This window comes from Parvibaculum indicum (assembly GCF_011762095.1).
Classification (GTDB): Bacteria; Pseudomonadota; Alphaproteobacteria; order Parvibaculales; family Parvibaculaceae; genus Parvibaculum; species Parvibaculum indicum.
In genome coordinates this window covers 57,672-115,342 of the sequence record NZ_JAASQO010000012.1, presented here as the reverse complement: position 1 = coordinate 115,342, position 57,671 = coordinate 57,672, and the positions used below count along the sequence as shown (strand labels likewise).

The following is a 57,671-nucleotide window of genomic DNA, read 5'->3' as shown; positions in this document are numbered from 1 at the left end:
GCGCCCGGCTCCGGCAAGCGGTTGATCGCGGGATGGCCGACATAAACGCAGTCGAGACCGGCCTGCGCCTTGAAGAAGTCGGGCTCGAAGGGCAGCAGCGCCAGCACGCGGCGCAGATAGCGCGCCATGGCGCGTGCGCGACCGCGCCGCCAGGCCCAGACGCTCGGCGAGACATAGTTCACGATCGGGATGCCGGGCGCCTTTTTCGCCACCCGGCGCGCGACGAGATGCGTGAAATCCGGGCTGTCGATAATGACCATCACATCGGGCTTGTGGGCGATGGCGAAATTCGCCGTCTGGCGGATACGACGAAGGATCAGCGGCAGGCGGGGCACGACCTCGCGCGGGCCCATGACGGAAATATCGGTCATGGGAAAAATGGATGCGAGCCCCTGCTCTTCCATGCGCGCGCCGCCGACGCCGCTGAAGCTGAGCTTTCCGCCGGTCATATCCTTCAGCGCCTGCATCAGCTCGCCGCCAAGCGCATCGCCCGACGGCTCGCCCGCCACCAGCATGATACGGGGGCCGATTACCGCTTGGCCGTTCATGAGCCCTCCGCCCTGGTCTCGGCGGGCGAAAGCCCCACGACGAAAAGGCCGAGCCGGTTCGCGGTCTCCGTTACCGCGTCGATGTCGTCGACCAGCGCACCGCCGCCTTCCACCGCTATGCCGGCAAGCCCGGCCGCCGCCGCCTTTTCGACGGTGCGGACGCCGATGGTGGGCAGGTCCAGGCGGCGTTCCTGACCCGGCTTGGGGAGTTTCACAAGGACGCCCTCCCGCGCCGCCTCGGTGCCGTGCAGATGGGCCGGAAGGCTCGCCACCCGGTCCAGCATCGCATCGGTGCCTTCCGCCGCCTCCAGCGCCAGCACGATGCCCCGGCAGGCGACGGCGCCCTGACCGATATCGAGCGCGCCGATGGCCCTTACCGCGCCGATGGCGACGGCGATATCGCTTGTCTGGCTTTCATCGGGCGCGCGCTTCGTCAGATTGCCTTCGGGGGCCAGCAGGCCGTCCGAGATTTCATGCGCGCCGACGATGCGGACACCGGCCTCCTCCTGAATATAACCGCCGAGCCCGCGCAGCAGACCGTCATCGCCCTGCTTCATCCAGCTTCTGATTTTCGGCAGGAGGCGAATGGCCGTCATGTCGAGGCTGAGCTTGCGCAGATCCGGCCGGGTGACCGCGCCGATCAGCACCATCTCCTCGCAGCGGTTTTCCTTCAGCAGGCGGATGAAGGCGCCCATGGCCCCGAGCCGGTTCCACGCATGGGGGAAGGCCTCGATACCGGGCTCGGCAAATCCTTCGATCCCGATGATGAAAACCTCGCGCCCTTCGGAAAGGGCCGCCTTTGCCAGCAACACGGGCAACGGCCCGGCCCCGGCCACGATGGCGAGTTTCGGCAGCCTGGATTCGGAGGCCCCGCTGGACTGCGATGCCGTCATGGCCCGTTCTCTCCGCCGGCCGTCAGGCCGCGTGCCCCTGTTTGGGCACCACCAGGCCGCGGCTTGCCTCGTCCTGAATGAAGTTCACGATCATCATGACTTCCGGATTGTCCCCGTAGAGGTCCGCGGCCCGGGCGACCCGGTCGCGAAGCGCGCCTTCCGGCGCGAATATGACGTCATAGGCCTCGCGCAGGGAAGATATCTGCTGGCGCGTAAAGCCGCGCCGCTTCATGCCCACGAGGTTGAGCCCGACCATATGGGCGCGATTGCCGATCACGAGACCGAAGGGGATCACGTCGTTCTCGACGCCGCTCATGCCGCCGATAAAGGCATGCTTGCCGACGCGCCCGAACTGCTGGAGCGCCGCGCCGCCGCCGAAGATCACATAGTCCTCGACGGTGCAGTGACCGGCGAGCATGACGTTGTTGGAGAAGACGACATAGTCGCCCACCCTGGAATCGTGACCGACATGCGAGCCCGCCAGAAAGGCGCAATGGTTTCCGACGCGCGTGACCATGCCCCCACCTTCCGTGCCCGGGTTCATCGTCACGTTCTCGCGAATGATGTTGTCGGTGCCGATTTCGAGCGTGCTTTCCTCGCCCTTGAACTTCAGGTCCTGCGGCGCATGCCCGATGGAGGCGAAGGGGAAGATTTCCGTGCGCGCGCCGACCGTCGTATGACCGGCGACCACCACATGGCTGTGCAGGGTGACATCGTCGTCCAGCACGACATGGGGGCCTATCGTGCAAAAGGCGCCGATGCGCACATTCGCGCCGATACGCGCGGCGGGATCGACAACTGCCGTGGGGTGAATATCGGTCATTACGCCTTTGCCCGATCGACGATCATTGCGCCAAAATCGGCCTCGGCCACCAGCACGCCGTCGACCTTGCCTTCGCCGTGATACTTCCAGACGGCACCGCGGCTGCGAATCTTGGTCACGTGAATTTCCAAGCGGTCGCCCGGCACCACGGGCTTGCGGAAACGGGCCTTGTCGACCGTCATGAAATAGACGAGCTGGTTGCTGCCTTCCGTCCCCAGGCTGTTGATGACGAGCGCGCCCGCGGTCTGCGCCATGGCTTCAACGATGAGAACGCCGGGCATTACCGGATTGCCGGGGAAGTGCCCCTGAAAAAACGGCTCGTTATTGGTCACGCTCTTGATGCCGATGGCGAACTCGTCGTCCTTCATATCGACGATGCGGTCGATCATCAGCATCGGGTAGCGATGGGGAAGAAGCTCCATGACACGGTTGATGTCGGCGCTGTCCGGCCTTTCTTTTGCCTCGGTCTGGCTCATGCTTGCGTCCTCTATGAGACCCCGGATTCCGTGCTGCCAAGCAGCGGAAACTCATTCCTTGCCGGCACCGGGCTTGCGCCGCTGTCCCAGCCTTTTCAACGCGACGATTTCGCGCCGCCATTCGCTCACCGGCCGCGCGGGCACGCCGCCATATTGCTGGCCGGGCGGCACGTCGTGAATGACGGCGCTTCGCGCCGCGATCTGCGCACCGGAATTGATGGTGAGATGCCCGGTGACGCCGACCTGCGCGGCGAGAACAACGAAATCGCCAAGCTTCGTGCTGCCCGAAATGCCCGTCTGCGAGACGATGACGCAGCTGCGCCCCGTCTGCACGTTGTGGCCGATCTGAACCAGATTATCAATCTTGGTGCCTTCGCCGATCACGGTGTCGGGCCCGGCGCCGCGATCCACGGTGGTGTTGGCGCCAATCTCCACATTGTCCTGAATGATAACGCGGCCGAGCTGGGGCACCTTTTCATGGTGCGGCAATCCCATCGCAAAGCCGAAACCGTCCTGGCCGATGCAGACGCCGGGGTGAAGGATGACGCGGTCGCCGATATGGGCGTGGCTTATCGTGACGTTCGGCGCGATGAAGCAGTTCCGCCCGATCGTGCAGCCCTTGGCGATGCTCGCATTGGCGCCGATCACCGTGCCCGCGCCGACCTCGACATGCGCGCCGATGGCCGCACCCGCTTCCACCGTGGCGCCGGCGGCGATCTTCGCGGTGGGATGGACATGGGCGCCGGGGGAAATCTCTCCGGCATCGCCCAGCGTGTCCTCGCCGGTCACTTCCGACGGGTAGAAGAGCTGGCTTGCCAGCGCGAAAGCCCGGTACGGGTCTTCGCTGAGCAGCAGGCCTACCCCCTCCGGCGCGTCGTCGGCCATGGCGGGCTTCACCACGCAGGCGCCCGCCGAGGTGGAGAGGAAGGCTTCCTTGTATTTCGGATTGTCGAGGAAGCTCAGATGAGCCGCCTGTGCGCTGTCCAGCGGCGCGACATCATCCACCTGCCGAGATGCGTCCGTCCCCGGCGCCAATTGGGCCCCTACACGTTCGGCGATGTCGCCCAACGTGAAAGGGCCCTTGTTCGTGAAGAAGCGCGGATCCGCCATTCAGTGTCATCACAGCCGGTGGACCCGGCGCGCCTCATGCTAGTTCTTGCCCTGCTGCTGCTTCTGCAACTCCGCCATGGAGACGGGCTCGACCTTCACGTCGTCGAGCTTTTCGTTCAGCCGCTTGAGCGCTTCCTGCGTGACGTCGAGATCGACGCCGCCGGCCAGCACGACCGACTGATCCAGCAACACCGTACCGCCGCGCTCTTTCATGATGTCGACGAAGATCGGACGCAGCGCCGCCTGGACCTTCGCCCGGGCCTGCTGGGTGCCGATCTGGAAAGCCTGGCTCTTTTCCTGCATCGTCGCCTGAAGCTGACGATCCTTCTTCTGCAGCGCCTCGACCTTCTTCTGGAACTCGCTCTGGGAGAGGAGCGCGCGCTGGTCGCCGAGCTTCTTGGCTTCGGCTTCCATTTCCTTGCTCTTCTTCTCGTTTTCGGCCTGGAGTTCCTTGGCCTGGGCCTGGGCCTGCTTGCGAATGCTCTGGCCGACCTTCGACTGCGCGAAAAGCTGCTCGGTATTCACGATGAGAATGACGGCCGGCTTGGCGGCGCCATCCTCGGCGGCCCGTGCCGGAACGGTCGCCATCGACGTGGCGGCGACAAATGCAAGCGCGGCCATGGCCGCCGTAACACGCGATACAAACTGATTACGTTTCATCTTTCTAAGCTTCCTTCCCCCCGTTTGTTCCCACGCGGCGGCCTTCCGGCTTCGGACAACCGCCGCACCTCTTCGATCGGTCTAGAACTGCGTTCCCGCGCTGAAGCGGAAAAGCTGCTCCTGGTCGTATTCTTCCGACATCAGAACCTTGGCGAAATCAAGTTTCACCGGTCCGAACGGCGATTGCCAGTTGATGCTGACACCCGTCGACACGCGCGGCGCCATCGCATCCTCGATATTGGTCCTGTTATACGGATCGCGGGTATCGTTCAGGCCGATATAGCCGTAATCGACGAAGAGAGCCGTGCGGATACCCAGCGCTTCGGGAATGCCGTTCGGGATCGTCACCTCGGTCGAGCCGATCGCATAGGCCTGCGCACCGATGGCGTCGTTGTTGACCGACAGGAGATCGCGAGGTCCGACACCGCCGCGCTTGAAGCCGCGAATTTCCGCGCCGCCGAGATAGAAGTGGTCGGACAGGCGAACGCGCTGTCCCAGCCCGTGCACATAACCGCCCCTCAGGCTCTGGCTCGCAATGAAGCCATCCGCGATCTTGTAGTAGTAGCGCGCATCCGCCTCGGTTTTCACGTAGCGGACCGAGCCGCCCAGACCCGCGAAGTTCTGGTCGAACTGGAAGTCCCAGCCTCCGGTCGGGTCCACGGGATCGTTGCGGTCGTCATAATAGTAACGGTAGCCGATGATCGAGCGCAGCTCCGAGCCCGCCGCGTCCTGAATGATCGGCGATGTCGAACTCACATTGTAGATCCGGTCCATGCGGAGCTGATAGCGCAGCAGCAGGGTGCTCTTCTCCGACAGCGGGAAACCGAACCGCAAGCCGCCGCCCTGCGTCATGGAGTCATAGGAGGCTTCCGTCTGGAAGTCGGTCTGACTGCCGAAGAGGTCGATACCGCCGACCAGATCCCGGCCCAGGAAGTAGGGATCGGTATAGCGGAAGTCGATCAACTGACGGCGCAGCGACAGCGACAGATTTGCGCTGATCTGAAGGCCCTTGCCCAGGAAGTTACGCTCTGCGAGCTGAATGCCCGCGACGGCATTGTCGAGCGTCGAAAAGCCCGCGCTCAGGGAGAGCGACCCGGTGGACTGTTCCTGCACATCGACATTGACGATGGTGCGGTCGGGTTCGGTGCCCGGATTCTGGGTCACGTCCACCCGCGCGAAATATTGCAGACCGCGGATATTCTTCTCGGACTTGTCGAGGAGCACCTTGTTGAAGGCGTCGCCCTCGGACATTTCCATCTGCCGGCGGATCACCGAATCCAGCGTGCGCGAGTTGCCGGTGATGTTGATGCGTTCCACATAGACGCGCGGCCCTTCCGAAATCTGGAAGGCGATGTCGATGGTCTTCGTATCCTTGTGACGCTTCACACGGGGGCGCACTTCGGCAAAGGCATAGCCGGCCGACCCCGCCTGATAGGTCAGCGCGTCGACGGTTTCGTCGATCAGGCTGGCATCGTAGGTCTCGCCTTCCTTGGGCAGGATCTGCTTTTCGAGCGTATCCCGGTTCAGCTTGTCGAGTTCGGTGCTGAGCGAGATCTTGCCGAACTGGTAAATCTGGCCTTCCTCGACCGTGAAGGTGACGTAGAAGGCGCTCTGATCGCGGCTCAACTCCGCCTCGGCCGAGACGACGCGGAAGTCGGCATAGCCGCGCTGAAGGTAATAGCGGCGCAGCAATTCGCGGTCATAGGTCAGCCGGTCGGGGTCGTAGCTGTCGGAGGACGAGAAGAACTTCCACCAGGCCGATTCCGAGGTCGAAATCACGCTCCTGAGATCGCTGTCGCTGAACTTCTCGTTGCCGATGAAATTGATCGAGGCGACCTTGGTCTTCGGACCTTCGCTGATCTCGAAAACGAGGTCGACGCGGTTCTGGGGAAGCTGAATGATCTTCGGCTCGACGGTGGCGGAAAACCGGCCGCCCCGACGGTAAAGCTCGACGATGCGCGTCACGTCGGACTGCACCTTCGCGCGCGTATAGACCACGCGCGGCTTCAGCTGGATTTCCTCGTTCAGCGTGTCGGTGTCGATGGAGTTGTTCCCCTCGAACGCGACGCGGTTGATGATCGGGTTTTCGGCCACGGAGACGATCAGGGTCGACCCGGTCATGTTCATCGAAATATCGGCGAAAAGACCCGTCTGAAAGAGCGACTTGATCGAGGCGTCGGCGGCGGCGGCGGAATAGGTGCCGCCGCGCTTCAACGTCATGTAGGAAATGACGGTCTCGTTCTCGATGCGCTGGTTGCCCCGCACATCGATCTGCCGGATGACTGGCCCTTCCTGCGCCTGCGCGGAGGTTACCAGATGCAGCGAACTGCCCCCCGGCACCGTTCCAAGAAGCGCCAGTGCGAAGAACACCGCCACGCCAAGCGCCATCATTCCTGGAATTCTGGTCATTCTCGTCCCCAGATATCTCATACCGTCAACAACCCAAGACCCGGCTGCCGGATTTCCCCCGACGCCCGCGTTCTGCCATCGCAATGCCGACACGCTTTCCCCCCGGATCAGCTGAACAGAGAGCTCAGGAACGAAAAGACCTGCAGATGCACCAGATCGTTCCATGTCGCAAAAACCATTAGCATCATCACAAGCGCCAGGCCGATCCGGAAACCGACTTCCTGCGCCTGCTCTCCCAGAGGCCGTCCGCGAACCGCCTCGACTGCATAGTAGAGAAGATGCCCGCCATCAAGCAGAGGAACCGGAAACAGGTTCAAAAGCCCGATGCTGACCGACAGCATCGCCGTCATGTTGAGTAATGCAACGAAGCCGAAAGACGCCACCTGCCCGGAAACCTGCGCGATCCGCAGCGGCCCGCCAAGCTGATCGGCGTCCTGCGTGCCGCTGACGATGCCGCCCAGATAGCCCATGGTGCTCGACACCACGAACCATGTTTCCTTCGCGCCGAGCCATATGCTCGTCAGCGGATCGGACCGGACGACCTTGATGCCCTGCTCGCCCCCGCGGCTTTCGATCCCCAGAATGGGCAGCTTGTGCACATTGCCGAAACGGTCGGTGATCTCTTCCATACGCGGCGTCGCGACCAGGCTCACCTCGCCCCCGTCGCGGCGGACGACGAATGTCAGCGGTTCGCCGCTGCTCGCCGCCACCCGGCGCTGCATGTCTTCAAAGGTGTCGATCCTGGCGCCGTCGATTTTCAGCACATAGTCGCCGGCTTCAAACCCGGCGTCGGCAGCCGCCGTCCCGGCGCGCACCCCGTCGACCGTCGGCAGCGCAACCGACTGCCCGACCACCGTGTAGATGCCGGCAAAGATCACGATTGCCAGAATAAAATTCGCAATCGGCCCGGCGGCGACGACGGCAGCCCGCTGCCAGAGCGGCTTGAAATGGAAAAGTCCCTTGCGCTGGCTGTCGGGAATGGCCTCGAGCTGCTCGCGGCTCGGCATGCTGGCGGCGTTTTCGTCGCCCGCGAACTTCACGAAACCGCCAAGCGGAATCCAGCTCAGCTTCCAGCGCGTCCGATGACGGTCGTTCCAACCGAAAATCTCGGGCCCGAAACCGATAGAGAAGGTGTCGACCTTCACGCCGCAGCGCCGCGCCACCCAGAAATGCCCCAGCTCATGGAAGAAAACCACGACGCCAAGAACAAAAATGAAAGGCAGCAGATAGCTGAAAAGCGTCTCCCCGAACCCGCCAATACTCGCCAGAATGCTCATATTATCCATACTTCTTTCACCGGCCGCCGGGGTATCCCCCGGTCATGCCGGCGATCATATCAGTCGAGGATGTCCAATACATGGACAAACGTCCGGCAAAGCCACCATTTTCCGCGAGTCACCGGGCCCAGACGAGGTGACAGCCTACGTCAGCGCGACCGCTTTTGCACCCATTCAGACGCCTGTTTTCTCGACAGGGCATCCAATTCGTAAACATCCTCCAGGCCCGCCGGCACCTGCGATCCCCAGGCGTCGCTGCCCAGCACTTCCTCGACGGTAGCCGCTATTTCCGGGAAGGCGATATTACCTTTCAGAAAGGCCTCGACGGCGACCTCATTGGCGGCATTGAGCACATTCGGCGCGGCGCCGCCATCCTTCAGCGCCTCCCTTGCCAGCCGGAGGAGCGGAAACCTAACGATATCAGGGGCTTCGAAGGTTAATTTCCCGATTTCCGCGAAGTTCAGCCGCGCGCTCGGGGTGGCCATGCGCGCCGGCCAGGCCAGCGTATAGCCGATGGGCGTCCGCATATCCGGCGAGCCAAGCTGGGCCAGCACGGACCCGTCCACATATTCGACCATGGAGTGAATGATCGACTCGGGGTGAATCACGACGTCGATTTGGCTTTCTTCCACGGGAAACAGGTAGAATGCCTCGATTAACTCCAGCCCCTTGTTCATCAGCGTGGCGCTATCGACCGAAATCTTGGCGCCCATTTCCCAGCGGGGATGCGCGACGGCCTGAGCCGGCGTCGCCACGGCCATTTCCTCCAGCGTCCATGTGCGGAACGGGCCGCCCGATGCCGTCAGGATGATGCGGGAGATGGTTTCGGGCTTGTCGGCCTCCAGCACCTGGAAGATGGCGTTATGTTCGGAATCCACCGGCAGGAGCACGGCGCCGGAGCGTTCCACCTCGGCCAGAAACAACGCCCCCGCCGAAACAAGGCATTCCTTGTTCGCCAGCGCCACGCAGGCCCCTCGCCTTACGGCGGCCAGCGTGGGCGCGAGCCCCGCCGCGCCGACAATGCCCGCCATGACGAGATCGGAGGGACGGGCCGCCGCCTCGTCGATGGCCGCGGTTCCGGCCGCCGCCTCGATCCCGCTTCCGGCCAGCCCCTGTTTCAGGGCGTCATAGCCCGCCGGATCGCCGATCACCGCGACGGAGGGACGGAATTTGAGCGCCTGCGCCACAAGCGCCTCGACATTGCGGTGCGCCGTCAACGCCTCGACCTGAAAGCTTTCCGGCTGGCGTTCCACCAGATCGAGCGTCGAACAGCCGATCGAGCCGGTCGACCCCAATATGGTGACGCGCCTCGGCGTCGGGTTCGGATTCGGTGCGGGCATCTTTTCCGCTTCTGCCATCAGGGCCAAATCAGCACTCCTGCCGCCGGATGCGCGGCCTTGTGAACAATTCCCAGAAGGGCCGCGGCGACGGTCACCGCCATCAAGCCGTCCACCCGGTCCAGCACCCCGCCATGGCCGGGGATGAGATGTCCTGAGTCCTTCAGGCCGGCGCGGCGCTTCATGGCAGATTCGAAGAAGTCGCCCAGTTGCTCGACGATGGCCAGGCCGGCGCTTACGACCGCCAGCAGTATGGGAGAGCCCTCGCCGATCATCAATGCGGCCGCCACCCCTGCCACGACCGCCCCGGCCATGCCGCCGATCAGCCCGGCCCAGGTCTTTTTCGGCGAAATGGAAGGCATGAGCTTCGGCCCGCCGATGGTGCGGCCCGCGAAATAGGCAAAACTGTCGATTGCCCACACCATGACCAGAAGCCAGAAAACCACTTCGAGGCCATAGGCGGGATCGTTCCGCAGCCAGATGAGGGCCACGAGCGGCAGCACCAGATAGGGGTAAGCGATCAGGGCCCGGCCCGCAGGCGCGCCCCGCCAAAGCCGCCCCGCCAGCGCAAAGGCCATGATCGCCGCGGCGGCGGCCAGCCCGGCCGACGCAAGCCCGGCGGCGGCGAAGCCCACGGCCAGAAGCGCGGCCCCGATCAGGCCAAGCGCATCCCGGACCGAGGCGCTGCGATAGACGAGATGCGCGACTTCCAGCGCCATTGCGACCGAGGCGACGGCCAGCATGGCGGCGAAAATCCACCCGCCGGCCCAGGCACAGGCCAGCGCCAACGGCGCAAGCAACAGAGCGGAGATCACGCGCCGCGCGGTATCGCCAAATCGGGCACTGCCCATTCGGGAGGTATCGGGCGGACCGCCGGTTTCAGTCATATCGCGATCAGCTTCCATTGCCCGCCGGGACGGCGCCGAAACGGCGCTGGCGGCCGTTGAACTCGGCAATGGCGGCGCGGAGATGTTCCGGCGTGAAGTCCGGCCAGAACACGTCGTCGAAGAGAAGCTCCGAATAGGCGCTTTGCCAGATCAGGAAGTTGGAGAGGCGCTTTTCGCCGCTGGTGCGGATAACGAGGTCGGGATCGGGAATGCCTGCCGTGTCGAGATAGGCCGACACCGTATCCGGCGTGATTTCAGCGGCGCTGAGCCTGCCCGCCTCGACCTCACCGGCAATGCGGCGCATGGCGGAGGCGATCTCGTTCTTGCCGCCATAATTGAAGGCGATGATGAGGCGCAGCCGCGTATTGGCGCGGGTCAGCGTTTCGGCTTCATCGATCAACTTGACCAGATCCGGATCGAGATGGGCGCGGTCGCCGATAATGCGGATATTGACGCCATTGCGATGCAGCTCGGCCAGGTCGCGCCGGATGAACAGGCGCAACAGCCCCATCAGGTCGTTCACTTCCTCCGGCGGGCGGTTCCAGTTTTCGGAACTGAAGCTGTAGAGCGTCAGATATTCGATGCCCATTTCGGAGGCGGCGCGGACGATGACGCGAACCGCCTCGACCCCCTGCCGGTGCCCGGCGGCGCGGGGCAGATGGCGCCTGGCCGCCCAGCGTCCATTGCCGTCCATGATGATGGCGACATGACGCGGCACCGCCTGAGAGGCGGTTTCGCTGTCATTCTGCTTGGACGTCAACATCATACCGTCAACCGGGTGTTCTGTTCTGGCCGGGCCCGCGCGACCGCCGACCCGATAGTGAAACCTGCCATCAAGGCAACAGCAAGGCCTCAAACCTGCATGATTTCACTTTCTTTGTGGGCCAGCGCCGCATCAATCTCCGCGATGAACTTGTCGGTCAGGGACTGGACCTCGTCGCTCCAGATCTTGTGATCGTCCTTGCTCATCTTGCCGTCCTTTTCGAGCTTCTTCAGCTCGTCCATCGCGTCGCGGCGCACATTGCGCACGGCGATGCGGGCCTGCTCGGTATAGCGCGCGGCGACCTTGGTGAGTTCCTGGCGGCGCTCTTCGTTGAGCTCGGGGATGGGCAGGCGGAGCAGCGTGCCGTCGACGACCGGGTTGAGGCCGAGACCGGAATTGCGGATCGCCTTTTCGACCGCCGCCACCATGCCCTTGTCCCAGACGGAGATCGTCAGCATGCGGGGCTCGGGCACGCCGACCGTGCCGACCTGGTTGAGCGGCATGGTCTGGCCATAGGCGTCGACGGTGATCGGATCCAGCAGGCTCGCGGTCGCGCGGCCCGTGCGCAGGCCGCCGAACTCGGTTTTCAGTGCTTGCACGGCGCCCTTCATGCGGCGTTCGGTGTCGTCCAGATCGAAAGTCTCTTCTTCGTCAGCCATGTCGTTTCCTTCCGTGCCTCGCTTCGCCTGGCGGCGTTTCTCAGGCAGCGTTCTCGATGATAGTGCAGCGTCCCTTGCCCGTCAGAACATCGACCAGGGAACCGGAATCGTGAATGGAGAAAACGATGATCGGAATATCGTTCTCCCGGGCCAGCGCGATCGCGGAGGTGTCCATCACCTTCAGGTCGCGCGCGATCACGTCGAAATAGGTCAGCCGTTCGTAGCGTTCCGCGTCGGGGACCTGTTTCGGGTCGTCCGAATAGACGCCGTCCACCTGCGTTCCCTTCAACAGGGCGTCGCACCCCATCTCGGTCGCCCGGAGCGCGGCGGCGGTATCGGTGGTGAAGAAGGGGTTGCCGGTGCCGGCCGCGAAGATGACGACCCGGCCCTTTTCCATATGCCGAACCGCGCGGCGGCGGATATAGGGCTCGCAAATGGTCGTCATCGGGATGGCGGAAAGAACCCGGGTGGGCACATCCAGACGTTCCAGCGAATTCTGCATGGCCAGCGCGTTCATGACGGTGGCCAGCATGCCCATATAGTCGGCGCTGGCCCGCTCCATCCCCTTGGCCGCGCCGGACAGCCCGCGGAAGATGTTGCCGCCGCCGATCACCAGGCAGACCTCGACGCCGATCTCGCAGGCCTGCTGGATTTCCCGGGCGATGCGATCGACCGTGCCGACATCGATACCGTATTGGGTATCCCCCATCAGGGCTTCGCCCGAAACCTTCAGGAGGACGCGGGCGTAACGCGGCTTATCGGCGCCTTCGGCTGCGCTTTCGGTTGCACTTTTCGTGGCACTGGCGGACATGGGCAGGATTCCGGCGCTATGGGCGTGGCTTCTGGACTGATTGGCCGGGGAGCGAATCCCTCCCCGCCTGCCAGAGACAATAGCGCCCCCTGCGCCGGTTGGCGAAGGGGGCGCTTCATTGCATGGCAAATAGCCTTAACCGCGGGCGGCGGCCACTTCCGCGGCGAAGTCCGCCTCTTCTTTCTCGACGCCTTCGCCCAGGCCGAAGCGCAGGAAGCCGACGACGTTCACCGGCGCGCCGATATCGCCCTCGGCGTTCTTCACGGCCTGCTCGACGGAGTTGTCGGGGTCGATCACGAAAGCCTGGGAAAGCAGCACGACTTCCTGGAGGAACTTGCGCATGCGGCCTTCGACCATCTTCTCGATGATGTTGTCGGGGCGGCCGGATTCCTTGGCTTCGGCGATGAGCACGTTGCGCTCACGCTCGATCGTGTCCTGATCCATGTCTTCCGGGCGGGTGGCCAGCGGGGTCGTCGCCGCGACATGCATCGCGATCTGCTTGCCGAGCTCGGAGAGCTTTTCCTTGTCGCCGGTGGATTCCAGAGCGACCAGAACGCCGATCTTGCCGAGGCCCGGAGCGACCTGGTTATGGACATAGGCCGACACCACGCCGTCATCGACCGAGATGAAGCCGGCGCGGCGGACATTCATGTTCTCGCCGATGGTGCCGACGGCCTCAGTCACATAATCCTCGACGGATTTGGACGAGCCGGTATAGGTCGCTGCCTTGAGCGCATCGACATCGCCATTGGCGTCGAGCGCCAGCTTGGCGATTTCGGAGACCATGCCCTGAAACTGTTCGTTGCGCGCCACGAAGTCGGTTTCGGAGTTCACTTCCACGACCGCGCCGCGCGTCCCGTCGGCGACGACGCCGATCAGGCCCTCGGCGGCCACGCGACCGGCCTTCTTGGCGGCCTTGGCCAGCCCCTTGGTCCGCAGCCAGTCGACCGCGGCTTCCATGTCGCCGTCGTTTTCCTTGAGCGCTGCCTTGCAGTCCATCATGCCTGCGCCGGTCTTTTCGCGCAGTTCCTTCACCATGCTTGCGGTGATATCAGCCATCGGATTTCCTCAAAATGCTGCGACCCCGGCCCGCGAAACAATCCGCGCCTGCCGAAGCCTATCGAAACCTCTTCAAGAGCACTGGCGGGGCCCCGCAACCGGGCCGCCCCGCCAGGCCGAATTCGGACCTCGGCTTACTCGGCCGGGGTTTCGGCAGCCGGCTCAGCCGCCGCTTCAGCAGCCGGAGCTTCCTCGGCCGCCGGCGCGTCTTCCAGAGCAGGCTCGGCCATCGGCTCTGCCTCGGCGCCGACATCGACGCCCATGGCGCCCTGGCTCTGCGAGATACCGTCGATCACCGCGCGGGAGATCAGATCGGTGTAGAGGCTGATGGCGCGCGCCGCATCGTCATTGCCCGGGATCGGGTAAGCGATGCCGTCGGGATCGCAATTGGAATCCAGAATGGCGACGACCGGAATGCCGAGCTTGCGGGCTTCCTGAATGGCGATCGTTTCCTTGTTCGTGTCGATCACGAACATCATGTCGGGAATGCCGCCCATGTCCTTGATGCCGCCGATGGCGCGTTCGAGCTTGTCGCGCTCGCGCGTCATCATCAGGATTTCCTTCTTGGTCAGGCCACGGGCCTCGCCGCCAAGGACTTCATCCAGTTCGCGCAGGCGACGGATCGAGTTGGAAATCGTCTTCCAGTTGGTGAGCGTGCCGCCCAGCCAGCGATGGTTGATGTAGTACTGGGCGCACTGACGCGCCGCCTCGGCGATCGGATCGGAGGCCTGGCGCTTGGTGCCCACGAAGAGCACGCGGCCGCCACCGGCCACCACATCGCGCACGGCGACGAGCGCCTGATGCAGCAGAGGCACCGTCTGGGCCAGATCGATGATGTGGATGTTGTTGCGGTTGCCGAAGAGGAAGGTCTCCATCTTCGGGTTCCAGCGATGGGTCTGGTGACCGAAGTGAACGCCGGCCTCCAGCAGTTGACGCATAGTAAAATCGGGGAGTGCCATGACACCCTGCTCCTTTTTCCGGTTGGACCTCCGCGGGGGGAAACGTGTCGACCTCGCACCAAAGGAGATCGACCGCACCGGACGGGGGCACCCTATGTTGTCTCTGTGACAGACCTCTGAAGGTCGGCGCAAAGACGGTGGGTACACCCAACCCCGCGTGTGGAATGGCGCCGGTATAGGGGGAGAAGGGCTGAAAAGCAAGCCTGAATAGCGGCTTAGCGCGGCCTGAGGGGCAGATTTCGCACGCCGTCAGATTTCCTGAACCTCGATGACCCCGGTCATGGATTTGACCGCGCCGCGGATTTCGGGCGTGACGCGGTAGCGGTCCTTCAGCTCGATCTCGACCTCGCGGCCCTTGTCGGCCAAAAGGACAAGGGAAACAATACCTTTCCCCTTTTCCTTGAGGCGCATTTTCAGCGGCTCCAGCGTGGAGGGATCCTCCACGAAGACCTTCATGCCCTCTTCGACATTGGCGGTCGCGGCTTCCAGCGACTGAACGCCCAGGGCCCTGAGCTTCACTTCATCGCCCGCGCGGTCGATTTCCACGGAGACGACGACGGATCTGCCGGGCTCCATGACGTCGCGCGAGGCGGAGAGCACCTCGGAAAACACGATCATCTCGAACTGGCCCGTCGGGTCGGACAGGTTGAGGAAGGCGAAGGGATTGCCCTTCTTGGAGCGGCGCTCCTGACGGGCCGTCACCGTTCCGGCCATCTTGGCCGCCGGGGTGCTGCGCGCCAGCATCTCCGCATAGGTGACGACGCCCGCCCGCTTGAGCGAGGTCAGATAGCCGTCCAGCGGGTGACCGGAGAGATAGAAGCCGATGGCGTTGAATTCCTCGTTGAGGCGCTGGATCGGCGTCCAGGATTCCACGCGCGGCAGGGCCGGATTGGCCATCGCGGCCCCGCTGTCGCCGCCGAAGAGATTGACCTGCTGGGTCTCGCGCTCCTCCGCCGCCGAGCTGGCTATGCCCATCAAAAGATCCGCGCTGGCAAGGAGTTGCGCGCGATCCTTGTGAAGGTCGTCGAAGGCGCCGGCGCGGACCAGGTTTTCAAAGGTGCGCTTGTTGATGTAGCGCGGACTGACGCGGCGCGCGAAATCGAAGATGTCGCTGAAGGGACCGCCTTCCCGCCGGATTTCGACCACATGCTCCATCGCCTGGCGGCCGACATTCTTGATGGCGGCGAGCGCATAGAGCACTTCGCCGTTTTCCACGGTGAACATGGCCTCGGAACGGTTCACCGATGGCGGGCAAACCTTGATGCCAAGACGGGTCGCTTCCTCCTTGAAAACATTCAGCTTATCGGTGTTGTTGAGATCGAGGCTCATGGAGGCGGCCAGGAACTCCACCGGGTAGTTCGCCTTCAGCCAGGCCGTCTGATAGGCGACGAGCGCGTAAGCCGCGGCGTGAGACTTGTTGAAGCCATAGCCCGCGAACTTGTCCACCAGCTCGAAGATTTCCGCCGCCTTGGCCTTGTCCACGCCCTTTTCGACCGCGCCGGTGACGAAGCGTTCCTTCTGCTTCTCCATCTCCGCCTTGATCTTCTTGCCCATGGCGCGGCGGAGAAGGTCGGCTTCGCCCAGCGAGTAGCCGGAGAGGATCTGCGCGATCTGCATCACCTGCTCCTGGTAGATGATGACGCCATGCGTCTCGCGCAGGACGTCTTCCAGCCAGGGGTGCAGATAGTCGGGCTGCTCCTCGCCCTTCTTGCAGGCGATGTATTTCGGGATGTTGTCCATGGGGCCCGGGCGGTAGAGGGCCACCATGGCGATGATGTCTTCGAAGCGGTCGGCATTGAGCTTGCGGAGCATGTCTCGCATGCCCGAACTTTCAAGCTGGAACACACCAACCGTTTGACCCTTGGCCAGCATCTCGTAGCTGGACTTGTCGTCCAGCGGCAGATGGGCAAGATCGACGTCGATGTCCCGCAGTTTCAGCAGATTGATCGCCTGCTGAAGGACAGTGAGTGTCTTGAGGCCCAGAAAGTCGAACTTTACCAGCCCCGCCGGTTCCACCCATTTCATGTTGAACTGGGTGACGGGCATATCCGAGCGGGGGTCACGGTAGAGCGGGACCAGCTCGTCCAGCGGGCGGTCGCCGATCACCACGCCAGCGGCATGGGTCGAGGCGTGGCGATAAAGGCCTTCGAGTTTCTGGCCGATTTCCAGCATCCGGGCGACGGTTTCGTCGTTCTTCGCCTCTTCCTGAAGGCGCGGCTCACCCTCGATGGCTTCCGGGAGGGTGACCGGGTTGGCCGGATTGTTGGGCACGAGTTTGCAGAGCCGGTCCACCTGGCCATAGGGGAGCTGGAGGACGCGGCCCACATCGCGCAGCACGGCGCGGGCCTGCAACTTACCGAAGGTGATGATCTGGGCGACCTGGTCGTAGCCGTAGCGATCCTGCACATAGCGGATCACCTCGTCGCGCCGGTCCTGACAGAAGTCGATGTCGAAGTCCGGCATGGACACGCGTTCGGGGTTCAGGAAGCGCTCGAAAAGGAGCCCGAAGCGCAAGGGGTCGAGATCGGTGATGGTGAGCGCCCAGGCGACCACCGAGCCCGCGCCGGAGCCACGGCCCGGACCGACCGGAATGTCATGCGCTTTCGCCCATTTGATGAAGTCGGCCACGATGAGGAAGTAGCCGGGGAAATCCATCTTGACGATGATATCGAGTTCGAAGCGCAGGCGCTTGCGGTAGACCTCCTCATCCGCCACCGCCTCCACGGCAGCAAGACGCGCGGTGAGCCCCTCCTCCGCCTGACGCACCAGCTCCTCCGCCTCGCTGGTGCCGGGGGCGAAATTGGGCAGGATCGGCTTGTGGGTGCGCGGGCGATAGGCGCAGCGCCGAGCAATCTCCAGCGTGTTCTCGATCGCCTCGGGCAGGTCGGAGAAGAGCGCGACCATTTCGGCCTGGGATTTGAACCGATGTTCGGGCGTCAGGCTGCGCCTGTCGGCCTGGGCCACATAGGCGCTTTCCGCGATGCAGATCATCGCGTCATGGGCCTCGAACTCATCTTCCCGGGCGAAATAGGGCTCGTTGGTGGCGACGAGCGGAATGGCCCTTTCATAGGCCCAATCGATCAGTTGCTCCTCGGTCTGGCGCTCGCGCGTCATGCCGTGGCGTTGCAGCTCGACATAGAGCCGGTCGCCGAAGGTCTTTTGCAGCCAGTCGAGATTTTCCCGCGCCGGACCGGGCTGACCGGCCTCCAGCAGCCTGTTCACCACGCCTTCCGGCCCGCCGGTCAGGCAGATGAGCCCTTCCTGGCACTCCGCGATCTTGGCGAGCGGCACATGGGCGGGCTCGCCGGCTTCCGGATCCAGGAAGGCCCGGCTCGAAAGCTTCATGAGGTTCCTGTAGCCCTGCTCGTCCTTGGCGAGCAACGCGACGATACCCGAGGGGTCGCGGCGCGGGCCGCGGCCGGGTTCGTCGTCGGCTTCGAGCAGGACCGGCAGCGTGCAGCCGATGATGGGCTGGATTCCGGCGCCGGAGAGAACCTCGGAAAATTCAAGCGCGCCGAAAAGGTTGGCGGTATCCGTGATCGCCACGGCGGGCATGCCCTCAGCCCTGCAGAGCTTGGGCACGTCCTTCATGCGGATCGCCCCTTCCAGCAGGGAATAGGCGGTATGCATCCGCAGATGGATGAACTGGAGAGCCTGAGATTGCGAGGAACGGGAATCGGCCATGGCATGCATTCTCCCGCCCCAGCGGCCCCGTGTCAGGCGGGGCCGCAAAATAAAGATGTGGAAAAGACGATTATCCCATCAGCCCCTTGGCGATCTCCACCCAGGTCACCGCCGTGAAGATGAAGGCGGTAATGGAGGCCAGCGCCGCGATATCCTTCAGCCAGCCATTGGTTTCATGTCCCGTTTGCATTTTGCAGCCCCTCGCTCAAGAATGAAGTTCATGAAATGTTCTGGTCCGGATAGTTCCTCTTTTGTTCTCTTTCGTCAAGGAGAAAATTCCCGGGGTTACGCGGCCTGGCGTCCGGCGGACTTGCAGTGGTCGATCAGGGCCTCGGCCGCCTTGCTCAGGCGGCGCTCCTTGTGGCGGATCACATAGAAGGCGCGGCGGCCAAGCGCCGGCTTCAGATGCTTCAGCCGACCTGCGGCGATGCTTTCCGCCACCACCAGCTCCGACAGCGCCGCGATGCCCGCGCCCGCTTCCGCCGCGGCGCGCACGGCCTCGTTGGACGGCAGAACCATGGCAATGCGGCGTTCATGGATCGGGACTTCAAGGGCTGCGATCGCGTTTTCGGCTTCCGAGCGCGTCCCCGAGCCCGGCTCGCGGACGATCCAGTCGGCGGCGGCAAGCTCGGCGGGCTTCAGGCTGCGCTTTCCGGCCAGCGGGTGATCCGCCGCCACAACGAGGACCATCTCGTCGATGCCGACCCGCTCGGCCGCCAGCGCGCCCGCCTTCACCTCGCCTTCGACGAAACCGATATCCGCCATCCCCGCCTTCACCGCCTCGATGACGGCGCCGGTATTGCCCTGCTCCAGGCGGACATCGACTTCCGGCGCGCTTTCGCGGAAGCGGACGAGACGGGGCGGCAGCCAGTAGCTGGCGATGGTCTGGCTGGCGGCCACATTGATCGCGCCACGGGCCCTGGAGCCGAGTTCGCTCAGCATGAGTTCCGCCGCCTCGGCCCGGGCGACAACCGCCCTCGCCTCGCCGAGAAAAGCCCTGCCGGCGGCCGTCAACTCGATGCGGCGGCCGACCCGGTCGAAGAGCCGCGCATCGTGGCGGGCCTCCAGCGCGGCGATGGCCGCGCTCACCGCCGATTGGGTCAGCCCCAATGCGGCGGCGGCCTGCGTCACATGCTCGCGTTCGGCCACGGCCAGAAAGATACGAAGCTGATCAAGCGTCACGGAGGGGTTCCCGGAAAAGTCGACAGGCGTTCAGCTTAGCCAGGTTACGAGGCCCAGTCCCGCCACGGAAATGAATATCCAGGCCGCCGCGCCGAGGATGAGGGGCCTGAGCCCCATCGCAAGGAGCTTGCGGAAATCCGTCTCGAGGCCCATCGCGGCCACGGCGACCGCGAGCAGGAAGGTCGTCGCCATGCCCGTGTCCGCCTTTGCCGCCTCGCCCAGCGGGAAGAGCGTGTTGACCAGGATGAGCGCGAGGAAGCCGAAGGCGAACCACGGGATATGGGCCCAGCGGCTCTGCGCAGGGCGGCTTTCTTCCGGCCCCGCGACATCGGGGGCGCCATGGGCGGTCTCCCGGACCCAGAAGGCGGCGAGCGCCAGAATGACGGGCGCCAGCATCATGACCCGGGTGAGTTTGACGATGGTGCCGAAATGGCCCGCCGCCTCGCCGCCCTGAAAGGCCGCGGCCACGACCTGCGCCACCTCGTGAATGGTCGCCCCGGTCCACAGGCCGTAGGCGTGCGGCGTCAGCGCCATGGCGGCGCCGAGGATCGGGTAAAGCAGCATGGAGATGGAGCCGAATATGGTCACGCAGGCGACGGCATAGGCGACCTCCTCATCTTCCCCGCCAATGACGGCATCGGCGGCGATGACGGCCGAGGCCCCGCAAATGGAGGTGCCCGAGGCGATCAGCGCGGAAAGCGACTTGCCGACACCGAGCGCGCGGCCCATCCAGAGGGTAAAGAAGAAGGTCGCGCCGAGCGTGGCAAGCGTCGCTGCGATGCCGCCCAGCCCCACGCTTTCCACCTGGGCGAGCGTGAGCTGGAGCCCGAGCAGCATGACGGCGAAGCGGAGAATGCGGCGCAGGGAAAACTTCACGCCCGCCCTGGCGGCCTCGGGCGTGCCGACGATGTTGTTGAAGGCCATGCCGAGCAGGATGGCGAGGATCAGCGGGCTCAGCGGCCCCATGCCCGGCAGTTCGTGAAGGCCGGTCGCCGCCGCGCCGATGAGGACCGTCAGGCCCAGACCGGGCAGTAGCGCGGTAGCGTTTTGAAGGCGCGTGGGGTGCGCGACGGTGGCTGCGTCGTTGGCCGACATGACAAGGCTCCCTGACATCTAACTACAGGGAGCATGCGTAAAACAGATCAATCGGTCCAACGTGTTATTCTTATCAAACCAATCGATATTGTCGATCAAAGGCTCTGATACTTCGCGGCGAGTTCGGCGCCTTCGAGCAGCTTGCCCTCATGGAGCAGCACGACCCGATCCATATGCGAGGCGAGGTCGAGATTGTGGGTCGCAATAAGCGCGGCCACCCCCTCCTGCCGGCAGACATTCAGCAGCTCGGTGAAGACATGCCGGGAGGTCTTGGGGTCGAGATTGCCGGTCGGCTCATCCGCCAGAACGAGGCGCGGCCGGTTGGCGAGCGCCCGGGCGATGGCCACACGCTGCTGCTCGCCGCCGGAAAGTTCGGCGGGACGGTGCGTCGCGCGGGGCGCGAGCCCCATGCGGGTGAGCAGGTCCATGGCGAAATCATGCGCGTCGCCCTTTTTCCGACCCGCCACGAGCTGGGGCAGCATGACATTTTCCACCGCCGAGAATTCGGGCAGCAGATTGTGGAACTGATAGACGAAGCCGATATCCGTGCGGCGGACGGCGGTCTTCTGGCTGTCCGGCAGCGCCACGCAATCGCGCCCGCCGATCATCACGGCGCCCATATCGGGCATTTCCAGCAGGCCGGCGATGTGCAGCAGCGAGGATTTGCCCGCGCCGGACGGGCCGACAAGCCCGACCATCTGACCTTTCCAGATGTCGAGCGAGAGTTCGCGGAAAATCTGGAGCGCTTCTTCGCCCTGCGAATAGATGCGCGTGACATCCTTGAGGCTGAGGGCGGGTTCGGTCGCGGCGGTCGTGACATCACTCATAGCGCAGCGCCTCCACCGGATCGAGCGAGGCGGCGCGCCAGGCGGGATAGAGCGTCGCCGCGAAGGAAAGCCCCAGCGCCATGAGCACGACATAGGTCACTTCGGTCGCATTCACCTCCGCCGGCATTCGGCTCAGGAAATAGACCTCCGGCGAGAAAAGCTCCGTGCCCGACAGGCTGGAGAGAAACTGGCGCAGCGGCTCGATATTGAGGCAGAAGACGAGACCGAGTGCGAAACCGGCCAGCGTGCCCAATACGCCGATCGAGGCGCCGGAAATGAAGAAGACGCGCAGGACGGAGCCGCGCGTCGCGCCCATGGTGCGCAGGACGGCGATGTCCCTGCCCTTGTCCTTCACCAGCATGATGAGACCCGAAATGATGTTGAGCGCGGCGACGACCAGGATGAGCGTCAGGATGAGGAACATCACATTGCGTTCCACCTGAAGCGCGCTGAAGAAACTCTGATTGGTCTGCTGCCAGGTCACGACATCGCAACAGGGTCCGGCGGCCTGCGCCACGGGCAGGACGGCGGCGTTCACCCGGTCGGGATCGGTAATCCGGAGTTCCAGCGCGTTCACGCCGTCGCCCGTCTTCAGGAAGCTCTGCGCCGCGGTGAGCGGCATGAAGACGAAGGTGGCGTCATATTCCGACATGCCGACCTCGAAGATCGCGCCGACCTTGAAGGCGCGCACGCGGGGCGCCGTTCCGAAGGGCGTCGAGGTGCCTCGCGGGCTCAGCAGCGTGATCTTGTCGCCGACGGAGACGCCGAGCTTGCGCGCCAGACGCGAGCCGACAGCGACATCTCCGTCCTTGAAGCTGCCCAGCGAGCCCATCAGCACATTGCCGGAGACGGCGGTCAGGTGTTGCAGGTCGTCTTCGCGCACGCCGCGTACCAGCGCGCCGGAAGCGTTTGCCGGCGTGGAGGCCATGACTTGCCCCTCGACCAGCGGCATGACATGGGTCACGCCGTTCACCTTGCGCACCTTGTCGGCCACGCTGTCATAATCGGTGATATAGCCCGCCACGCCGCGCACGAACATATGGCCGTTGAGGCCGAGAATGTGCGACAGAAGCTCCGTACGGAAACCGTTCATCACCGACATGACGATGATGAGCGTCGCCACGCCGAGCATGATGCCGACGAAGGAAAACCCCGCGATGACGGAAATGAAGCCTTCCTTGCGGCGGGCCCGCAGATAGCGGAAGGCCAGCAGCCATTCGAACCCGCTGAAGGGCCGCGTCTTGCCGCCGGATGCCGGTTCCACGTCACCGGTTGCGAGGCCTGCATTTTCGCTCATATCGGTTTTCGCCTTTCGCCCCCGCCGTGCAAATGACCGGTTCAGCTCGTGAGAAGGTTCAGCGCTGAATCGATCGACAGTTCTTCCTTCTCGCCCGTCGCCCTGTTCTTCACTTCCACGACGCCGTTCTTCAGGCCGCGCGGACCGACCACGAGCTGCCAGGGAAGGCCGATCAGGTCCATATTGCTGAATTTGGCCCCTGCCCGCTCGTTCGTGTCGTCGTAGAGCGTTTCTACACCGGCGGAAGTGAGTTTCGCGTAAATGTCCTCGCAGGCCGCATCCGTCTCTTCATCGCCGGATTTGAGATTGACGAGGCCGACCTTGAAGGGTGCCACGGCCTCGGGCCAGATGATGCCGCCCTCGTCGTGGCTCGCCTCGATGATGGCCCCGACGAGGCGCGACACGCCGATGCCGTAAGAGCCCATCTGGACGGGGACTTCCTTGCCGTCGGGACCGGACACGACCGCGCCCATGGCTTTCGAGTATTTCGTGCCGAAAAAGAAGATATGCCCGACCTCGATGCCGCGCGCCGTCATGCGCTTGTCCTCGGGCACCTCGGCCGCGAACTTCGCCTCGTCATGGACTTCGTCGGTCGCGGCATAAAGCTCCGTTCGCGAACGAATGATCGGCTCGAGATCGCTCTCATAGTCGAGATCGTCGCCCGGCACATCCATGTCCACCAGATCGCGGTGGCAGAAGACGGCGGACTCGCCCGTCTCCGCCAGAATGATGAATTCGTGGCTGAGATCGCCGCCGATGGGACCGGTATCGGCCGCCATGGGAATGGCGCGAAGCCCCATGCGGTCGAAGGTCCGCAGATAGGAGACGAACATCTTCCGATAGGCGCGGCGCGCGGCCTCCACATCGAGGTCGAAGGAATAGCCGTCCTTCATCAGGAATTCGCGACCGCGCATGACGCCGAAGCGCGGCCTGATCTCGTCGCGGAATTTCCACTGGATGTGATAGAGGTTGCGCGGCAGATCGCGGTAGGAGCGGACCGAGTTCTTGAAGATCTCGGTAATCATCTCCTCATTGGTCGGCCCGTAGAGCATGTCCCGGTCGTGCCGGTCCTTGATGCGGAGCATTTCCGGCCCATAGGCGTCGTAGCGGCCCGACTCGCGCCAGAGATCGGCCGACTGGATCGTCGGCATGAGCAACTGGATGGCGCCGGCCTTTTCCTGCTCCTCGTGAACGATCTTCTCGATGTTCCTCAAGACACGCAGGCCGAGCGGCAGCCAGGCATAGATACCGGCGCTGGTCTGGCGGATCATGCCGGCGCGCAGCATGAGCCGGTGCGAGACGATCTGGGCCTCGGCGGGGTTTTCCTTGAGGGTGGGCAGAAAATATCGGGAAAGACGCATAGCGTTGGGCTGACTTGTCGTTGGGGGCCGAGACGCGAAATGGCCGGTATCGCCTCTCCGGCGACCGCCGAATCCCGCGCCGGGCCAGCTAAAACAGGGGTCAAGTTTTAGGGGGTCGCCACCGACTTCGCAATGTCCGGCTTGATGTTCAATTGGGCCGAGTAGCGCCGGACCGCCCCTTCCAGATAGGCCCGGACGTCCACATTCGGGGGTTCGCTCACGCCGCGCCCGGTGCGGACGCCCCAGGGGCCCTTTTCCAGCTCGGCGGCGGTATAGCCCATCCCGACGTCGTAGGTCCGTTCGATCTGGTTGCGCAGCTTCTGCTCGGCCTCGTACCAGCGGGTTTTCGCCCCGCCGTCCGGGCAGGTGGACAGCTCCGCCCCGCTCGCGCCCCAGCGGCGTTCCACGCATTGATAGGGGTCGAAGGAGAGCCGGAAGAGGCGCCGGGAGACCTGCTCCATGTCGAGCGTCACCGGCTCGCCCGCCGAATTCTCATAGGTGACGAGGCAGGAGGCCGCTTCCCTGTTATAGAGGCTCAGCATGTCGCCGGGCAGGTCCTCGCCGTCATATTCGAGGCGGGGCGCATCGATGAGGTCGAGCTTCACGAAGAGGACGACGGCATCGTAAAGCTGCTTGAAGCTGGTTTTCAGCCGCGCATCGCGGGCGGGCGTCGAAAAACTCTCCCAGAGGCCGTCCGTGCCATAGATGTTTTCCGGCAGGCGCTCGGGCGGGGTCATCTTGTTTGTGCCCTCGTCCAGCGCCGCCACGATGGAACGCTGGCGCGAATGAAGATCGCGGCAAAGCGACTGCGTCATGGATTGCAGTTCGTCGAGCGGGCGATAGGTCAGATCGCCGAAGGACATCTTCGCCCGGAGATAGGTATAGAAGTCCATCGTCTCGTCGTACCAGACCCATTGCGCGTTGCGCCAATTCTGCGGATCGGTGGGCGGGTTGCCGGTGTATTGCTCCAGCGAATAGTCCGGCAGTTCGCTATTCGGCGTGCCTTCGATGTGGCCGCCGACCAGGGCGCCATTGGACGCACGAACCGCGCCGACGACGCGGATGGGCCGGTATTTCTGGAAGATCGCGCCAAGCTCCGGCCCGGTGCGCGCATATTCATGGCCGAGGAAGCCGCGCGTTACCGTATTGTCGGGCTGGGCGGAAAAGATCCGGATACGGCCGCTCTGCTCCACCTTCCAGACAAGGGCGATATGGCCATTGCTGTCATAGGCGATCGTGCCGGGGCGGATGGCCTCGCGGTTCAAGGCCGGGGAATAGGTGTCGGAGAAAAGCTCCGGGTCCCAGGTGCGGGCATCGTAGCGATGCATGGCGGTGGAGACGGTGGTGGTGAGCCTTTGCAGCAGGCGCGGCGCATTGACCCCGCTTTCCGTGCGCGGGACGGCATCGCGCTTCGTAATCGCATTGCCATGGGGCGAGTAGCGGACGTCGCTGTCGCGGGCGTTCTCGATGACGTCGCCATCTTCATCCAGCGGCTTTACTTCCGCCTCCCAGGCGAAAGGCAGTCCGTTCTTCCAGGCGAAATAGGCGCGCAGCACGAGCGGCGCGTCGGCACAGTCGATCAGGAAGTCGTAAAGACCGGTGCCCTTGTCGGTGAAGCGGTAAGGATTGGCCGCGCTTTTGAGGCAGTCCTGAACGGTCCAGCAATCCGCCGCGCCGATGCCCGCCACGAAATCGCGCCAGGCGGCCTCATCCGTCTCGCTCCATGCCGGTTTGGTGACGATCCAGCGCGCGGAATCGGCGGCCATGGTCGGTTGAGCGAGCGGCATGGCAGACAGCAGCAGTACCGGAACGGCGACCAACACGCGCCAGAAAGAGAGATACATCACCGGCCCTCATACGGAATCGGCGCAGCTTCGGGCGCAGCTCCCGCAAAGTCAACGAAGGCTATGTGACAGTTGGTTCAGCGCGTAGCCGAGGGCTCCGGCGTCTCCGCCATGGCGGAGTAGCGGTGAGCTGCCGCCTCCAGATAGGCACGGACATCGACCTCGGGCGGATTGTCCACCCCCCTGCCCGTTCTGAGCCCATAGGGGCCCCGCTCCAGCTCGGCAATGGTGTAGCCCATATCGACGTCATAAGTGCGGTCGATCTGGTTGCGGAGCTTTCGCTGCGCCTCGTACCAGCGGGTCTTCACCACGCCGTCGCGGCAGGTGGAAAGCTCCGCGCCGCGCGCGCCCCAGCGGCGCTCCACGCATTGATAGGGATCGAAAGAGAGATCGAAGAGGCGTTCGCTCACCTGGCTCATATTGAGCGTCACCGTTCGGCCCACCGAATTGCGATAGGAAATCGCGCAGGCGGCGGCCTTCTGCTCATAGGCCTTGAGAAGATCACCGACGAGGTTATTGCCGTCATATTTCAGACGCGGGGCATCGATGAGATCGAGCTTCACGAACTGCACGACGGAATCGTAAAGCTCCTTGAAAGCGGTCTTCAACCGGGCGTCCCGCGAGGGGGTCGAATAGAGCTCCCACACGCCATCCGTGCCGTAAATATTGTTCGGCAGTCGCCGCGGCGGCGTCATGTCGTCTATCCCCTCTTCCTGCGCGATCTCGACGGCGCGGGCGCGCGAACGCAGGTCCTGGCAGAGCGACATCATCATGGCGTTCACCTCGTCCAGCGGGCGGTATTCGAGATCGCCGAAGGACATCTTCGCCCGGAGATAGGTGTAGAAGTCCATCGTCTCGTCCTGCCACACCCATTGCGCGCGGCGCCAGTTGACGGGGTCGGTCGCCGGGTTGCCGGTATATTGCTCCAGCGAAAAGTCCGGGATTTCGCTGTTCGGCGTTCCGACGATCCGCCCGCCGATCAGCGAGCCGTTCGCCGCCCGTTTCGCGCCGACGAGGCGGATGGGACGGAATTTCTGGAAGATCGATCCGAGTTCAGGGCCGGTGCGCAGGAACTCCCGCCCGACGAAGGAACGGCTCAGCGTGTGATCGGGATGGGAGGAGAAAATCCAGATACGGCCATTGGGCTCCACCCGCCAGACGGTCGCGATGTGGCCGTTGACGTCATAGACGATGGTGCCGGGCTGGATCGCCTCCCGGTCGAGGCGCGGCGAATAGGTGTCGGTGAACATGGTTTCGTCCCACGCCCTCGCATCGCGCCGGAACATGGCCGTGGAAATCGTCCAGGTGAGCTGGCGCAGGATCGGCATGGCGCGGACGCCATAGGCCGTGCGCGGCACGGAGGCGCGGCTCACCACCTTGTTGCCATAGGGCGAATAGCGGATGTCGCCGCGCACGCCGTCGGCGGGCAACACGCCGTTCGCCCAGGCGAAGGGCAGTCCGTTCTTCCAGGCGAAATAGGCCCGCAGCACATAAGGCGTGTCGGCACAATCCACGAGAAATTGCGCGCCCTTCGGATCGGTGTGGCGGTAGGGATTGGCCGGGCTCTTGAGGCAGGCATCCATCGTCCAGCAATCCGCCGCGCCAAGGCCTGCGATGAAGTCGCGCCAGGCGGCCTCGTCGCTCTCGCTCCAGCGGTCCTTGGTGATCGTCCACAGGCCATTGCCGGACGCCATGACCGGCGACGACATCGCCAGCGCCACCATCACCCCGAAAAGGCCGGAAAGCCCCGTCTTTACCCAACACGCAAGCATGAAAACACCACCCGATTTGCCCATAATCAGGGTTCCGGGGGGAGCGCCCGGAGTCAATCCGCCGGCGCGCGATACGGGGGCCCGGGAGGCTGTTTCGGTCGCGTGTGGTGCAATTCTGCACAGGCTTCGGCCAGTGCATGGCGGTTTCCATCGGAGAGCGGCACGCCGTCGATTTCCACCGCGCCTGTGCGGCTGTCGATGCGCAAATGCGCAACGCTCATCTCGCTCCGGGAGATGTCCGGCGTGGTACCCCCTGCGAGCGGGCGGACCACCACGTCGAATTCATAGTGACGGCGGGGCTCATAGCCCGATCCGCCGCCGATATCGGCCGGCGCGACCGGGCTGCCATCGACGGCAACGCCCGGTACGTAGTCCGCGCCGCCGTCGACGGTATCGGGCGCGGCATAGAGGTCGAGGCTTTCGCAGGCTTCGGGCGAAATCCGGACGATCCGCGCGCCCTCTCCCCCGGCCAGGTTCACCACGGGGTCTTGCGCTTCCGCCGCGACCGGGCGAAGCGGCCCGGCGATCAGCGCCAGAAGGCAGCCAAGCCGCAGAAAGGAACCGAAATCAGGGGTCGAGCGGGTCATGCGCCATCTTCTCACCGTCCGGCTTAACGTCTCATAACCGTTCGGCTCATTACCGGAAAACGGAGAGCGGCGGATATTCGTTTCGCACCTGCCGCATTTTCGTACCGAATGTTACCATGTCGGCGAATTTTGCGTGACATCGCGTCGCATCCCCGCTATCTTCCTCCGCAATAAAGGGGCCGGAAAACAGGTCTCAAGTCTAGGGAGGAAACGCAGACACGACCGGTAACGGTCGATGGCGCGACCAAATGAGGGAAAACCAAAGCAAGGCCACGAAAGTGGACCTTGCTTTTTTTTGCGCCGAGTTCGGGCAAGGCCACGACAGCGGAGCTTGCTTTTTTTGCGCCGGATAACAGCCCGGCCTCAGTTGCCGGGCTGCTGCGCGGGCGCTGCCGGCGCGACCTGCTCGTTATATTCCGGCGAGAACTTCGGCATGAAGGGAATGTCGTCGTAGGAAACGGGCTGGTAGATCATCACCCAGGCGACTAGGCACCAGACGATGCCCGCAATGAGCGTCGTGGCGATCATCTTCCAGAGCAGCAAGGGGCGCGCGGGCGCACCGCGATCATGCCCCTCGCGCCGATCTTCCTCGGCAACGGGTTTTCCGCCGAAAGGAAGCACCGCCAGCAAGGTGATCCACCAAATCACGAAATAGATGGCGACGCCCGCGAACCAGCTCATTGAAAATCCGATCCCGTCTCGAAGAGAGGAAGAGCGATCCCTCAGGCCTGTTCCAGCTCGACCAGCGTGCCGTTCAGGTCTTTCGGGTGCAGGAAGACGACCGGCTTGCCATGGGCGCCGATCTTCGGCTTGCCCGTGCCGGTAATGGTCACGCCTTCGTCGTTCATCTTCTCGCAGGCCTGATCAATGTCGTCGACCTCGATGCAGATGTGATGGATGCCGCCCTTGGGGTTCTTGGCGAGGAAACCGGCAATCGGCGAATCTTCGCCCAGCGGCTCCAGCAGCTCGATCTTGGTATTGCCGAGATCGACGAAAACCGTGGTCACACCATGGTCGGGCTGCGGCACGGCTTCGGAGACTTTCGCATTGAACTTCTGGCGATAGGTTTCCGCGGCGGCCTTGATGTCGGGCACTGCGATCGCGACGTGATTGAGCGGTCCGAGCATGAGAATTTCCTTTGATCCGGAATTGCGCTGGCCAGAAATTAGGCCGGTTCAGGGCCGGTAGCAAGGCGGGGTCAGATGCGCGTGACCAGCACCTCCACCTGCGCCTTCTTGCCCCATTCGCGGCGCAGCGTGCCCCGCACGGCGCGGCGGACATATTCCGCAACGGAAGCGTCGTCTCCCCTGCGCTTGGCCGGCAGCCGGTCCAGCGCATCGTCGATCGCATCGAGCGCGCGGTCCTCCAGCAACATGCCGAAATTATCTTCCTCCGGCAGGCCGATCAGGCGCACTTGCGGGTCGCCGCAAATGCGGTTCTTGCCGTCGATCACCAGGGTCACGAACACCGCGCCGGAGAAGGAAAGCCTGCGGCGCATCCGCAAGGCTTCCTCTTCGGCTTCCACCAGGATGTCGCCGTCGAGATAGAGGCGGCCGGCAGGCGCTTCGTCGATCACCCGGGCCTCGTTCGGCGCGAGACGGACCATGAGCCCGTTCTTCACCACAATCTGCTCGGGCACCTGCAGTTCGCGCGCAAAGGCGGCATGTTCGGCAAGGTGGCGGGATTCGCCATGGACCGGGATGGAAACGCGCGGCCTGATCCACTGATACATCTGGGCGAGTTCGTCGCGGCAGGGGTGGCCCGAAACGTGGACGAAGTGATCCTTCTCCGTCACGACGCGGATGCCGCGTTCGGACAGGAGGTTCTGAAGCTCGAAGATCGAGACGTCGTTGCCGGGAATGATGCGGGAGGAAAAGACGACGGTATCGCCCTCCTCCAGCACGATATTGGGATGGGTGTTTTCGGCGATGCGGGCCAGCGCGGCGCGCGGCTCTCCCTGCGAGCCGGTGCAGAGATAGAGAACGCTTTCGGGCGGAAGGTAACCCGCATCCTCTTCGTTCACGAAGGGCGGCAGGTCGTGCAGATAGCCCGCCTCGCGCGCGGCGGAGACCACGCGATGCATGGAGCGCCCGACCAGCACGACATGGCGGCCGCATTCCGCCGCCGCCTTGGCGATGCTTTCCAGCCGCGCGACATTGGAGGCGAATGTGGTGACGGCGATGCGGCGTTTGCAGGTTCGGAAAAGCTCGACGAGGCTCCGGCCGACATCGGCCTCGGAGCCGGAGACGCCGGGCGAGAAGACATTGGTGCTGTCGCAAACAATGGCGAGCACGCCCTCGTCGCCGATTTCCGTCAGACGGGCCGCGTCGATGTCGTCGCCCAGCACCGGGTCCGGGTCGATCTTCCAGTCGCCGGTATGCAGCACGAGACCGAGCGGCGTGCGGATCGCCAGCGCATTGGGTTCCAGGATGGAATGGGTGAGCGTGACGAGTTCGATGTCGAAGGGACCGAGGTCGAAGCGATGACCGAGCGGGATGATGTGCATGGGCACCTCATCCTCGATGCCTGCCTCAATCAGCTTGCCGCGCACCATATGGGCGGTGAAGGGCGTCGCGTAAACCGGGCAGCGCAGGCGCGGCCAGATATGCGCCACAGCGCCGATATGGTCTTCATGCGCATGGGTGAGGACGATGCCGAGCAGCTCGTCGCGGCGCTCTTCGATGAAGGCCGGGTCGCCCATGATGAGGTCGATGCCCGGCGTGCGCTCGTCGCCGAAGGTGACGCCCAGATCGACAATGATCCATTGCCGGTCGTCGTCGCTCCCATAGCCGTACAGGTTGAAGTTCATACCGATTTCGCCGGATCCGCCGAGCGGCAGAAACAGGAATTCGTCTTCGGGGTTCGCAGGGCCGGCGCCCTTGCCGCGAGACGAACCGGCGGCGGTGGCGGGAGATGTTGTTTCGCTCATGCCTATTCTTAGCGCGACAGGCGTCAGGACGCCATGGGGGGCGTCGAGGAGCCGAAGAAGACGTCGCCCGCCGCGACCCGGCGCAGGCTGCCATCCGCGAGACGGATTTCCAGCGTGCCGTCCGTGGCGAGGCCCTCGAAGCTTCCCGTAAAACTTTCGTCCGAGAGGCGCACGGTAATCTCGCCGTGAAGCCCCTCGGCGCGGGCGAGCCATGCCTCGCGGATAACCGCGAAACCGTGCTGCCCCCTCCAGACGGCGAGCCAGCGCTCATAGCTTTCCGCCAGCGCCCCGAGCATCTCCATCGGCGTGACGCGGCCCGCCTGCATGGCCGCGAGGGAGATCGCGGGATATTCGATATTTTCAGGATGAACGGCCAGATTGACGCCCATGCCGATGGCGACCCAGGCGACTTCCCCTCCCGCGACGCCGGACGACTCCAGCAGGATGCCCGCGAGCTTCCGCCGCTCATGCAGCAGGTCGTTGGGCCATTTGAGCTTCAGCCCGCCCTTGAGATGGGGCGGCAGGATGCTTTCCACGGCGTCATGCACGGCAACGGCGGCCACGAAGGAAAGCTCTCCCGCCTTGCGCGGCCCGCAACGGGGCGCAAGGAGGAGCGTTCCCATGAAATTGCCGTTGGGGGACACCCATTCGCGGCCCCGCCTACCCCGGCCCGCCGTCTGCAGGTCGGCCGTGATCCAGACATTGCCGGGATCGCCCGCATCGCCCAGGCGGCGGGCTTCTTCGTTGGTGCTGTCGATTTCGCCAAAGTGAACATGGCGGTATCCGGCAGGAAGCGTTGCGTCTTGCTCCGCCATGCTGCGTTTTCCTTACGGCATTAACGCGGCGACCGCCGATTGCGCTCCGGCGACGATCGGCAGCGGATAGACGAAGAACAGCGTGGTGAAGACGCCGGAGATGGTGAGCATCGCCGTCAGTTCGCCCGGCATGGGCTCGAAAGCCTCGGCCGGTTCGTCGAAATACATCACCTTCACGATGCGCAGATAGTAGAAGGCGCCGACGACGCTGGAGAGCACACCGATGACGGCCAGCGGATAAAGCTCGGCCTCGATCGCCGCCATGAAGACGTAGAACTTGCCGAAGAAGCCCGCGAGCGGCGGGATGCCGGCCAGCGAGAACATCAGCATCGTAAAGACGAAAGCGAGCAAGGGCCGGTGACGCGACAGGCCTGCGAGGTCGTCGATGGATTCCACCATGCCTTCCTGACGGCGCATCATGAGGATGCAGCAGAAGACGCCGATATTCATGACGACATAGATCGTCATGTAGATGAGCACGCCGCGCAGACCTTCCGGCGTGCCCGCGGCGAGGCCGACAAGCGCATAGCCCATATGGCCGATGGAGCTGTAGGCCATCAGGCGCTTGATGTTGTTCTGGCCGATGGCCGCGAAAGCGGCGAGCACCATGGACGCGATCGAGACGAAGACGATGATCTGCTGCCATTCCGGCAGGAGATGCGGGAAGGCGCCGTAAAGCAGATTGATGATGAGTGCCATGGCCGCGAGCTTGGGCGCACCGGCAAAGAAGGCGGTCACCGGGGTCGGCGCGCCCTCATAGACGTCGGGCGTCCACATATGGAAAGGCACGGCGGAAATCTTGAAGGCGAGACCGGCCAGCACGAAGACGAGGCCGAAGATGACGCCGGTATTGGCCCCCGCCTCCAGAATGTGAGCGATGACGTTGAAGTCGACGCTGCCGGTGAAGCCGTAGACCAGCGACGCGCCGTAAAGCAGCATGCCGGAGGAAAGCGCGCCGAGGACGAAATATTTCAGTCCCGCTTCCGTGGAGCGCGTGCTGTCGCGATTGAAGGCCGCGATGACATAGAGTGCGAGGCTCTGCAGCTCGAGGCCCAGATAAAGGGCGATCAGGCTGTTGGCCGAGACCATGGCGAACATGCCGAGCGTGGCCAGCACGATGAGTACCGGAAACTCGAAACGGTCGATCTTCTCCCGCTCGATGAAGTTCATCGACATGACGATGGCCGCCGCCGCGGCCAGCAGGACGAGAATCTTCACATATTTGGTGAAGCCGTCGATGACGAACATGCCCTCGAAGGTCGTCACGCGCCCGCCGCTCTGGCCGATCAGCACGCCGCAGACGATGGCGAAGAGCGCCAATGCGCCATAGGCGGTATCGCGCGCCGTGGCGTGCTTGCGGAACACGCCGTACATGAGCAGCAGCAGAGCCCCCGCGGCGAGAAGCATCTCGGGCAGCGCGGGAGAAAAAGCGGGAAGCGTGGTCACTGCGGTTTCCATGAATCTGTCCTTGCGGCCCCTGCTCTACTGAATGCCGATGAGGCCGGCGAGATGCGTCAGCACACCGCCCCCCATGGCCGTCTGATGGGCCTCGACGGCCGCGTGATAATTGGCAACCAGGTGCTCAACCGATACGGCCGTGATGTCGAAGATCGGCGCGGGATAGATGCCGAAGAAAAGGGTCGTCACGATAAGCGGCGCCAGCGTCAGCGCCTCGCGCATGTTGAGATCCTTCATGCTCTTCAGCACGTCGCGCTGGATCTCGCCGAAAACGACGCGGCGATAGAGATAGAGCGCATAGCCCGCCGACAGGATGACGCCCGTGGCGGCCAGCGCGGCCACCCAGGTATTCACCATGAAGGTGCCCATGAGAGTCAGGAACTCGCCCACGAAACCGGAGGTGCCCGGCAGGCCGACATTCGCCATGGTGAAGATCAGGAAGGCGACGGCATAGAGCGGCATCCGGTTCACGAGGCCGCCATAGGCCGCGATCTCGCGCGTATGCAGCCGGTCGTAGATGACGCCGACGCAGAGGAAGAGCGCGCCCGACACCCAGCCATGGCTGAGCATCTGGAAGATGGAGCCCTGAACGCCCTGCTGGTTCGCCGCGAAAATGCCCATGGTCACGAATCCCATATGGGCAACGGACGAATAGGCGATGAGCTTTTTCATATCCTCCTGCACCAGCGCAACCAGCGAGGTGTAGACAATCGCAATCACGCTCAAGGCGAAGACGAGCGGCGCGAAATCGGCGGAGGCCAGCGGGAACATGGGCAGCGAGAAACGCAGGAAGCCGTAACCGCCCATCTTCAGCAGGATACCGGCCAGGATGACCGAGCCCGCCGTCGGCGCTTCCACATGCGCGTCCGGCAGCCAGGTGTGGACCGGCCACATCGGCATCTTCACCGCGAAGGAGGCGAAGAAGGCGAGCCAGAGCCAGGTCTGCATCCCCGCCGGGAAGTCGTGATTGAGCAGGACGGTGATGTCGGTCGTGCCCGCGTCCCAATACATCGCCATGATGGCCAGTAGCATGAGCAGCGAGCCGAGCAGCGTGTAGAGGAAGAACTTGAAGCTCGCATAGATGCGGCGCGGACCGCCCCAGACGCCGATGATGAGATACATCGGGATGAGGCCGCCTTCGAAGAAGATGTAGAACTGCACCAGATCCAGCGAGCAGAAGACGCCGATCATCAGCGTTTCCAGCACGAGGAAGGCGATCATGTATTCCTTCACGCGGGTCTGGATCGATTCCCAGCTCGCCAGGATACAGGCGGGCATCAGGAAGGTCGTCAGGATGACGAAGAGCATCGAAATGCCGTCGACGCCGACGTGATAGTTGATCGAGCTGCCCAGCCACTCGGTTTCCTGCACAAACTGGAAGTCGGCCGTGGTCGGGTCGAACTTCCACCAGATGTAGAGCGACAGGATGAAGGTGAAGCCCGTCGTCCACAGCGCGACGTAGCGCACATTGCGTGCGACCGTCGCCTCGTCGCCCCGAACGAAGGCGATCAGCAACGCGCCTGCGAGCGGCAGGAACGTGATGAGCGAGAGAATGCTTCCGTCGGTCATCAGTGCGCGCCCCCGAACATGAAATAGGTCGCCAGCGCCGCCACACCGAGCAGCATCGCGAAGGCATAGTGATAGAGATAACCGCTCTGCAGGCGGACGACGCCGCGCGTCACGTCAAGCACGCGCGCGGATACGCCGTCGGGCCCGAGGCCGTCGATGATGCGGCCATCGCCCTGCTTCCACAGGAGGCGGCCGACCCAGAAGGCCGGGCGGACGAAGAGGAAGTCGTAGATCTCGTCGACATACCACTTGTTGAGCAGGAACTTGTAGAGCGGCTCCTGCTCGCGGGCGAGCTGCTTGGGCAGCTCGGGCTTGACGAGATAGAAGAGCACCGCGACCGCGAGGCCGATCACCATCATCGCCGTCGGGGCCCATATCGCCCAGGCCGGAATGTGGTGCATGTCGTGAAGGACATGGTTGTCCGGGCCCTTGAAGATGGAACTCAGCCAGAAGGCCTCATGCGCCTTGCCGATGAAGAGATCGGAAAAGGCCATGCCCGCGAACACCGCGCCGACGGCGAGCACCACCAGCGGGAGCATCATCACCATGGGCGATTCATGAACATGGGAGAGCGTCTCGTTGGAGGCGCGGCTCTGGCCGTGGAAGGTCAGGAAGATGAGGCGCCAGGAATAGAAGGAGGTGAAAAGCGCCGCGACGACCAGCATGACGAAGGCGAACATATGCGCCGGGTTCTCGCCGGCGAAGGTCGCTTCGATGATGGCGTCCTTGGAGAAGTAGCCCGCCGTGAAGGGAAAGCCCGTCAGCGCCAGCGTGCCGATAATCATCATCAGCCAGGTCGCCGGGATCATGCGGAACAGGCCGCCCATCTTGCGCATGTCCTGCTCGTCGCTCATGGCGTGGATCACCGAGCCGGAGCCGAGGAACAGAAGCGCCTTGAAGAAGGCGTGGGTGAAGAGATGGAACACGGCCGGTTCATAGGCGCCGACACCGAGAGCCGCGAACATATAGCCGAGCTGCGAACAGGTCGAATAGGCGATGACGCGCTTGATGTCGTTCTGCACCAGGCCGACGGTCGCTGCGAAGAAGGCCGTGATCGCGCCGATGATCGTGACCACCGTCAGCGCGAAGGGCGAGAACTCGAAGACAGGCGACATGCGCGCGACGAGGAAGACGCCCGCCGTCACCATGGTCGCGGCGTGGATGAGGGCGGAAACCGGCGTCGGGCCTTCCATCGCATCGGGCAGCCAGGTATGCAGCAGGAACTGCGCCGACTTGCCCATGGCGCCCATGAAGAGAAGCAGGCAGGCCGTGGTGACGACCGGCACGTCATAGCCGAGGAACAGGAACGTCTTGTCCTGCAGCTCCGGGATCGCCTTGAAAACGGTGTCGAAATCCACCGAGCCGATGGTGAAGAAAAGCGTCGCGATGCCGAGGATGAGGCCGAAGTCGCCGATACGGTTGACGACGAAGGCCTTGATGGCGGCGGCGTTGGCGCTCGGCTTCTTGTACCAGAAACCGATCAGCAGATAGGAGGCAAGGCCCACGCCTTCCCAGCCGAAGAAGAGCTGCACGAAATTATCCGCCGTCACCAGCATGAGCATGGCGAAGGTGAAGAGCGACAGATAGGCGAAGAAGCGCGGCTGCTGCGGATCGTGGCTCATATAGCCGATCGAGTAGATATGCACGAGCGCGGAGACCCAGGTCACCACGACGAGCATCACCGCCGTCAGCGTGTCGACACGCAGGCGCCAATCCGCCTCGAAGGCGCCGGAATTGATCCAGGTGAGAACCTGGATGCGATAGGTTTCGCCCTGAAGCCCGACATCGACGAACGCAAAGGCGGCAAGGATCGCGGCGATCACCATGGGCACGCAGGTTGCGATCTGCGCGCCGCGCGGACCGAGCCAGCGGCCGAAAATTCCGGCGGTCAGGAAGCCCAGAAGCGGCAGGAAGACGATGGCTGAGAACATTGCTTCCTTACCCCTTCATCGAATTGATGTCTTCAACCGCGATGGAACCGCGGTTGCGATAGAACACAACGAGGATCGCCAGACCGATGGCGGCCTCGGCGGCGGCGACCGTCAGCACGAAAAGCGCGAAGACCTGACCGACCATATCGCCCAGGAACGCGGAAAAGGCCACGAGGTTGATATTGACGGCGAGCAGCATCAGCTCGATCGACATGAGGATGATGATGACGTTCTTCCGGTTCAGGAAGATGCCGAAAATCCCCAGCGTGAAGAGGATCGCCGCAACGGTCAGATAATGTCCGAGGCCGATAGCCATGTATTTCTCCTCGGCGCGATGAGGATGCGCCGCTTGTGTCCCGTCAGAGCCCCTGTCCGGGATCGACTTTCTTGATTTCGACCGCCTGATCGCGACGACGCGACACCTGACGGGCAATGTTCTGGCGCTTGGCCTTGGTGTTCTCGCGATGGGTCAGCACGATGGCGCCGACCATCGCCACGAGAAGCACCAGACCGGCCGCCTGGAAGAGATAGACGTAATTGGTGTAGAGGAGCTGGCCGAGCGCCCGCGTATTGTCCACCTGCGCGATGTCGGGCGCGGGATGCGCCGCGACGCCGGCCGCTTCCGGCGCGAAGGTCCATGCGCCCAGGACGAGGACGAGTTCGACCAGCAGGATGAAGCCGATCAGGCCGCCGACCGGCAGATATTGCAGAAAGCCCTCGCGCATTTCCGCGAGGTCGATTTCGAGCATCATCACCACGAAGAGGAAGAGCACGGCGACGGCGCCGACATAAACGACGACCAGCATCAGCGCCAGGAACTCCGCCCCCATCAGCACGAAGAGCGCGGCGGCGTTGAAGAAAGCCAGGATCAGGAAGAGTACCGAATGCACGGGGTTGCGCGCGGCGATGACCATAAAGCCCGCCGCGACGGTGATCGCCGCAAAGACGTAGAACGCTATGGCGGTAACAATCATGTCTGCCCCTTGCTCAATCCGGCCGCGTGACGCGCGCCGGCCCTTCCGTTAATCCCCTGCCCGATTTTGGGCCTGCCTTCGGCCCGCTCAGCGGTACGGCGCATCGAGCGCGATATTGCGCGCGATCTCGCGTTCCCAGCGGTCGCCATTGGCGAGGAGTTTTTCCTTGTCATACATGAGTTCCTCACGGGTCTCCGTGGCGAACTCGAAATTCGGTCCTTCGACGATGGCATCCACCGGGCAGGCCTCCTGGCAGAGACCGCAATAGATGCATTTCGTCATGTCGATGTCGTAGCGCGTGGTGCGGCGCGTGCCGTCATTGCGGCGCGGGCCGGCCTCGATGGTGATGGCCTGCGCCGGGCAGATCGCCTCGCAGAGCTTGCAGGCGATGCAGCGCTCTTCGCCGTTCGGGTAGCGGCGCAGCGCATGTTCGCCGCGGAAACGCGGAGACAGCGCGCCCTTTTCGAACGGATAGTTCAACGTCGCCTTGGGCTTGAAAAAATAGCGCATGGCGAGGAAGAAGCTCGACACGAACTCCTGCAGAAACAATTGCCGGGCGGATTGCATAAGCGCGGACATGGCTCAGTCCTTTCCCTTGGCGAAGATGGAAGCGGCGCGATCAGGCATGCGGCACCCATCCGAAAGAGACCAGCACACCGGCCGTCAGCACGACCCAGAAAAGAGAGATCGGCAGGAACACCTTCCAGCCGAGGCGCATGAGCTGGTCGTAGCGATAGCGCGGCACGAAGGCCTTCACCATCGAGAACATGAAGAAGACGAGGAACACCTTGATGAGGAACCAGACGATTCCCGGCACCAGGGTGAAGGGCGCGAAGTCCGCCGGGGGCAGCCATCCACCGAGGAAAAGAATGGTGGTCATGGCGCACATCAGCAGGATCGAGACATACTCGCCCAGCATGAACATCATGTAGGTGGTGGAGGAATATTCCACCATGAAGCCTGCGACGAGTTCCGATTCCGCTTCGGCGAGGTCGAAGGGCGGACGGTTCGTCTCGGCCAGCGCGGAGACGAAGAAGATTACCAGCATCGGCAGATGCGGCAGCCAGTACCAGGAGAAGAGACCCCAGGAGCCGCGCTGCGCCTCCACCACTTCCGACAGGTTCAGCGTGCCCGCCGTCATCAGCACCGTCACCAGAACGAAGCCGATGGAGACTTCATAGGAGACCATCTGCGCGGCCGAGCGCAGCGCCGACAGGAACGGATATTTCGAGTTCGACGCCCAGCCCGCCATGATGACGCCGTAAACGCCGAGCGAGGAGATGGCGAGAATGTAGAGGATGCCGACATTGATGTTGGAAATGACCCAGCCATCCGCCATCGGGATGACGGCCCAGCCCGACAAGGCGAGCACGACGGAGACAAGCGGCGCGAGAATGAACACGCCCTTGTTCGCGCTGGAGGGAATGACCACTTCCTTGAAGACGAATTTCAGCAGATCCGCGAAGGATTGCAGCAGGCCGAAGGCGCCGACGACGTTCGGGCCGCGGCGAAGCTGCACCGCCGCCCAGATCTTGCGGTCGGCCAGCAGCACGTAAGCGGTGATCAGCAGCAACGCGACAAGCAGGGCAAGCGACTGGGCGAGAATGATCGCCAGTGGAATGCCATATGTGACAAGTATATCGGACATACCCCCGGTGCCTTCCCTTAGTCAGCTGCCGCGCTCAGCGACGCGCTCTTTTCGGCGGAGCAAAGCGCCATGACACGACTTGCCCGCGCGATCGGATTGGTCAAATAGAAGTCCTTCACGGCCGTGTCAAAGGCTGCGTCGTCGAAGGCGCCCTTTTCGCCGTCCGGCAGGTCGGCGGCCGGGAACACCATGTCGGTATCCGCGAAATGCGGCGCATCTTCTTCCATGGCGGCGCGCAATGCGTCGAGATCGTCGTAAGGCAGCGTCAGGCCGAGCACGCCGGACAGCGCGCGAACGATCGTCCAGTCCTCCCGTGCCTCGCCGGGCGGGAAGGAAGCGCGGCGTCCGATCTGGACGCGACCTTCGGTGTTGACCCAGGTCGCCGACTTTTCGGTATAAGCCGCGCCCGGCAGGATAACGTCCGCGCGATGCGCACCGCGGTCGCCATGCGTGCCCTGATAGACGACGAAGGCCGAGCCCAGCCTGTCCATGTCGAGTTCATCGGCGGAGAGAAGCCAGACAAGGCCGATCTCGCCGGAGGACGCGCCCTCCAGAATGCCTTCGACGTCGCGACCGCCCTCGCCCGGCAGGAAGCCGAGATCGAGGCCGCCGACGCGTGCGGCGGCGGTGTGGAGCACGTTGAACCCGTTCCAGTCTTCGCGCACCGCATTGGCGGCCTTGGCGAGCGCCACGGCGGCGGCGTGAACCGCCGCGCCGTCCTTGCGCGCAAGAGCGCTCTGCCCCAGCACGATCATCGGCCGCTCGGCCTTCATGAAGGCTTCGGCGAAATCGCCCTTGCCGTCCAGCACGTCCTGAAGCGTTGCCGGACCGGCACCGAGATAATCATAGGGATAGGTAAGATCGGCCTGCTCGCCGATCACGCCGATACGGGCGCCGTTCTGGCGCTGCGCCTTCAGGATGCGCGCATTGAGCACCGGCGATTCCAGACGCGGATTGGCACCGACCAGCAGGATCATGTCCGCTGTATCGACACCCGCCACGGTGGAGTTGAATAGGTAGTTGGCGCGGGACGACGCGTCGAGCCTGGCGCCGTCCTGACGGCAATCCATATGCGGGGAGCCGATCTTGCCCAGAAGGTCTTTCAGGGCCTTCATGCTTTCGGCGCAGGCCAGATCGCCGGCGATGGCGGCCGCCTGATCGTCCTTCAGCTCACGGAGCTTGTCTGCAATGACGCCGAACGCCTCGTCCCATGTCGCGGCGCGCAGCTTGCCGTTCTCGCGCACATAAGGCGTGTCGAGGCGCTGCGTCTTCAGGCCGTCCCACACGAAACGGGTCTTGTCGGAAATCCACTCCTCATTCACCTCTTCATTGAGGCGCGGGAGAATGCGCATCACTTCCGACCCGCGCGCATCGACGCGGATATTGGCGCCGAGCGCGTCCATCACGTCGATGGATTCGGTCTTGATGAGTTCCCAGGGACGCGCGGTAAAGGCGAAGGGACGGAACGTCAGCGCGCCGACCGGGCAGAGATCGACGACATTCGCCGACAGCTCGGAGGTGAGCGCCTGGTCGAGATAGGTCGTGACTTCCATGTCTTCGCCACGGCCGATGGCGCCGAGTTCGCCGGCGCCGGCGACTTCCGTCGTGAAACGGATGCAGCGCGTGCACTGAATGCAGCGCGTCATCACCGTCTTCACCAGCGGGCCCATGTATTTTTCTTCGACCGCGCGCTTGTTCTCATGGAAGCGCGACCCGTCCACGCCATAGGCCATGGACTGGTCCTGCAGGTCGCATTCGCCGCCCTGATCGCAGATCGGGCAATCCAGCGGATGGTTGATGAGCAGGAACTCCATCACGCCTTCGCGGGCGCGCTTCACCATTTCGGTGTTGGTGAAGAGTTCCGGCGGCTGACCTTCCGGGCCGGGACGCAGATCGCGCACATTCTGCGCGCAGGATGCGACGGGCTTGGGCGGTCCGCCCTTCACCTCGATGAGGCACATGCGGCAATTGCCGGCAATCGACAAACGCTCGTGATAGCAGAAGCGGGGAATTTCCTTGCCCGCCGCCTCGCATGCCTGAAGCAGCGTCAGCTCCGGCGCAACATCGATTTCTTCACCGTCGACCTTGATGATGGTCATGCGCTTACTCCGCCGCCACTTGAGCCGCACCGCCGCGCTTGGCCGCGATGCGCTCTTCAATCGTTCCACGGAAATGCCGGATCAGGCCCTGCACCGGCCATGCGGCCGCGTCGCCCAGGGCGCAGATGGTGTGGCCTTCGACACGCTTCGTCACGTCGAGCAGCATGTCGATTTCCTCGGGCTCCGCATCGCCCCTGGCCATGCGTTCCACCACGCGCCACATCCAGCCCGTGCCTTCGCGGCAGGGCGTGCACTGACCGCAACTCTCATGCTTGTAGAAATAGGAGATACGAGCGATCGCCTTGATAATGTCGGTGGACTTGTCCAGCACGATCACCGCGGCGGTGCCGAGACCCGACTGCACCGCCTTCAGCGAGTCGAAATCCATCAGGATGTCGTCGCAAGTCGGCTTGGGCAGGCACGGCACGGAGGAACCGCCGGGGATAACCGCCAGCAGATTGTCCCAGCCGCCGCGCACGCCACCGGCATGCTTCTCGATCAGCTCGCGAAGCGGAATGCCCATCTCCTCTTCCACGTTACACGGCTTGTTCACATGGCCGGAAATGCAGAAGACTTTGGTGCCCGTATTGTTCGGACGACCGAGACCGGCAAACCAGGAAGCGCCACGGCGCAGAATGGTCGGCGCCACGGCAATCGATTCCACGTTGTTCACCGTGGTCGGCGCGCCATAGAGACCGACATTGGCCGGGAAAGGCGGCTTCAGGCGGGGCATGCCCTTCTTGCCTTCGAGGCTTTCAAGCAGCGCCGTCTCTTCGCCGCAGATATAGGCGCCCGCGCCGTGATGAACGTAGAGATCGAAATCCCAGCCGGAGCCGGCCGCGTTCTTGCCGAGAAGACCGGCGTCATAAGCCTGATCGACGGCGGCCTGAAGCTGTTCGCGCTCGCGGATGAACTCGCCGCGCACATAGATGTAGCAGGCATGCGCGCCCATAGCGAAGCTGGCGATGAGGCAGCCTTCGATGAGCTTGTGCGGATCGTGACGCATGATGTCGCGATCCTTGCAGGTGCCGGGCTCGGACTCGTCGGCATTGACGACGAGGTAATGCGGGCGGCCATCGGATTCCTTCGGCATGAAGGACCATTTCATGCCTGTCGGGAAGCCTGCGCCGCCACGGCCGCGCAGACCCGAATTCTTCATCTCGTCGATGATCCAGTCGCGGCCCTTGGCGATGATGGCCGCCGTATTGTCCCAGTCACCACGGCGCTTTGCGCCTTCCAGGCCCCAGTCGTCGAAGCCATAGAGATTGGTAAAGATACGATCCTTGTCTTCGAGCATCACTCACCCCCCGCCTTGCCGGCAGACACGGAGTCCTTCAGCGTGGTCGGCCCGCCCGCCGGCTCGGACGAACGGCGGCCGTTCTGCGGCCCCGGCTTCACATCCTTGCCCGCCCGCAGGTCGGAGAGGATCCGTTCCAGCGTTTCCGCGTCCAGATCCTCATAAAAATCGTCATTGATCTGCACCATGGGCGCGTTTACGCAAGCACCGAGGCATTCGACCTCCAGCCAGGAGAGCTTGCCGTCTTCCGACACCTCGCCCTCTTCACCGATATGCTTGCGGCAGACCTGTTTCAGATCGTCCGCACCGTTCAGCCAGCAGGGCGTGGTCCCGCAGAGCTGCACGAAATGATCGCCGACCGGCGACAGGTTGAACATGGTGTAGAAGGTCGCCACTTCGAGCGCCCGGATATAGTCCATGTCCAGCATGTCGGCGACATAGCGGATCGCCGGTTCCGGCAGCCAGCCGTGCTGGCGTTGCGCGCGCCAGAGCAGCGAAATGATCGCCGAGCCCTGCTTGCGTTCCGGGTATTTGGCCATCTGGCCCTTGGCCCATTCGAGATTTTCGGGCGTGAACTCGAAACTCTCGGGCTGATTGGGATCCAGTCTGCGAACGCTCATCGGTCCACCTCACCAAACACGATATCGAGAGAGCCGAGGATCGCCGCCACATCCGCCAGCATGTGCCCCCTGCAGAGATGATCCATCGCCTGCAGATGGGCGTAGCCCGGCGCGCGGATCTTGCACTTGTAAGGACGGTTCGAGCCGTCGGCGACGAGATAGACGCCGAACTCGCCCTTGGGCGCCTCAACGGCGGCATAAACCTCGCCGGCGGGCACGTGATAGCCCTCGGTATAGAGCTTGAAGTGATGAATGAGCGCTTCCATGGAGCGCTTCATATCCTTGCGCGACGGCGCCGTCACCTTGTGGTCGGTGTTGTGCACCGGCCCGCCCGGCATCATTTCGATGCACTGCTTCATGATCTTCAGCGACTGGCGCATCTCTTCCATGCGGATGAGATAGCGATCGTAGCAGTCGCCGTTCTTGCCCACCGGAATGTCGAAATCCAGCTCCGAATAGACTTCATAGGGCTGCGAGCGGCGCAGGTCCCAGGCCATGCCGGAACCGCGCACCATGACGCCCGAGAAGCCCCAGTCCAGCGCTTCCTGCTGGGAGACGACGCCGATATCGACATTGCGCTGCATGAAGATGCGGTTGCCCGTCAGCAGACCTTCCAGATCGTCCAGCACCTGCGCGCAGGGGTCGCAGAAATTGTAGATGTCCTCGAGCAGTTCAGGCGGCAGATCCTTGTAGACGCCGCCCGTGCGGAAATAATCCGCATGCATGCGGGCGCCGGAGGCGCGCTCATAGAAGATCATGAGCTTTTCGCGTTCCTCGAAGCCCCAGAGCGGCGGGGTCAGCGCGCCGACATCCAGTGCCTGCGTCGTCACATTGAGCAGATGAGACAGAAGGCGTCCGATTTCGGAATACAGTACACGGATGAACTGACCGCGGCGCGGCACTTCGATGTCGAGCAGCTTTTCGATGGCCAGGCAGTAGGCGTGTTCCTGGTTCATCGGCGCCACATAATCGAGGCGGTCGAAATAGGCGTTGGCCTGGAGATAGGTCTTGTACTCGATCAGCTTTTCGGTGCCGCGATGCAGGAGGCCGATATGCGGGTCCACGCGCTCGACGACTTCGCCGTCCAGTTCCAGCACCAGGCGCAACACGCCGTGGGCCGCCGGATGCTGCGGCCCGAAATTCAGATGATAATTCTGGAGCTGCTGTTCTGCCATCTTAGTTCTCCGCCTTCTCATCGCCCGGGAGCAGATATTCGGCCCCTTCCCACGGGCTCATGAAGTCGAAGCTGCGAAATTCCTGGGTGAGCTTCACCGGCTCGTAGACGACGCGCTTCTGGTCGTCGTCGTAGCGCAGCTCGACATATCCCGTGAGCGGGAAGTCCTTGCGCAGCGGGTAACCGTTGAAACCGTAATCGGTGAGGATGCGGCGCAGGTCCGGATGATCGGAAAAGATCACGCCGTACATATCGAAGGTTTCGCGCTCGAACCAGTTGGCCGCCGGGTAGATGGAGATGGCGCTCGGCACGGCGGTGTCTTCGTCGACCTCGAGTTTCACGCGGATGCGCTGGTTCTGATGCATGGAAAGCATGTGATAGACGACATCGAATCGCCGCGCGCGCGAGGGATAGTCCACCGCGGTAATGTCGATCAGCGTCGCGAAACGGCAAGCCGGATCGTCGCGCAGGAACTTCAGAACCGGCACAATGTGCTGAGCCTGCACATCGATCGTCAGTTCGCCATAGGCCACCTGCATGCCGAGCGCGGCATCCGGCAACGCGCCGACAATATGCTCGCCCAGCTCAGTGAGACTTTCGTCCATCGGTCAGATCCCGAACTCGTTTGGCAGCGGCCGCGCGGAGATGCGCAACCGGAATGAGAAAACTCAGCGGTCGATCGCGCCCGTCCGCCTTATCTTCTTCTGAAGAGCAAGAATTCCGTAGAGAAGCGCCTCCGCGGTCGGCGGGCACCCCGGCACATAGACATCGACCGGCACCACGCGGTCGCAGCCTCGTACCACGGAATAGGAATAATGGTAATAGCCGCCGCCATTGGCACAGGAGCCCATGGAGATGACATAACGCGGCTCCGGCATCTGGTCGTAAACCTTGCGAAGCGCGGGCGCCATCTTGTTGGTCAGCGTGCCGGCGACGATCATCACGTCGGACTGGCGGGGGCTGGCGCGCGGCGCCACGCCGAAGCGCTCGACGTCGTAGCGCGGCATGGAGGTCTGCATCATCTCCACCGCGCAGCAGGCCAGACCGAAGGTCATCCACATCAGCGAGCCGGTTCGCGACCAGTTGATCAGGTCTTCCACCGTGGTGAGAACGAAGCCCTTGTCGGCCAGCTGGTCCGACATCTGTTCCAGGCTACCGCGATCCTCCGGCCAGGGCGCCTGCCCTTCTGCCGCGCTCACCACACCGGGATTGTTGGCGATTACCTTGTCCGGGTTCTCAGTACTCATTCCCACTCCAGAGCGCCTTTGCGCCATTCATAGACGAAGCCGACGGTCAGGACGCCAAGGAAAACGATCATCGACCAGAAGCCGAACAGCCCCACATCGCCGAGCGCGACGGCCCAGGGAAAGAGGAACGCCACTTCAAGGTCGAAGATGATGAAGAGAATGGCGACGAGGTAATATTTCACGTCGAACTTCATGCGCGCGTCCTCGAAGGCATCGAAGCCGCATTCATAGGCCTTGAGCTTTTCGGGGTCGGGATCGCTCGGAGCGATCAGGAACGGCGCGACGAGAAGGGCAAGACCGATGACCAGCGAGATGCCCATGAAGATGATGATGGGCAGATATTCGCTTAAGAGCTCTTGCATCCGAAAATCCTCTCTGGAAGCCCGCGCCGCTCGCTTTGGTGACAGCGCTCCTGCGCCGGGCTTCGATCTGCGGCCCGTGGATTTCGCATAAGCGAGTGAGCCGCCTGATTTGGCGCGCAGTATATCCCTCGCTATTGCAGAATCAAATGCTCACTGCAAGACGTCGACAGGAAAAAAACCTAGAAAAACCGGGAAGTTGAGGGCTGTCTTGCAGAGCTCAATTTGCGACTCTTTCGCAAATATTGCATTGCCGCAAAATGCATCCATTCGAGCCGTAATTCGGCGAGGATGGCGGGAGTGACGGGACTCGAACCCGCGGCCTCTGGCGTGACAGGCCAGCGCTCTAACCAACTGAGCTACACCCCCTCTTGCGCCTAGCGCCCTCATCAGGGTGCGCGGTTCGTAAGCCACAGGCGGTGATGTGTCAAGCGCAGGATGGCGCAAAAGCGACAAACAAATGGCAAGGGATGAAAAGCATCGACCGCCACGCTGTTTTCGCCTGAAAAGTGCGCGATTTCCGGGACGGGCTTCCCCTTGCGGCGGGGCCTGAAAATTCGTTTTGCCAGACCGATTCTCTCGACGTACGTCGCATCGCACGCCGACGCCGGAAGAGGCGATGCGGCAATATTCCAGTTGTGTCGGGAGATGCGCCGACCGGCACCGGGCATACCCGGCCGGATCGCGAAAATGGTGGGCGGTGACAGGCTCGAACTGCCGACCCTCTCGGTGTAAACGAGATGCTCTACCAACTGAGCTAACCGCCCGCTTGCGCCGCCGTTTCCTATCCGATGGAACCGGTCTTGGCAATGCGCCGTTTGTCCCTTTCAGCCCGTCACACACAAATGCGCCGAGACGCGCCTTCTGCGATTGCATTCCGCGTCCAAACCCCCATCCTCATACCGATGCCGACGTCCATGACAGCCCGGACCCTGCGCTTTGACCCGTACGATCGCTCCCTTCATTGCCCTTCTCAGCGCAACTGCCATCCTGCTTATCGGAAACGGCCTTCTCGGAACGCTGGTGCCTATTCGCGCCGGGATCGACGGCTTCGATACGCCGACCGTCGGCATCTTCGGCAGCGTCTATTTCGCCGGCTTTCTGCTGGGCTGTATCGGTACGCCCTATGTGGTGCGCCGGGCGGGCCATATCCGAAGTTTCGCAGCTCTTTGCGCGGCGGCCTCGGCGGCGCCGCTCATCCATGCGCTGTTCAACGACGCCTGGGCCTGGTCGGCGATGCGCGGGCTCACCGGCTTCTGCTTTGCCGGGCTTTATATGGTGATCGAGAGCTGGCTCAACGAACAAGCCTCCAACGAGACGCGCGGACGTCTTTTCGCCATCTATCTGGTGGTGAACCTTCTTTCGGTCACCGCGGGACAGCTTCTGCTCAACCTGTCGGACCCGGCCGCCTTCGGCCTGTTTGCGCTGTGTTCGATCCTGACTTCCCTGGCGCTCGTTCCCGTGGCGCTGACGACCTCCGTGCAGCCCGCCCCCATCCAGACCGTGTCGATCAATCTGAAGCGCCTCTATGCGCTCTCGCCGGTGGGGTTGATGGGCTCTTTCGTGATCGGTCTCACAAACGGCCCCTTCTGGACGCTGGGCCCGCTCTTCGCGTCTGAATCGGGTCTCAATACGCGCGATATTTCCTTCTTCATGACGGCCGCCATTGTGGGCGGGGCGCTCGCGCAGTTTCCCATCGGGCGCTATTCGGACCGGCTGGACCGGCGCATCGTCATCATGCTGCTTTGTATCGGCGCCGTTCTGGGCGACACCGCCCTCTTCTATGCCGGCGGGGTCGGGTCCATGGAGGCGCTGCTGGGCGCCGGTTTCGCGTTCGGCGTCTTCAGCCTCACCCTCTATTCGGTGGTCGTCGCGCATATGAACGACCATGCGCAGGAGGAGAGTTTCGTCTCCGTTTCGAGCGGCCTGCTGCTCGTCTATGCCGCCGGCGCCATCCTCGGGCCTTTGGCGGCATCGCTGGTCGCGCAGCGTTTCGGCATGTCGGCGATTTTCCTCTTCGTCGCCGCCATTCACATCGTCTATGCGCTCTTCACGCTGGCACGGATCCGGTCGCGGGCCGCCCTGAGCGAGGAGCAGCGGGGCGAGTTCGTCGCCGTCCCCTTCCCGCAAACGCAGGCGGCCGGCCCCGAGCTGGACCCGCGTTTCGACGAAGACGCTTCACACGCGGCCGAGGGAGAGGTCCTGGAAGGCGCCAGCGTTCAGCAGGGCGTGGCGGTGTCTTCCGAGGATTTCGAGATGGAACAAGCGTCCGCCGGGCCGGAAGAGCGCCCCGGCACCACAACCGGGCCGTCGCCCGACAAGCCGTCCTGACGCCCCTTTCAAACACATAGACCGGCACGCCCCTTTCGGAGCGGCCGGTCCAATGCGTCGGCAAGCGTCTGTTGTCAGACGTTGACGGCGTCTTTCAGGCCTTTACCCGCCTTGAATTTCGGCTGCTTGGATGCCGGAATCTGGATGGCTTCACCCGTGCGCGGATTGCGGCCTTCCGTGGCTGCGCGCTGCGACACGTTGAACGTTCCGAAGCCAACGAGGCGGACTTCCTCTCCCTTTTTCAGGGAGTCGGTAATGATGTCGAAAACGTAATCGACAGCCTTGGTCGCATCGGCCTTGGACAGGCCGCTGCGGTCCGCCACTTCTGCAATGAGATCGTTCTTGTTCACTTTTGGCCCCTCTGGATGAGCGAGGGAATCGCGATTCCCTTCAGGAATTCAGAGTCTACCCGCCCGGTCAGAAGGCGGTCAAAACAAAAAACGTAGGAATTCTGCGGAAAATTAGATATTCGCACATGCAAAAACGGGGGCCTTGCGGCCCCCGTTTACAGTTTCGTGTCAGTAGCTTGCGCCGGTTTCGGCCTAGTGAGCCGTTACGTTACCGGTCGCGCCGGGCTGACGGGCCGCGGCGGCCTGCTCGGCCGCATAGGCATCCTCATCCCATTCGATGGGCTCCGGCATACGGGTCAGAGCCCGGGCCAGCGCCTCGTCGATATTGTCCACCGGCACGATTTCCAGCGCGTTTTTCACGTTGTCGGGAATATCGGCCAGGTCCTTGGCGTTCTCCTGCGGGATCAGCACCGTCTTGATGCCGCCGCGCAGCGCCGCGAGGAGCTTCTCCTTCAAGCCCCCGATCGGCAGGACGCGGCCGCGCAGCGTGATCTCGCCCGTCATCGCCACGTCCTTGCGGACGGGGATGCCGGTCATGATCGAGACGATGGCCGTGGTCATCGCCACACCCGCCGACGGACCGTCCTTCGGGGTCGCCCCTTCCGGCACATGGACGTGAATGTCCTTGCGGTCGAAAAGCGGCGGCTCGATGCCGAATCGGGTCGCCCGGGCACGCACGAAGGAGCTTGCCGCGGAGATCGATTCCTTCATGACGTCGCGCAGATTGCCCGTCACGGTCATCTTGCCCTTGCCGGGCATCATGACGCCTTCGATCGTCAGCAATTCGCCGCCGACCTCGGTCCAGGCCAGGCCCGTCACGATACCGACCTGATCTTCGCCCTCGGCCTCGCCATAGCGATATTTGGGCACGCCCGCATAGTCCTCGATGTTCTCCCTGGTGAGGTCGACGGACTTCTTGTCGGAGGTGAGGATTTCCTTCACCGCCTTGCGGGCGAGATTGTTGATCTCGCGTTCGAGGTTACGGACACCCGCCTCGCGCGTGTAGACGCGGATCAGGTGACGCAGGGCATCGTCGTCGATGGACCACTCGCCCTTGCGCAGGCCGTGGCTTTCGACCGCCTTGTCGATGAGGTGACGGCGCGCGATCTCCACCTTCTCATCCTCGGTGTAGCCGGCGATCCGGATGATCTCCATACGGTCGAGCAGCGGGCCCGGGATGTTCAGCGTGTTGGCCGTCGTCACGAACATGATGTCGGACAGGTCGTAATCGACTTCGAGATAGTGGTCCGCGAAGGTGCCGTTCTGTTCCGGGTCGAGCACTTCCAGCAGCGCCGAAGACGGATCGCCTCGGAAATCCGCGCCCATCTTGTCGATCTCGTCGAGCAGGAAGAGCGGGTTGGTGTGCTTCACCTTCTTCATCGACTGGATGACCTTGCCGGGCATGGAGCCGATATAGGTACGCCGGTGACCGCGGATCTCCGCTTCGTCGCGCACGCCGCCCAGCGACATGCGCACGAATTCGCGGCCCGTGGCGCGGGCGATCGACTTGCCGAGCGAGGTCTTGCCGACGCCGGGCGGGCCGACGAGGCAGAGGATCGGGCCCTTCAGCTTGTTGGACCGCTGCTGAACGGCGAGATATTCGACGATCCGCTCCTTGACCTTTTCCAGGCCGAAGTGATCCGTATCCAGAATTTCCTGCGCGGCGTTCAGATCCTTTTTCACCCGGGCCTTTTTCTTCCACGGGATCGACAGCATCCAGTCGAGATAGTTGCGCACCACCGTCGCTTCGGCCGACATGGGGCTCATCTGCTTGAGCTTCTTCAGCTCCGCTCCGGCCTTCTCACGCGCTTCCTTGGAGAGCTTGGTCTTTTCGATCCGCTCTTCCAGCTCGCGCAGCTCGTCCTTGCCGTCGTCGCTGTCGCCGAGTTCCTTCTGAATGGCCTTGAGCTGCTCGTTCAGATAGTACTCGCGCTGCGTCTTCTCCATCTGGCGCTTCACGCGGCTGCGGATACGCTTTTCCACCTGCAGCACGCTGATCTCGCCTTCCATCAGCGAGTAGACGCGCTCCAGCCGCGAGGTCACGGAGGGCATCTCGAGAAGCTCCTGCTTCTCGGGCAGCTTGATGTTGATGTGGCTGGCGATGGTGTCGGCGAGCTTGGCGGAATCGTCGATCTGGCCGATCGAGGCCGTCACCTCCGGCGGCACCTTCTTGTTGAGCTTCACATAGCTCTCGAACTGGGTGACGACGGACCGCGCCAGACCTTCAAGCTGCTCGTCATCCTCGGCTTCCTCGCCGATGACTTCGATCTCGGCCTCGAAGAACTCCTCATTGCCGGTGTAGCGCTTCACGCGGGCGCGCTTCACGCCCTCGACCAGCACCTTCACGGTGTTGTCGGGCAGCTTCAGCAACTGGAGCACGGTGCCGACGGCGCCGACTTCATAAATTTCATCCGTGGCAGGATTATCGTCCGCCGCGTTCTTCTGGGCGACCAGAAGAATCTGCTTGTCGTCCTGCATCACATTTTCAAGCGCGCGCACCGACTTTTCGCGTCCGACGAAGAGGGGCACGATCATGTGCGGGAACACGACGATATCGCGAAGCGGGAGAACCGGCAGCGTCAGCATATCGCCGCCCCCCGCGCCGCCTGCGGAACCTTCAGACTTTTCAACTTCGTCAGACATGCTCATACCTTCCATTACCGCCCGCAGCCTGGAGACTAGCATTCCCAATATGAACGAATGCTGATCGCCACCATCAAGGGTCCAGCTTACCCGGATTCGGATAGCCGTCAGAGCGATCGCTTTCTCGGGAAGGCGTTCCGGCCGGATGGCGGACGCCGCTCAGACCCTGATACCGCAGGACTTTACTCTGTTAATAAAGAAATGGCCTCGAAAGCGCTCGCTTTCAAGGCCATCCCGATATTCCGAAAAATCCTTGCCGATCAGGCGCTTGTCTCAACGTCATCCTGCCGTTCGGCATAGATGTAGAGGGGACGAGCCTTGCCCTCGACCACTTCATGGCCGATGACGACCTCTTCGACGCCCTCAAGCGCGGGCAATTCGAACATGGTGTCGAGCAGGATCGCTTCCAGGATGGACCGCAGACCACGCGCGCCGGTCTTGCGCTCGATGGCCTTGCGGGCAATCGCCCGCAGCGCTTCCTCGGAGAAGGTGAGCTTCACATTCTCCATATCGAAGAGACGCTCATACTGCTTCACGAGCGCGTTCTTCGGCGCGGTCAGGATCTGGATCAGCGCATCCTCGTCGAGGTCTTCCAGCGTCGCCAGAACCGGGACACGGCCGACGAATTCGGGAATCAGGCCGAATTTCAGCAGGTCTTCCGGCTCAAGCTCCTTGAGAAGCTCCCCGACCTTGCGCTCTTCCGGCGAGGACACATTGGCCGCGAAGCCGATGCCCTGCCCCTTGCCGCGCCCGGCAATGATCTTGTCGAGACCCGCAAAGGCGCCGCCGCAGATGAACAGGATGTTCGTCGTATCGACCTGCAGGAATTCCTGCTGCGGGTGCTTGCGGCCGCCCTGGGGCGGCACGGAGGCGACCGTGCCTTCCATGATCTTCAGCAGCGCCTGCTGCACGCCTTCGCCCGACACGTCCCGCGTTATGGACGGGTTGTCGGATTTGCGGCTGATCTTGTCGACCTCGTCGATATAGACGATGCCCCGCTGGGCCCGCTCGACATTGTAGTCGGCCGACTGCAGCAGCTTCAGGATGATGTTTTCCACATCCTCGCCGACATAACCGGCTTCGGTCAGCGTCGTCGCATCCGCCATGGTGAAGGGCACATCGAGGATGCGCGCCAGCGTCTGGGCCAGAAGCGTCTTGCCGCAGCCCGTGGGACCGATCAGCAGGATATTCGATTTGGCCAGTTCGACGTCGTTGTTCTTGGCGGCGTGGTTCAGGCGCTTGTAGTGATTGTGAACCGCCACAGACAGCACGCGCTTGGCGTGTGCCTGGCCGATCACGTAATCGTCCAGCACCTCGTTGATTTCCTGCGGCGAAGGCACGCCATCCCTGGATTTCACCAGCGAGGATTTGTTCTCCTCGCGAATGATGTCCATGCAAAGCTCGACGCACTCGTCGCAAATGAAAACGGTCGGCCCCGCAATAAGCTTCCTGACCTCGTGCTGGCTCTTGCCGCAAAAGGAACAGTACAGCGTGTTCTTGGAGTCGCCGCCGCTAACCTTGCTCATAGAAACTCCTTAGGCAGTTACCCGCAGGACGGGCCGAATGTTCATTCCCATGCACCAACCGTGCCTGTCCTGCGATGCGGGATCAAGTGACCGCGCTTTTTCCTACGCGCGGCGCCGCAAATCGGATCGGATCCCGTCACCTGTCCGACATACGAGCATGTTACCCAATGCCGGATCAACATTTCATTACGATGGATCAATTGCCCCGGGATTGAGCAAAAGGCCCCGATTCGGGGCATTCCGGGCTCCCGCAAACACCGGGTCCGGAGTGCCCCTCACCATGGATTACTCCGACTTGTCTTCCGAGGGGGACGGCTCTTCGGAGGGGCCGCGCGCCACGCCGACATGGTCGATCAGGCCGAATTCCTTGGCCCTTTCGGGGGTCATGAAGTTATCGCGTTCCAGCGCATCCTCGACCGCCTTCAGCGACTGGCCGGTGTGATTCACATAGATCTGGTTGAGTCGCTCGCGAATGGCGAGGGTTTCGCGCGCGTGAATCTCGATATCGGTGGCCTGGCCCTGAAAGCCGCCGGAGGGCTGGTGCACCATAATCCGGGCGTTGGGCAGCGCGAAGCGCATGCCCTTTTCACCGGCGGCCAGCAGCAGCGAGCCCATGGAGGCGGCCTGGCCCATGCACACGGTCGAAACCGGCGGGCGGATATGCTGCATGGTGTCGTAGATCGACAGGCCACTCGTCACCACGCCGCCGGGCGAGTTGATGTACATCGAGATTTCTTTTTTGGGGTTTTCCGCCTCAAGGAAAAGGAGCTGCGCGGTAATCAGCGTGGCCATGCCGTCTTCCACGGGGCCGGCCACGAAAATGATCCGCTCCTTCAGCAAGCGCGAAAAGATGTCGTAGGCGCGTTCGCCCCGATTGGTCTGCTCGACCACCATCGGCACGAGGTTCATGTACATATCGAGCGGGTCTTTCATGGTCACTCCTGAGCGTCGGCTCTCTTGAGTATCTTCGGGCTTGGGTCCGGCATGGAGCGGCTGCGGGCCGGGGCCTCCCAGCCCCTTCGCTCCATCCCCGCGCCGCAAGGCACCTGACGAATATGGCTAATGTGATTCGGTAAAGGGTCGGTTCAGAACTCTAACGCATAGACCAATATAGGGTCAGATGCCGAAGATTTCCTCCCCTCCGGCAGAAGGGTCTTATGCATTTTCCGGAACCGCCTCAGGACGGGCCGTCCGCCTCGCCCGACGCGGGGGCAGATGCCGAGCTCCGCGGCTCTTCCGGCGCTCCCGGTCTCGGGGCGCCCGCCCCCTCAGATACAGACCGCGGCCAGCGGCGGGAAGCCGTTGAAGGAGACCGCCGAATAGGTGGTGGTATAGGCGCCGGTGGACAGGATCCAGACCTTGTCGCCCGCGGCGAGCGTGGCTGGGAGACGGTAGTCGGTCTTTTCGTAGAGAATGTCCGCGCTGTCGCAGGTCGGACCGGCCAGCACGACGGGCACGGTCTCGTCGCCCTCGCGCGGGGTCAGCAAGCGGTACTTGATCGCCTCGTCCATGGTTTCGGCGAGACCGTGGAACTTGCCGGCATCGAGATAGACCCATCGTCGGTCGTCCTCTCCCCCTTTCGAGGAGACGAGCACCACCTCCGACTGGATGACGCCGGCATCGCCCACCACGCCGCGCCCCGGCTCCAGGATCACGTCGGGCCGCCGGTCGCCGAAGTGACGTGCGAGCGCCTCGCGGATCGCCGCGCCATAGGCGCGGATCGAGGGCACGTCGGCGCGATAGCGCGAGGGAAAACCGCCGCCCATATTGACGAGGCGCAGGGTCACGCCCCGCTCCGCCAGACGGCGGAAGAGCGACGCGGAAAGCGCCAGCGCACGGTCGTATTGCGTGAGGTCGGTCTGCTGGGAGCCGACATGAAAGGAAACGCCATAGGCGTCGAGGCCCATCTCGTTTGCCCGGGTGAGCAGGTCCACCGCCATATCGGGCTCGCAGCCGAATTTGCGGGAGAGCGGCCATTCGGCGCCCTCGCATTCCATCAGGACACGGCAATAGACCTTCGAGCCGGGCGCGGAACGGGCGATCTTCTCCAGTTCCTCGATGCTGTCATAGGCGAACATGCGCACGCCCAGCTCATAGGCGGCGGCAATGTCGCGCTCCTTCTTGATCGTGTTGCCGAAGGAAATCCGGTCCGGGGAAATGCGATGCGCCAGGCAAAGTTCGATCTCGCCCATGCTCGCCGTGTCGAAGCAGGCGCCGCGCTTTGCCAGCCGGTCGACGATCTCGTCGGCGGGGTTCGCCTTCACCGCATAGAAGATGCGCGCTTCCGGCACCGCCTCGGCCAGCTCCCCGAAATTATGTTCGACGATATCGACATCCACCACCAGGCAGGGCGAGGGCAAATCGGCGGTCGCAAGGTAACGGGCGATCTTGGGCGGCATACCGCCGCGCTCTTCCGGCAGCTCCGGCGCGCTGGGCACCAGATAGAGCTGGGGCTTGCGCCGGATGCGGCGCTTCGGGGTCTGGTTGTTGCGGGAAGAGATGCGGGAACGGGCACTCCGGCCCTGCTCGGAAGCGAACATCGTAAACACCCTTTTTCAGACCCGGTCATTTTTCCGTTACGACCGGCGTGATCCAAAAAAGACGTTTAACGTCGTTGCATAAACCAACTAGGGGCCAGCGGCACGTGCGTGTGCGTCTTGTGAGGCGCGGAAATAAGGCTTCCCGGGCCGCGACGCAACCGGTTTTTGGGGTCGTGCCGAAAAAAATTTTCAGCCGGCCCATCCCCTTCGCGCCGGGCGCACCGGGCCCTTGCGGAGCTAGAGATCCGGCGTGTCGCCCGCCCCCTCCGAGGCCATACGCTCGAACTGCGCCAGCGCATCGGCGCGGACGACGTTCCGGCTTCGCTTCCACGCATCCCGATAGATCATGGCGTGATTCATGACACCGACCTCCATGCGGTCGGTCATGTTGTTCTTCGGGTTCCAGAATTCGATGTCGACCGTGGAACCGCAATCGGGGTGAACGTCCTCGATCAGCTTCTTGTGGATCGTGATCTCCGGACTATCGGGTATCTGATAGTTGATCTCCTGCAGGTTGCTCTTCGCGCATCGGGCCAGAAAACGAGTGGCATTCGGTGGAGCCACGACATTCCCCGCCGTGTCATAGACGCGCATTTCGCTTGAAGTCATGCCCGCGGAGGGGCCGTATTTCTTCTGAAGCGCGCCGCGCATGGCGGCGACATCGACCCCCTCGCCCTTCGGATAGGCGACCTTGCGATGGACATAGAGAACCTGCCGCCCGGCGGGCGCGACCGGCGAGGCGCCCTTGCCCGCTTCCTGCGTTTCCAGGACCAGCAGAATGGCGTCCGGATAGGTGCGGTCTTTTCCCGACGGCCATGGCTCCCCTTTCGCGAAGGCAAAGGCTTCCTGCGACCAGTCATCCGCAATTCTCGTCGATTTGCCGCCCTCGTCCGGCGGAAGCAGGACGTAGCCGGCGTCGGTCAGGATGCTCCGGGCTTCATCGAAAGTGTGACCGGGACGCACGCCCAGAACGTCGAGACTATCGGGTATGACCGTCATCTCCCCGGCCCGGAGCGGACGATAACCGCCATAGAGCGCGTACTCCACTTCCAGCGTGTCGGAAGCGAGATGGAAGACGAGTTGGGTTCCGCCTTCGCCCTCCTGCCTCCTGAAATCGATTTGGGGATCGGACGGGCAAAGCGACGTCACCATGCCCGTCTTGACGATGGCCTTTGCCGTGCCGTCGGGCGCCACCTTCAGATAATAGGTGCAGCGCGCATCGGGCCTTGGATTGGAGACGTCTGCCGGAACGACCCGGAACGGTTCCGGCAGCGTCAGGCGGCCTTCGCGCACGGCCGTGTAGAAAGCCGGTGCACCGCGTGTCTGAAATTCCAGCTCGCCATAGCCGTCGCTGATCCTGAGCTGCGCCTCGGCCACCCAGCTCGGCCGCTTGAAACCGAAAGACCCGCCCCAATAGCCGTCGAAATCCGATGTGGCAGAGTCGGATGCCGGAGCGGGCGAAAGCCCCAACAGAAGACAATTCGCAATCGTCAGACAAGCAATCGCAATCGAGCGCGCGGACATCATCCCGAAGCCCCTCCAGTCAGCCGAAGACAAGATATGGTGAATATTATCTTTCAACAGGCACAGCGACGGCGGCAAGTGCAAATATCGTCCGCTTCCCGTTCAGGACGGCTTCGATAAAAGAAGCGTGGCCGGATCGGCACGCGAACGGGTGGTACTCCGGCACATCGTCGCCATATCGACTGAAGGCGAACTCCGAAATGCGAGACGAAAGGTGTCGAGATGAAAATTGTGGAAGCGAATGGCGCGAAAATCCCGGCCATTGGGCTGGGCACCTTCCAGCTCAGGGACGAGGACGCCACCGAAGCCGTAAAGCA

General features: G+C 63.2%; 50 protein-coding genes and 2 tRNA genes (2 of these 52 cut by a window edge). 2 read left to right on the top strand and 50 right to left on the bottom strand.

Features of this window, described 5'->3' with window-relative positions; genetic code table 11:
* The 44 genes from lpxB to FHS78_RS14785 all read right to left on the bottom strand — a co-directional run.
* Positions 1–548 carry the 5' end (the start) of a lipid-A-disaccharide synthase gene (lpxB, locus tag FHS78_RS15000; protein ID WP_167095188.1) on the bottom strand. It extends 646 nt beyond the left edge of the window, so only the first 548 of its 1,194 coding nucleotides appear in the window; its start codon is at positions 546–548; its stop codon lies off the left edge, out of view.
* Positions 545–1,441 carry an LpxI family protein gene (locus tag FHS78_RS14995; protein WP_167095187.1) on the bottom strand — a complete coding sequence of 299 codons (897 nt, stop codon included), beginning with the start codon at positions 1,439–1,441 and terminating at the stop codon, positions 545–547. Before FHS78_RS14995 ends, lpxB begins: the two co-directional genes overlap by 4 nt.
* Before the next feature lie 22 nt (positions 1,442–1,463).
* Entirely contained in the window at positions 1,464–2,264 is an 801-nt protein-coding gene (gene lpxA / locus FHS78_RS14990) for an acyl-ACP--UDP-N-acetylglucosamine O-acyltransferase (protein ID WP_167095186.1), read from the bottom strand.
* Positions 2,264–2,740, bottom strand: coding sequence for a 3-hydroxyacyl-ACP dehydratase FabZ (gene fabZ, locus FHS78_RS14985; protein WP_167095185.1), 477 nt, complete (start codon positions 2,738–2,740; stop codon positions 2,264–2,266). Before fabZ ends, lpxA begins: the two co-directional genes overlap by 1 nt.
* A gap of 51 nt (positions 2,741–2,791) precedes the next feature.
* The gene (gene lpxD, locus FHS78_RS14980) at positions 2,792–3,850 is read right to left on the bottom strand and encodes a UDP-3-O-(3-hydroxymyristoyl)glucosamine N-acyltransferase (protein ID WP_167095184.1); all 1,059 of its coding nucleotides are present in this window, start codon (positions 3,848–3,850) and stop codon (positions 2,792–2,794) included.
* A gap of 39 nt (positions 3,851–3,889) precedes the next feature.
* Positions 3,890–4,510 carry an OmpH/Skp family outer membrane protein gene (locus tag FHS78_RS14975; RefSeq protein WP_167095183.1) on the bottom strand — a complete coding sequence of 207 codons (621 nt, stop codon included), beginning with the start codon at positions 4,508–4,510 and terminating at the stop codon, positions 3,890–3,892.
* Positions 4,511–4,591: 81 nt separating this feature from the next.
* Entirely contained in the window at positions 4,592–6,919 is a 2,328-nt protein-coding gene (gene bamA / locus FHS78_RS14970) for an outer membrane protein assembly factor BamA (protein WP_167095182.1), read from the bottom strand.
* Between the two features lie 107 nt (positions 6,920–7,026).
* Complete coding sequence (gene rseP / locus FHS78_RS14965) at positions 7,027–8,196, bottom strand: RIP metalloprotease RseP (RefSeq protein ID WP_167095247.1); 1,170 nt, start codon at positions 8,194–8,196, stop codon at positions 7,027–7,029.
* Positions 8,197–8,345: 149 nt separating this feature from the next.
* On the bottom strand, positions 8,346–9,554 hold the full coding sequence (locus tag FHS78_RS14960; RefSeq protein WP_246220535.1) for a 1-deoxy-D-xylulose-5-phosphate reductoisomerase: 1,209 nt from the start codon (positions 9,552–9,554) through the stop codon (positions 8,346–8,348).
* Positions 9,554–10,420 (bottom strand): phosphatidate cytidylyltransferase, encoded by an 867-nt coding sequence (locus FHS78_RS14955; protein ID WP_167095181.1) that lies wholly within the window; start codon positions 10,418–10,420, stop codon positions 9,554–9,556. Before FHS78_RS14955 ends, FHS78_RS14960 begins: the two co-directional genes overlap by 1 nt.
* 7 nt (positions 10,421–10,427) lie before the next feature.
* Entirely contained in the window at positions 10,428–11,183 is a 756-nt protein-coding gene (locus tag FHS78_RS14950; protein ID WP_205305338.1) for an isoprenyl transferase, read from the bottom strand.
* 89 nt (positions 11,184–11,272) lie between these two features.
* Positions 11,273–11,842, bottom strand: coding sequence for a ribosome recycling factor (frr, locus tag FHS78_RS14945; protein ID WP_167095179.1), 570 nt, complete (start codon positions 11,840–11,842; stop codon positions 11,273–11,275).
* 40 nt (positions 11,843–11,882) lie between these two features.
* Complete coding sequence (pyrH, locus tag FHS78_RS14940) at positions 11,883–12,653, bottom strand: UMP kinase (protein ID WP_167095178.1); 771 nt, start codon at positions 12,651–12,653, stop codon at positions 11,883–11,885.
* A gap of 135 nt (positions 12,654–12,788) precedes the next feature.
* Complete coding sequence (tsf, locus tag FHS78_RS14935; RefSeq protein WP_167095177.1) at positions 12,789–13,712, bottom strand: translation elongation factor Ts; 924 nt, start codon at positions 13,710–13,712, stop codon at positions 12,789–12,791.
* Between the two features lie 134 nt (positions 13,713–13,846).
* Positions 13,847–14,671, bottom strand: a complete 825-nt coding sequence (gene rpsB / locus FHS78_RS14930) for a 30S ribosomal protein S2 (protein ID WP_167095176.1) — start codon at positions 14,669–14,671, stop codon at positions 13,847–13,849.
* A gap of 249 nt (positions 14,672–14,920) precedes the next feature.
* Positions 14,921–18,355, bottom strand: a complete 3,435-nt coding sequence (dnaE, locus tag FHS78_RS14925) for a DNA polymerase III subunit alpha (RefSeq protein ID WP_167095175.1) — start codon at positions 18,353–18,355, stop codon at positions 14,921–14,923.
* Between the two features lie 285 nt (positions 18,356–18,640).
* Complete coding sequence (locus tag FHS78_RS14920; RefSeq protein ID WP_167095174.1) at positions 18,641–19,537, bottom strand: LysR substrate-binding domain-containing protein; 897 nt, start codon at positions 19,535–19,537, stop codon at positions 18,641–18,643.
* Positions 19,538–19,567: 30 nt separating this feature from the next.
* The gene (locus tag FHS78_RS14915; RefSeq protein WP_167095173.1) at positions 19,568–20,632 is read right to left on the bottom strand and encodes a YeiH family protein; all 1,065 of its coding nucleotides are present in this window, start codon (positions 20,630–20,632) and stop codon (positions 19,568–19,570) included.
* A gap of 95 nt (positions 20,633–20,727) precedes the next feature.
* Positions 20,728–21,459, bottom strand: coding sequence for an ABC transporter ATP-binding protein (locus FHS78_RS14910; RefSeq protein WP_167095172.1), 732 nt, complete (start codon positions 21,457–21,459; stop codon positions 20,728–20,730).
* Entirely contained in the window at positions 21,452–22,756 is a 1,305-nt protein-coding gene (locus FHS78_RS14905; RefSeq protein ID WP_167095171.1) for a lipoprotein-releasing ABC transporter permease subunit, read from the bottom strand. Before FHS78_RS14905 ends, FHS78_RS14910 begins: the two co-directional genes overlap by 8 nt.
* Before the next feature lie 41 nt (positions 22,757–22,797).
* Positions 22,798–24,117 (bottom strand): proline--tRNA ligase, encoded by a 1,320-nt coding sequence (gene proS, locus FHS78_RS14900; protein ID WP_167095170.1) that lies wholly within the window; start codon positions 24,115–24,117, stop codon positions 22,798–22,800.
* Positions 24,118–24,224: 107 nt separating this feature from the next.
* Entirely contained in the window at positions 24,225–25,961 is a 1,737-nt protein-coding gene (locus FHS78_RS14895; RefSeq protein ID WP_167095169.1) for a hypothetical protein, read from the bottom strand.
* Between the two features lie 77 nt (positions 25,962–26,038).
* Positions 26,039–27,733, bottom strand: coding sequence for a hypothetical protein (locus FHS78_RS14890; RefSeq protein ID WP_167095168.1), 1,695 nt, complete (start codon positions 27,731–27,733; stop codon positions 26,039–26,041).
* 53 nt (positions 27,734–27,786) lie between these two features.
* Positions 27,787–28,320 (bottom strand): hypothetical protein, encoded by a 534-nt coding sequence (locus FHS78_RS14885; RefSeq protein ID WP_167095167.1) that lies wholly within the window; start codon positions 28,318–28,320, stop codon positions 27,787–27,789.
* A gap of 363 nt (positions 28,321–28,683) precedes the next feature.
* Positions 28,684–29,001, bottom strand: a complete 318-nt coding sequence (locus tag FHS78_RS14880; RefSeq protein ID WP_167095166.1) for a DUF1467 family protein — start codon at positions 28,999–29,001, stop codon at positions 28,684–28,686.
* Between the two features lie 41 nt (positions 29,002–29,042).
* Positions 29,043–29,447, bottom strand: a complete 405-nt coding sequence (mce, locus tag FHS78_RS14875; RefSeq protein WP_167095165.1) for a methylmalonyl-CoA epimerase — start codon at positions 29,445–29,447, stop codon at positions 29,043–29,045.
* Positions 29,448–29,518: 71 nt separating this feature from the next.
* Entirely contained in the window at positions 29,519–31,129 is a 1,611-nt protein-coding gene (locus tag FHS78_RS14870) for a ribonuclease J (RefSeq protein WP_167095245.1), read from the bottom strand.
* Between the two features lie 143 nt (positions 31,130–31,272).
* Entirely contained in the window at positions 31,273–32,064 is a 792-nt protein-coding gene (locus FHS78_RS14865; protein WP_167095164.1) for a biotin--[acetyl-CoA-carboxylase] ligase, read from the bottom strand.
* A gap of 12 nt (positions 32,065–32,076) precedes the next feature.
* The gene (gene nuoN / locus FHS78_RS14860) at positions 32,077–33,522 is read right to left on the bottom strand and encodes an NADH-quinone oxidoreductase subunit NuoN (RefSeq protein ID WP_167095163.1); all 1,446 of its coding nucleotides are present in this window, start codon (positions 33,520–33,522) and stop codon (positions 32,077–32,079) included.
* Positions 33,523–33,546: 24 nt separating this feature from the next.
* Positions 33,547–35,091, bottom strand: a complete 1,545-nt coding sequence (locus FHS78_RS14855; RefSeq protein WP_167095162.1) for an NADH-quinone oxidoreductase subunit M — start codon at positions 35,089–35,091, stop codon at positions 33,547–33,549.
* Complete coding sequence (nuoL, locus tag FHS78_RS14850; protein ID WP_167095161.1) at positions 35,091–37,022, bottom strand: NADH-quinone oxidoreductase subunit L; 1,932 nt, start codon at positions 37,020–37,022, stop codon at positions 35,091–35,093. The genes FHS78_RS14855 and nuoL overlap by 1 nt, the downstream gene beginning before the upstream one ends.
* 7 nt (positions 37,023–37,029) lie before the next feature.
* Positions 37,030–37,338: an NADH-quinone oxidoreductase subunit NuoK gene (nuoK, locus tag FHS78_RS14845; protein WP_167095160.1), complete on the bottom strand. Its 309-nt coding sequence runs from the start codon at positions 37,336–37,338 to the stop codon at positions 37,030–37,032.
* Between the two features lie 43 nt (positions 37,339–37,381).
* Positions 37,382–37,996 carry an NADH-quinone oxidoreductase subunit J gene (locus FHS78_RS14840; RefSeq protein WP_167095159.1) on the bottom strand — a complete coding sequence of 205 codons (615 nt, stop codon included), beginning with the start codon at positions 37,994–37,996 and terminating at the stop codon, positions 37,382–37,384.
* Between the two features lie 87 nt (positions 37,997–38,083).
* On the bottom strand, positions 38,084–38,575 hold the full coding sequence (nuoI, locus tag FHS78_RS14835; RefSeq protein ID WP_167095158.1) for an NADH-quinone oxidoreductase subunit NuoI: 492 nt from the start codon (positions 38,573–38,575) through the stop codon (positions 38,084–38,086).
* Between the two features lie 40 nt (positions 38,576–38,615).
* Positions 38,616–39,644, bottom strand: a complete 1,029-nt coding sequence (gene nuoH / locus FHS78_RS14830; RefSeq protein ID WP_167095157.1) for an NADH-quinone oxidoreductase subunit NuoH — start codon at positions 39,642–39,644, stop codon at positions 38,616–38,618.
* Between the two features lie 17 nt (positions 39,645–39,661).
* On the bottom strand, positions 39,662–41,743 hold the full coding sequence (nuoG, locus tag FHS78_RS14825) for an NADH-quinone oxidoreductase subunit NuoG (protein WP_167095156.1): 2,082 nt from the start codon (positions 41,741–41,743) through the stop codon (positions 39,662–39,664).
* A gap of 4 nt (positions 41,744–41,747) precedes the next feature.
* Positions 41,748–43,040 carry an NADH-quinone oxidoreductase subunit NuoF gene (gene nuoF, locus FHS78_RS14820; RefSeq protein ID WP_167095244.1) on the bottom strand — a complete coding sequence of 431 codons (1,293 nt, stop codon included), beginning with the start codon at positions 43,038–43,040 and terminating at the stop codon, positions 41,748–41,750.
* Positions 43,040–43,660: an NADH-quinone oxidoreductase subunit NuoE gene (gene nuoE / locus FHS78_RS14815; protein ID WP_167095155.1), complete on the bottom strand. Its 621-nt coding sequence runs from the start codon at positions 43,658–43,660 to the stop codon at positions 43,040–43,042. The genes nuoF and nuoE overlap by 1 nt, the downstream gene beginning before the upstream one ends.
* Positions 43,657–44,835 (bottom strand): NADH-quinone oxidoreductase subunit D, encoded by a 1,179-nt coding sequence (locus tag FHS78_RS14810; RefSeq protein ID WP_167095154.1) that lies wholly within the window; start codon positions 44,833–44,835, stop codon positions 43,657–43,659. Before FHS78_RS14810 ends, nuoE begins: the two co-directional genes overlap by 4 nt.
* A 1-nt stretch (position 44,836) precedes the next feature.
* A complete protein-coding gene (locus FHS78_RS14805; RefSeq protein ID WP_167095153.1) occupies positions 44,837–45,439 on the bottom strand; it encodes an NADH-quinone oxidoreductase subunit C in 603 nt (200 codons plus the stop codon).
* A 63-nt stretch (positions 45,440–45,502) separates the two neighbouring features.
* Positions 45,503–46,081: a NuoB/complex I 20 kDa subunit family protein gene (locus FHS78_RS14800; protein ID WP_167095152.1), complete on the bottom strand. Its 579-nt coding sequence runs from the start codon at positions 46,079–46,081 to the stop codon at positions 45,503–45,505.
* Positions 46,078–46,443 carry an NADH-quinone oxidoreductase subunit A gene (locus FHS78_RS14795; RefSeq protein WP_167095151.1) on the bottom strand — a complete coding sequence of 122 codons (366 nt, stop codon included), beginning with the start codon at positions 46,441–46,443 and terminating at the stop codon, positions 46,078–46,080. Before FHS78_RS14795 ends, FHS78_RS14800 begins: the two co-directional genes overlap by 4 nt.
* Positions 46,444–46,732: 289 nt before the next feature.
* Positions 46,733–46,809, bottom strand: a tRNA-Asp gene (locus FHS78_RS14790).
* A gap of 322 nt (positions 46,810–47,131) precedes the next feature.
* Positions 47,132–47,207 (bottom strand) — tRNA-Val (locus tag FHS78_RS14785).
* A gap of 172 nt (positions 47,208–47,379) precedes the next feature.
* Between FHS78_RS14785 and FHS78_RS14780 the strand changes: the two genes are divergently transcribed.
* Complete coding sequence (locus tag FHS78_RS14780; RefSeq protein ID WP_167095150.1) at positions 47,380–48,771, top strand: MFS transporter; 1,392 nt, start codon at positions 47,380–47,382, stop codon at positions 48,769–48,771.
* Positions 48,772–48,845: 74 nt separating this feature from the next.
* On the opposite strand, the gene FHS78_RS14775 is transcribed toward FHS78_RS14780, so the two are convergent.
* The 6 genes from FHS78_RS14775 to FHS78_RS14750 all read right to left on the bottom strand — a co-directional run bounded on the left by FHS78_RS14775 (position 48,846) and on the right by FHS78_RS14750 (position 57,357).
* Positions 48,846–49,121, bottom strand: coding sequence for an HU family DNA-binding protein (locus tag FHS78_RS14775; RefSeq protein WP_167095149.1), 276 nt, complete (start codon positions 49,119–49,121; stop codon positions 48,846–48,848).
* 192 nt (positions 49,122–49,313) lie between these two features.
* On the bottom strand, positions 49,314–51,707 hold the full coding sequence (gene lon, locus FHS78_RS14770) for an endopeptidase La (protein WP_246220532.1): 2,394 nt from the start codon (positions 51,705–51,707) through the stop codon (positions 49,314–49,316).
* A gap of 317 nt (positions 51,708–52,024) precedes the next feature.
* A complete protein-coding gene (gene clpX / locus FHS78_RS14765; RefSeq protein WP_167095147.1) occupies positions 52,025–53,290 on the bottom strand; it encodes an ATP-dependent Clp protease ATP-binding subunit ClpX in 1,266 nt (421 codons plus the stop codon).
* A gap of 285 nt (positions 53,291–53,575) precedes the next feature.
* Entirely contained in the window at positions 53,576–54,223 is a 648-nt protein-coding gene (locus FHS78_RS14760) for an ATP-dependent Clp protease proteolytic subunit (RefSeq protein WP_167095146.1), read from the bottom strand.
* Between the two features lie 335 nt (positions 54,224–54,558).
* The gene (locus FHS78_RS14755; protein ID WP_167095243.1) at positions 54,559–55,689 is read right to left on the bottom strand and encodes a type III PLP-dependent enzyme; all 1,131 of its coding nucleotides are present in this window, start codon (positions 55,687–55,689) and stop codon (positions 54,559–54,561) included.
* 378 nt (positions 55,690–56,067) lie between these two features.
* Positions 56,068–57,357 (bottom strand): hypothetical protein, encoded by a 1,290-nt coding sequence (locus tag FHS78_RS14750; protein ID WP_167095145.1) that lies wholly within the window; start codon positions 57,355–57,357, stop codon positions 56,068–56,070.
* Between the two features lie 219 nt (positions 57,358–57,576).
* On the opposite strand from FHS78_RS14750, the gene FHS78_RS14745 reads away from it, so the two are divergent.
* On the top strand, positions 57,577–57,671 hold the start of the coding sequence (locus FHS78_RS14745) for an aldo/keto reductase (RefSeq protein ID WP_167095144.1). 736 nt of this gene lie beyond the right edge of the window; the window shows 95 of its 831 coding nt (coding positions 1–95); it begins with the start codon at positions 57,577–57,579; the stop codon falls past the right edge of the window.

Excerpts from the sequence above, each read along its gene's own strand:
- FHS78_RS14995 (WP_167095187.1), bottom strand. The coding sequence starts at position 1,441 with ATGACGGCATCGCAGTCCAGCGGGGCCTCCGAATCCAGGCTGCCGAAA.
- lpxA (WP_167095186.1), bottom strand. The coding sequence starts at position 2,264 with ATGACCGATATTCACCCCACGGCAGTTGTCGATCCCGCCGCGCGTATC.
- fabZ (WP_167095185.1), bottom strand. The coding sequence starts at position 2,740 with ATGAGCCAGACCGAGGCAAAAGAAAGGCCGGACAGCGCCGACATCAAC.
- lpxD (WP_167095184.1), bottom strand. The coding sequence starts at position 3,850 with ATGGCGGATCCGCGCTTCTTCACGAACAAGGGCCCTTTCACGTTGGGC.
- FHS78_RS14975 (WP_167095183.1), bottom strand. The coding sequence starts at position 4,510 with ATGAAACGTAATCAGTTTGTATCGCGTGTTACGGCGGCCATGGCCGCG.
- bamA (WP_167095182.1), bottom strand. The coding sequence starts at position 6,919 with ATGACCAGAATTCCAGGAATGATGGCGCTTGGCGTGGCGGTGTTCTTC.
- rseP (WP_167095247.1), bottom strand. The coding sequence starts at position 8,196 with ATGAGCATTCTGGCGAGTATTGGCGGGTTCGGGGAGACGCTTTTCAGC.
- FHS78_RS14960 (WP_246220535.1), bottom strand. The coding sequence starts at position 9,554 with ATGGCAGAAGCGGAAAAGATGCCCGCACCGAATCCGAACCCGACGCCG.
- FHS78_RS14955 (WP_167095181.1), bottom strand. The coding sequence starts at position 10,420 with ATGACTGAAACCGGCGGTCCGCCCGATACCTCCCGAATGGGCAGTGCC.
- FHS78_RS14950 (WP_205305338.1), bottom strand. The coding sequence starts at position 11,183 with ATGTTGACGTCCAAGCAGAATGACAGCGAAACCGCCTCTCAGGCGGTG.
- frr (WP_167095179.1), bottom strand. The coding sequence starts at position 11,842 with ATGGCTGACGAAGAAGAGACTTTCGATCTGGACGACACCGAACGCCGC.
- pyrH (WP_167095178.1), bottom strand. The coding sequence starts at position 12,653 with ATGTCCGCCAGTGCCACGAAAAGTGCAACCGAAAGCGCAGCCGAAGGC.
- tsf (WP_167095177.1), bottom strand. The coding sequence starts at position 13,712 with ATGGCTGATATCACCGCAAGCATGGTGAAGGAACTGCGCGAAAAGACC.
- rpsB (WP_167095176.1), bottom strand. The coding sequence starts at position 14,671 with ATGGCACTCCCCGATTTTACTATGCGTCAACTGCTGGAGGCCGGCGTT.
- dnaE (WP_167095175.1), bottom strand. The coding sequence starts at position 18,355 with ATGGCCGATTCCCGTTCCTCGCAATCTCAGGCTCTCCAGTTCATCCAT.
- FHS78_RS14915 (WP_167095173.1), bottom strand. The coding sequence starts at position 20,632 with ATGTCGGCCAACGACGCAGCCACCGTCGCGCACCCCACGCGCCTTCAA.
- FHS78_RS14910 (WP_167095172.1), bottom strand. The coding sequence starts at position 21,459 with ATGAGTGATGTCACGACCGCCGCGACCGAACCCGCCCTCAGCCTCAAG.
- FHS78_RS14905 (WP_167095171.1), bottom strand. The coding sequence starts at position 22,756 with ATGAGCGAAAATGCAGGCCTCGCAACCGGTGACGTGGAACCGGCATCC.
- proS (WP_167095170.1), bottom strand. The coding sequence starts at position 24,117 with ATGCGTCTTTCCCGATATTTTCTGCCCACCCTCAAGGAAAACCCCGCC.
- FHS78_RS14895 (WP_167095169.1), bottom strand. The coding sequence starts at position 25,961 with ATGTATCTCTCTTTCTGGCGCGTGTTGGTCGCCGTTCCGGTACTGCTG.
- FHS78_RS14890 (WP_167095168.1), bottom strand. The coding sequence starts at position 27,733 with ATGCTTGCGTGTTGGGTAAAGACGGGGCTTTCCGGCCTTTTCGGGGTG.
- FHS78_RS14885 (WP_167095167.1), bottom strand. The coding sequence starts at position 28,320 with ATGACCCGCTCGACCCCTGATTTCGGTTCCTTTCTGCGGCTTGGCTGC.
- FHS78_RS14880 (WP_167095166.1), bottom strand. The coding sequence starts at position 29,001 with ATGAGCTGGTTCGCGGGCGTCGCCATCTATTTCGTGATTTGGTGGATC.
- mce (WP_167095165.1), bottom strand. The coding sequence starts at position 29,447 with ATGCTCGGACCGCTCAATCACGTCGCGATCGCAGTGCCCGACATCAAG.
- FHS78_RS14870 (WP_167095245.1), bottom strand. The coding sequence starts at position 31,129 with ATGAACTTCAACCTGTACGGCTATGGGAGCGACGACGACCGGCAATGG.
- FHS78_RS14865 (WP_167095164.1), bottom strand. The coding sequence starts at position 32,064 with ATGGCGGAGCAAGACGCAACGCTTCCTGCCGGATACCGCCATGTTCAC.
- nuoN (WP_167095163.1), bottom strand. The coding sequence starts at position 33,522 with ATGGAAACCGCAGTGACCACGCTTCCCGCTTTTTCTCCCGCGCTGCCC.
- FHS78_RS14855 (WP_167095162.1), bottom strand. The coding sequence starts at position 35,091 with ATGACCGACGGAAGCATTCTCTCGCTCATCACGTTCCTGCCGCTCGCA.
- nuoL (WP_167095161.1), bottom strand. The coding sequence starts at position 37,022 with ATGTTCTCAGCCATCGTCTTCCTGCCGCTTCTGGGCTTCCTGACCGCC.
- nuoK (WP_167095160.1), bottom strand. The coding sequence starts at position 37,338 with ATGGCTATCGGCCTCGGACATTATCTGACCGTTGCGGCGATCCTCTTC.
- FHS78_RS14840 (WP_167095159.1), bottom strand. The coding sequence starts at position 37,996 with ATGATTGTTACCGCCATAGCGTTCTACGTCTTTGCGGCGATCACCGTC.
- nuoI (WP_167095158.1), bottom strand. The coding sequence starts at position 38,575 with ATGTCCGCGCTTATGCAATCCGCCCGGCAATTGTTTCTGCAGGAGTTC.
- nuoH (WP_167095157.1), bottom strand. The coding sequence starts at position 39,644 with ATGTCCGATATACTTGTCACATATGGCATTCCACTGGCGATCATTCTC.
- nuoG (WP_167095156.1), bottom strand. The coding sequence starts at position 41,743 with ATGACCATCATCAAGGTCGACGGTGAAGAAATCGATGTTGCGCCGGAG.
- nuoF (WP_167095244.1), bottom strand. The coding sequence starts at position 43,040 with ATGCTCGAAGACAAGGATCGTATCTTTACCAATCTCTATGGCTTCGAC.
- nuoE (WP_167095155.1), bottom strand. The coding sequence starts at position 43,660 with ATGAGCGTTCGCAGACTGGATCCCAATCAGCCCGAGAGTTTCGAGTTC.
- FHS78_RS14810 (WP_167095154.1), bottom strand. The coding sequence starts at position 44,835 with ATGGCAGAACAGCAGCTCCAGAATTATCATCTGAATTTCGGGCCGCAG.
- FHS78_RS14805 (WP_167095153.1), bottom strand. The coding sequence starts at position 45,439 with ATGGACGAAAGTCTCACTGAGCTGGGCGAGCATATTGTCGGCGCGTTG.
- FHS78_RS14800 (WP_167095152.1), bottom strand. The coding sequence starts at position 46,081 with ATGAGTACTGAGAACCCGGACAAGGTAATCGCCAACAATCCCGGTGTG.
- FHS78_RS14795 (WP_167095151.1), bottom strand. The coding sequence starts at position 46,443 with ATGCAAGAGCTCTTAAGCGAATATCTGCCCATCATCATCTTCATGGGC.
- lon (WP_246220532.1), bottom strand. The coding sequence starts at position 51,707 with ATGCTGACGCTGCCGGTTCTCCCGCTTCGCGATATCGTCGTGTTCCCG.
- clpX (WP_167095147.1), bottom strand. The coding sequence starts at position 53,290 with ATGAGCAAGGTTAGCGGCGGCGACTCCAAGAACACGCTGTACTGTTCC.
- FHS78_RS14760 (WP_167095146.1), bottom strand. The coding sequence starts at position 54,223 with ATGAAAGACCCGCTCGATATGTACATGAACCTCGTGCCGATGGTGGTC.
- FHS78_RS14755 (WP_167095243.1), bottom strand. The coding sequence starts at position 55,689 with ATGCCGCCCAAGATCGCCCGTTACCTTGCGACCGCCGATTTGCCCTCG.
- FHS78_RS14750 (WP_167095145.1), bottom strand. The coding sequence starts at position 57,357 with ATGATGTCCGCGCGCTCGATTGCGATTGCTTGTCTGACGATTGCGAAT.